Consider the following 53968-nt stretch of genomic DNA (forward strand, 5'->3'; position numbering starts at 1 on the left):
CGGCACCGACAAGATCGGTGTCTACCGGCCCGAGGCTTCCGACTTCTTCGGCGCGGCCAAGGACTCCGACACGGTCATCTACCAGGCCCGCTTCGGCGTTCCCGGCGACAAGCCCATCACCGGTCAGTGGTGACGGTTCAGTAGAACCGATCGGTCCCGTGAAGCCGCCCTCCCCGCTCCGCGGCCGAGGGCGGCGATCGGCCACCAGCGTCAACCGGCAGCTTCCGCTCCCACGGCCGGGTCCTATGCTGACGGGGTGATTGACCGGGGGAGGGTCGTTGCTGCGGCAGCGTGGGGTGTGGTGGCCTTGTCGTTCGTGGCTGTGACCGTGTGGGTGACCCTGGCCGGCCTTGTCGGGTTGGGCTTCACCGGCCACGAGGACCAGCTTCGGATTTCTCAGTGCCGGCACACGGGCGGAGGGCGGGGCGGCAGCTACGTCGAGTGCACCGGCAGCCTCGTTGCCGATGTGGACCGTGGGGCGGTCAGGATCCGGGTGTCCGACGGCGGTGGGACCGCCGGGAAACTCGTACGGGTCGCCAGGACGCCGTGGGGAACGTACGCGGTCGTGGACACGGGCTTCATATCGTGGGCGACGACGCTGCTCTACTCGCTCCTGTCCGTGATCGCCGCAGCGCTGATCCGGCGGGCCGGGCAACATGACTGCCAAGTCCTCTTAATATTGCGGCCATTGAGTGGCGTTGCCGTCCGGCGTAGCGTTTTTCGGGAGAATTTGATGACGGGTTGAATTCGCCCACCCCGCATCGGCCTCCTCTTTCCGCACGCCGATCAGGAAGGCGCCATTCACCGTGCCCGCTTCCGATTCCGCACCACTGCACCTCGCCGTCTCGCTGGACGGCGCGGGCGCGCACCCGGCCGCCTGGCGCGAGCCCGGGGCCCGGCCCGCCGAGCTGTTCACCGCCCGCTACTGGGGCGGCCTCGTCGCGGAGGCCGAGGCCGGGCTGCTCGACTTCGTCGTCTTCGAGGACGGGCTCGCCCTCCAGTCCTCCTCCCCCGGTGGCCACGACGAGCGCACGGACCGGGTCCGCGGCCGGCTCGACGCGGTCCTGACCGCCGCCCGGGTGGCGCCGCTGACCCGCCGCACCGGGCTCGTGGGGGCCGTGACCACCACCCATACCGAGCCGTTCCACATCTCCAAGGCCGTGGCCACCCTGGACCACGTCAGCCGCGGCCGCGCCGGCCTGCACGTCCAGGTCTCCGGACTCCCGTACGAGGAGCGGCACTTCGGCCGCCGACTCGCACCACTCGTGGAGGACGAGCTGCACGAGGAGGCCGCCGACCACGTCGAGGTGGTCCGGCGCCTGTGGGACAGCTGGGAGGACGGCGCGGAGATCCGGGACGTGGCCACGGGCCGGTTCGTGGACCGCGACAAGCTCCACTACATCGACTTCGAGGGCCGGCACTTCAGCGTGCGGGGCCCTTCCATCACCCCGCGCCCGCCCCAGGGCCAGCCCGTCGTGAGCGCGCGCGCCGCCGACAGCGCGGCGTACGGGCTCATCGCCCGGTCCGCCGACATCGGCCACCTCCTGGCCCGCGACACCGAAGGGGCGCGGGCGGCCGTCACCGCCGTCCGCGGGCTCCGCGCCGCCGCGGGGCTCGCCGAGCGGCCGCTGCACCTCTTCGGAGAGCTGACCGTGTTCCTCGACGAGACCGCCGGAGCGGCCGCCGACCGCCGCGGCCGCCTCGACGAGGCCGCGCGCGACCCGTACGACGGTGACGCCGCCGTGTTCACCGGTACGTCGGGGCAGTTGGCGGAGCTGCTCCAGGAGCGCCGGGAGGCGGGGCTGTCGGGCTTCCTGCTGCGGCCCGCGGTCATCGCCCACGACCTGCCCGCCATCACCCGCACCCTGGTGCCGGAGCTCCAGCGGCGGGGCCTGTTCCGCCGGGAGTACGAGGCCGACACCCTGCGCGGTCTGCTGGGACTCGACCGGCCCGTCAACCGCTACGCCGCGGCCACGCTCCCGGCAGCCTGACGCACGCGTCGCCCCGCGTCCCCTCTCCTCGCCTCCGGAAGGACGAACCATGAGCACCAAGCCGCTCAAGCAGATCCACCTCGCGGCCCACTTCCCGGGCGTCAACAACACCACCGTCTGGAGCGACCCGGCGGCCGGCAGCCACATCGACTTCGATTCCTTCGTCCACTTCGCCCGGACGGCGGAGCGCGCCAAGTTCGACTTCCTCTTCCTCGCCGAGGGGCTGCGACTGCGCGAACAGGGCGGGAAGATCTACGACCTGGACGTCGTCGGCCGGCCCGACACCTTCACCGTACTGGCCGCCCTCGCGGCCGTCACCGACCGCCTCGGGCTGACCGGCACCATCAACTCCACCTTCAACGAGCCCTACGAGGTGGCCCGGCAGTTCGCCTCCCTGGACCACCTGTCGGACGGCAGGGCCGCCTGGAACGTGGTGACCTCCTGGGACGCGTTCACCGGCGAGAACTTCCGGCGCGGGGGCTTCCTGCCCCGGGAGGAGCGCTACGGCCGGGCCAAGGAGTTCCTGGCCACCGCGCACGAGCTGTTCGACTCATGGGACGGCAGCGAGATCGTCGCCGACGCCGGATCCGGCACCTTCCTGCGCGACGCCCGGGCCGGGGCCTTCGCCCACAAGGGCCCGCAGTTCGACATCGAGGGCCGGTTCAACGTGCCGCGCAGCCCGCAGGGCCGCCCGGTGGTCTTCCAGGCGGGCGACTCCGACGAGGGCCGCGAGTTCGCCGCCTCCGACGCCGACGCGATCTTCGGCCGGTACGGGACCCTCGACGAGGGCAGGGCGTTCTACGCCGACGTCAAGCGCCGCCTCGCGAAGTACGGGCGCACGCACGACCAGTTGAAGATCCTGCCCGCGGCCACCTTCGTCCTCGGCGACACCGACGCCGAGGCCCGCGAGGCCGCACACGAGGTGCGCCGCCTCCAGGTCAGCGGGCAGACCGCGATCAAGTACCTCGAACACGTCTGGAACCGGGACCTGTCCGGCTACGACCCCGACGGCCCCCTGCCCGAGATCGACCCGGAGACGGGCGAGAACACCATCGCCCTCGGCCGGGCGAGCGTGCGCCAGTTCCGCGACCCGCTGGCGACCGCCCGGCAGTGGCGCGCGCTCGCCGAGGCCAAGAACCTGTCGATCCGGGAACTGGTCATCGCCACCACCTCCGGCCAGACCTTCGTCGGCTCCGCCGCGACCGTCGCCGAGCAGCTCAACACATTGGTGCAGGCGGACGCGGCCGACGGCTTCATCCTGGTGCCCCACATCACCCCGGGCGGCCTCGACACCTTCGCCGACACCGTCGTCCCGCTGCTCCAGGAGCGCGGGGTCTTCCGCAGCGAGTACGAAGGCACCACCCTGCGCGACCACCTCGGCCTCGCGGTGCCGCGGGCGGCCTCCGGACGACGGGCAGCGGCCTCGTGAAGTTCCTGGCGATCACCTTGATCACGGACAACGCGGACCCGGTGACGGGCGCCGCACCTCCCGTCCGGGAGCGGTTCCGCGAGGTCGTCGCGAGCGCGCTGCGCGCGGAGGAGCTCGGCTTCGACGGGTTCGGCGTGGGCGAGCGCCACGAACGGCCGTTCCTGTCGTCCTCGCCGCCCGTGGTGCTCGGCCACATCGCGGCGCTGACCCGGCGGATCCGCCTGTTCACCGCCGTCACCACGCTGAGCCTGCTGGACCCGGTGCGGGCGTACGAGGACTACGCGACCCTGGACCACCTCTCCGACGGCCGCCTCGAGCTGATGATCGGCAAGGGCAACGGCACGGCCCAGCGCGAGCTGTTCCACGTGACCCCCGAGGACCAGTGGGAGCGCAACGCCGAGAGCTACGAACTGTTCCGGCGGATCTGGCGCGAGGACAAGGTGAGCGCCGAGCCGCGCTTCCGCCCCGCACTGGCCGGTGCGGAGGTGCTGCCGCGGCCGTACCAGCGCACCCTGCGCGTCTGGCACGGCAGCGCGACGAGCCGGGAGTCGGTGGATCTGGCGGCACGCTACGGGGACCCGCTGTTCTCGGCGAACGTCACCCACCCCATCGGCCCCTACGCGGAACTGATCCGGCACTACCGGGAGCGCTGGGAGCACTACGGGCATGACCCGGCCCGTGCCGTCGTCGGCGCGGGTACGGCCGGCTACCACGCGGCGCGCACCTCGCAGCAGGCCGTCGCCGCCTACCGGCCGGCCTTCGCCCGGTACCTCGCGGCGCACCGCGCGCAGGGCGTGGAGCCGGTCTTCGCGACCCTGGAGGACTTCGTCGAGCGCAGCTCGGCGCTGATCGGCAGCCCCCAGCAGGTGATCGAGAAGGTCCACCGCTACCACGCGGAGTTCGGCCACACCGTCCTGCACCTGCAGGCCGAGGCGGGCGGGCTCCGGGACGCGGAACACCGCGCCTCCCTCGAACTCTTCCAGTCGGAGATCGCCCCGGTGCTGCGCCGGGAGATCCCCGACCCGTCCTTCCCCGAACTGTAAGGAGCCAGGCCATGTCCGGAATCCCCCTCGGGGTCCTCGACCTCGTCCCGGTCGCGTCCGGCTCGACCGCCGCCGAGGCCCTCACCAACAGCATCGACCTGGCCCGCCGTACCGAGGAGTTCGGCTACACGCGCTACTGGTTCGCCGAACACCACCTCAATCCGGGCGTCGCCGGGACCTCCCCGGCGGTGGTCCTGGCGCTGACCGCGTCCGCAACCACCACCATCCGGCTCGGTTCCGGCGCCGTCCAGCTCGGGCACCGCACCGCGCTGTCGACGGTGGAGGAGTTCGGCCTCATCGACGCGCTGCACCCCGGCCGCCTGGACCTGGGGCTGGGCCGCTCGGCGGGGCCGCCGCAGCGCCGCCGCCCGGAGGAGCCCGGGGGCGAGCCCGTGCCGGTCGCCCCGCTCGCCCCGGGGACGCCGGTCATCGACGGGTACGCCCCGAACGGATTGCGCATCCCGGACCGGTTCTCCTTCGCCCACCTGCTGGGGCATCCGCGGGTCGCGCTCCAGCAGAAGCTGCTCAACCTGCCCGGCGCGCAGCCGCAGGACTACTCCGAGCAGGTCGACGACGTCCTCGCGCTGCTGCGCGGCGAGTACCGCACGCCGGAGGGCGTGGAGGCGCACGCCGTTCCCGGCGAGGGGGCCGACGTACAGGTGTGGATCCTGGGCAGCAGCGGTGGGGTGAGCGCGGAGACGGCGGGCCGCAACGGGCTGCGCTTCGCGGCGAACTACCACGTCAGCCCGGCCACGGTACTGGAGGCCGCCGAAGGGTACCGGGCCGCCTTCAAGCCGTCCGCGGAGCTGGACCGGCCGTACGTGACGGTCTCCGCCGACGTGGTGGTCGCCGAGGACGACGAGACGGCCCGCGAGCTGGCGACCGGGTACGCGCCCTGGGTACGCAGCATCCGTACGGCCGAGGGCGCGATCCCCTATCCCACGCCCGCCGAGGCGCGTGCCCTTCCCTGGTCGGAGGAGGACCGCAAGCTGGTGGCGGACCGGGTGGAGACGCGGTTCGTGGGCTCGGCCCGCACCGTCGCCGACCACTTGGAGCGGCTGCGGGAGGCGACGGGCGCGGACGAGCTGCTGATCACGACGATCACCCACCGGCACGCGGACCGGGTCCGCTCCTACCGCCTCCTGGCGGAGGAATGGCAGCGGCGCGGCTGACGGCCCCGCCGCGGGTGCGCCGTCCGCTCAGCTCCGTTCCCCGTCGAAGAGCACTCCGGGGTTGAGGATCCCCGCAGGGTCGAGCGCGTGTTTCGCGGCCCGCAGCGCCCGGGCGAACGGCTCCGGGCGCTGCCGGTCGTATCCGGGCCGGTGGTCGCGGCCGACGGCGTGGTGGTGGGTGACGGTCGCCCCGTGTGCGCCGAGCACGTCCATCGCGGCGGCCTTGATCTCGTCCCACATCGCGACCTCCGAGCCGCGCCTCGCCGGGGCTATGACGGTGAAGTAGGGGGCGGGGCCGTCGGGGTAGACGTGGGTGAAGCGGCAGTTGATCATCCCCTCGGCGCCGGTGACCTTGCGTACGACGGCGCCCAGGTCCCGGTTCACCGCCTCGTACAGCGCCCCGGCCCGGTCCCAGGTACAGGCCGTTTCGAAGGTCTCGCTGATCACGCTCATCCGCGCGAGTCCGTCGCGCAGGTAGGGCATGCGCAGGAACGCGGAGCGCCACGTGCCGGCCGCGGAGTCCTCGGCGCGGCCGCCGGCCGCGGACGGGGTCGGGATCGGCGAACCGCCGTGATCCCGCGCCAGGGCGACCAGCTCGGCGAGCCGGTCGGCGACGGGGAAGTGCGCGGACTCCACCCCGAGGACGAGTACGCTCCGGCCGCCGCCGGCCACGCCCGCGAGCGCCGCCTCGCCCGGGTCGAGCAGCCGGCAGTTGGCCGGGTGCAGGCCCGACTGCGCGATGGCGCGGACCGCGCCGGTCGCGGCCTGGAAGCCGTCGAACAGGACCGAGGCGGAGGCCTTGTGGCGGGGCCGGTCCTGGAGCCGCATCCATGCCTCGGTGATCACTCCGAGCGTGCCCTCCGATCCCAGGAACAGCCGGTCGGGGGACGGGCCCGCGCCCGAACCGGGCACGCGCAGCGACTCGTTGACGCCGACCGGGGTGACCACGCGCAGGGATTCGGTCAGGTCGTCGACGTGGGTGAGGAGCGTGGCGTAGTGGCCGCCGGCCCGGGTCGCCAGCCAGCCGCCGAGGGTGGAGAACTCGAAGCTCTGCGGAAAGTGGCGCAGGGTCAGTCCGTGCGGCCGCAACTGGGCTTCCAGGTCGGGCCCGAGCACGCCCGCCTGGATCCGTGCCGCCCTGCTCGCGGTGTCGATGTCGAGTACGCGGTCGAGGGCGGCGAGGTCCAGGGAGACCACGCCGCCCCGCCGGTCCCCGCGGTACTCCACTCCCCCGACCACCGAACTGCCGGCCCCGTAGGGCACGACCACCACGTCCGCGCTCTCGGCCCAGTCCAGGACGTCCACGACGTCCTGCTCGCTACGGGGGAAGGCCACCTGGTCCGGAGCCGCCCCGAGTTCGCCCCGCAGGGCCCGTACGACGTCCCGGTAGGCCTTGCCGTAGGTGTGCGAGGCCCGGTCCGGCGGGGTGTCGGACATCAGGTGGGCGAGGGAGGCCGGCGGGGTGACCCGGGCCGCGGGCAGCTCGACGGACCGGACGTCGGGTACCGGCAGCGGGGTGTCGGCCGCCCCGGGGACGAGCGCGCCGAGGGCGACGCACTCGCTGTCGGGCAAGGCCTTGTCATCGGTGCCCCAGCCCCACCAGGAGCGGCGGGGGCGGGGCGAGGCGAGAGGGGCGGCGGGCACGGTCTCTGCCATGGCGATATGACCCTTCGGTAATTTACCGCTTGGTAATTTACTCCACCGTATAGTTCGTCTCATGGACTCCACAAGCGCCGGCGCCGTACCGGGCAGCCCCCCGACCGCCTCGCCGCCGCCGGGCAGGCGCCGGGGCAGACCGGCGGGGACGAAGGGCGTACCGCGCGCCGAGCGCGAGGCGCAGATCCTCGCCGCCGCGCTGGAGGAGTTCGGCCGACACGGTCACGCCGCCGCGTCGATGGCCGCGATCGCCCGGCGGGTGGGCGTGACGAAGCCGATGCTCTACGCCTACTTCGACTCGAAGGACGGGCTCTACCTCGCCTGCCTCGAACACATCGCCGCCCGCGTCATCGCGGCCATCGACGAGGCGATGTCCGGCGGAGCGGCCGCCACCGCCGAGGAGCAGCTCCCCCATGCCGTCCTCACCGGGCTCTTCACGGCCCTCGAAGAACGGCGGCACGCCTGGTTCGTCCTCTACGACAGGAGCTTGCCGCCCGGATCCGAACTGCGCCTGGCCGCCCAGCGGCACCGCGAGGCGGTCGACGTACTCGCCGCGACGGGCACCGCGGCACTGCTGAGCGGCCGCGGCAACGAGGACCCCCTCGACGCCGACGCCCTCAAACAGGTGTGGACGGGCACCGTCAGTGCCCTCATGGGCTGGTGGATCGCCCACCCCGACCAGTCAGCCGAGGACATGAGCACCCGCTGCGCCCGCCTGCTGACGGCCATCCGCGGCGCCTGACGAGTGGCCTCCGCTCCACCCCATCGGCACCCCCGGGCCGGAGGCAGAGCCGGCAGGCCCGGGGAAGCACCGCGTGGTGGCACCCGCAGTACGGGCCGGTCAGGCGGTGGCCGGCACCGGAGCGTTCTCCGTCTCCTCCCCTGCCGCTGCCTCGTCGGTGGTGGCCGGGGCCTCGCCCGCCTCGCCGTGGTGCGGGAGGGCCGTGTAGTAGACGGTGGCGCCCTGCTTGACGCGCTCCGCCAGGCTGCGGGCCACCAGACGCTCGGTGGTCGTGCGCACCAGGTTGTCGCTGACGCTGCGGTCCGGGTGCGCGGTCTTCAGGGCCTGGGCGATCTCGCGGGCCGTCTTCGGCTCCGCCTGACCGCTGAGGTGCCGGTGGATCAGCTCGGTCAGCGGAACCTGCTTCTCCTTGGAGGCGACGGCCTTCTCCTTGGGCGCGGCCGCCTTCTCCTGGGGAGCGGCAGCCTTCGCCTTCGCGGGCTCCTTCGCCGCGGCCTTCACGGGCGCCTTCGCCGCGGCCTTCACGGCGGTCGTCTTCCTGCCGGCCGCCTTCTTCGTGGTCGCCTTCTTCGCGGTGGTGTTCTTCGCGGTGGTGTTCGTCGCGGTCTTCTTGGCGGTGCGCGGGGCGGGCACCGCAGTGGCGATGTCACCGAGGGCCGAGCGCATTCCGACGAGGAGTGCGTGGTCCTGCTCCAGACCGGCCAGGCGCTGCTGGAGGGAGGTGATCTCCTCTCGGATGCGTTCCTGCTCGGCGGTGTTCAGGTCGAGGTCGGCGGCGACCTTCTCTGCGTACTGGGACTTGAGGGTGGGAATCTCCTGAGCGGGCATGTGGGCTCCTCCGATGGATGGTGTTGGGTGCGGACTCTACTCACGTGACCTGTGGGTTGTGTGAGTTTGAGCGGTACCGGTCCCAAAGGAAGCGCCTGTGGTCGGACTTGGATGTGTGGGCTACGGGCGGGTGGCGGTGACGAGGTAGTAGTCCAGGATCTGCTGCTCCCAGGCGGCCAGGAAGTTCCGGGGCCAGGTGCCCGGCGCCCACAGGCGTGCGAGCCAGCGGTCCCAGCCGGGCCAGACCTGCTGACCGATCGAGGCGATGCGCACGTTGACGAAACCGGCGTCCGCCAGGGCCTCGTCGAGCCGGGAAACGGGCCGGGCGATGTCCAGGCCGCTGGCGAACGAGTCGAGCAGCCCCGCGAGCCGTTCCGCCGGCTCGGGCGCTCCCTCGACGCTGAAGAAGCTGGCGACCGCCACCCGCCCGCCGGGGCGCAGGACCCGCGCCGCCTCGCGGGCGAACGCGGCAAGGTCCGGAAAGTGCTGGGCCGCCTCGACGCTGTACAGGCAGTCGAACTCGGCGTCGCCGAGCGGCAGGCTCTCCGCCGCACCGAGCACGAAGCGCAGCCGGGGCGGCCGGGCTTCGAGCAGCAGGGAGTTCGCTTCGCGCGCCCGCCGGAGCTGCTGGGGGTGGATGTCCACCCCGGTCATCTCCGCGGGCCCGTACTCTTCCAGGGCGAGGGCGCACCCGAGGCCGAGACCGCAGCCGATCTCCACGGCCCGCCCGCCCGCGGGACCGACCGCGTCGAGTACGTGCCGGTAGAGGTCCTGCTCGCTGCGGATCCGATCGCCCTGGGACAGCGGCTGTTCGAGATCGACCGCCTGCCAGTAGCCGAAGTTGATGAACCCACCGGCGAACACCGGCACGGCGCTGAGATCGGCCGGCCCGTACGTCTCCCACACCTCGGGCCGCACGACCGGAGCGGGCTGCTCTGCAGGGGTCCCCGACAACACCCCACCACCTCCTCGTGACGGGGCGTTGCGCCCCGGATCCCCAGTGTGGCGTGCGGGCCCCCGTCGCGACAGAGGACCCGCCCGGCATGCGGCCGGGAGCGCGGGTCCTGGGGGATCATTGGCCGACCCGGCAGGCGCTTGCCTCGTACGGGTCGGCGAGGATGGCGGGGTCACCCGTCCGCAACACGTGAGGAGTCCGCGCAGATGCCCGCGTCCGGTCCCGGCCCCAAGCCTCCGACGATCGCCGATGTGGCGCGTGTCGCCGGGGTGTCGCGCACGACGGTCTCGCACGCCCTCAACGGGCTCGGCAAGGTCGACCCCCGCACCCGGGAGCGGATCAAGCAGGTTGCCGCCGAGCTCGGATACCGGCCCAACCTGCGGGCCCAGCGGCTGCGCCACGGGCAGGCCAAGGCCATCGCGCTCGCCTCCTCGATGCCGTTCGCGGTGGCCGGCGGGCCGTCCCGGCTCGGGTTCTACATGGAGATCGCCGCCGCCGCGGCCGAGAGCGCCCTGCTGCACGACTACGCCCTCGTACTCGTACCGCCCGTCCAGTCCGGTTCCGGGCTGCACTCCGTCGACATCGACGGGGCCATCGTCGTCGAGCCGGACGTGAACGACCCCGCGACGGCCCGGCTGCGGGAGCGCGGGCTGCCGTACGTGGCGCTCGGCAGACCCGTCTCCCCGGACGAGCAGGTTCCGTACGTGGACCTGCACGGCGGGCCCGTCGCCGAGATGCTCCTCGCCCACCTGCACCAACAGGGCGCCGAGCGGCCCGCGCTGATCATCGGGTCCGGCGAACGGCACTCCTCCGTGGACGCGCGCGAGGCCTACGGGCGCATGGCCGCGGCGTACGGCTGGCCGCCGGTCGTGGCGACCGCCCCCGAGGCGGGCGGCGAGCAGGCCGGATACGAGCGCTGCGCGGCCCTGCTCGCCGAGCACCCCGGGACCGACGCCGTCTGCGCGCTGGTGGACGCCTTCGCGGTCGGCGCGGTCCGGGCGATCCGGGACAGCGGGCGGACCGTACCGGACGACGTCATGGTCGTCACCCGGTACGACGGACTGCGCGCCCGTACCTGTGATCCGCTGCTCACCGCCGTCGACCTGCACCTGGACCGGGCGGCGGCCGACGCGGTGGAGCTGCTGCTGGGACGGCTGCGGGGCGGGGCGGCGCCCACCACGTCGGTGGCGGCGCCCCCGCCCCGGCTGGTCGTACGGGCCTCCTCGCTGCGGATCACACCCCCAGCATGAGGACCACCCCGGAGACCAGGGCGAACAGCAGGACGAACAGGCGCATCCTGCGGGCCTCCAGGCGGTGGTGCACCAGCCGGCTCAGCCACGCCCCGGCGGCGATGGCCGGAAGCAGCAGGACGGCCTGGCCCAGATCCTGGACACGGCCCTGCCCGGTGGCGAACAGCAGGACCAGCGAAGCCACTTCACCGATGAGGAAGCAGACGGCGACGGTGGCGCGCAGCTCCGCCGGCGGCCGGTGCTGGTAGACCAGGGCCAGCGGCGGGCCGCCCACGCCGGTCGCGGTCTCCGTCAGCCCCGTCACCGCGCCCGCCCCGACGTAGGCGGCCCGGCCTGGGGTGAACGCGGGTGCGGCGAGGCTCGCCACCGCCGCCAGGACGGTGGCGATGCCCACGAAGAGGCCGAGGCTGCGGTCCGGTATCAGCCAGAGCAGGGCCAGCCCGCCGGGGGTCGCGGCGAGCCGGGCGCCGGTGATCCATCCGGCGCCCCGCAGGTCCAGCGCGGCCCGCTCGCGCCAAGCGACGTACAGGTTCAGCGGGATCATCGACGCCAGGACGAACACCGGGAGCAGGCCGGGATCGAGGATCCCCGCCACGGGGGCGACGATCAGGGCGAAGCCGAGCCCGCTGCTGCCCTGGACGAAGGCGGCGAGGGCCACGGTGAGGGCGAGCACCGTCAGCGTCGCGGGGTTCATCGTGCGGTGTTCCGCGCGCGGGCCGCCGTGGAGGTGGGGTGGACCCGGGTGATGGGGGCCCGTTCCACGGCGGCGCGGGCCAGTTCGGCCGCTCGCCGGACGAGCGCGGGACCGTCCCATCCGGTGGGCCGTCCGCGCCACAGGCGCATCCGGCCCTCGACGAACACGGCGGTGATCTGGTCGCGGTTGCCCCGTCGTACCAATTCCCACGGCAGGTCCCAGGAGAGGGCGAGTTCGGGGTTGGTGACGTCGACGAGGAGGAAGTCGGCGGCCAGGCCCGCCGCGACGGTGCCGGTACGGGAGCCGAGGCCGACGGCGTCGGCGCCGCCGCGCGTGGCGTGTTCGAGCCAGGTCCACCCGGCGCCGCACGAGGAGTCGCCGGTGGCGAGGCCGTACGCGATCCGCTGGGCGAACTCGGCCGCGTCGGCGAGCCGGAACCCGTCGCCCCGGGTGCCGTCGGTGCCGAGTCCGAAGCGGATGCCGCGCTCGGCCATGGCGGTGGCCGGCGCGACGGCGTTGCCCTTCCAGGCGCTGGCGACGGGGTTGTAGCTGACGGCGGTACCCGTGTCGGCGAGCAGGGTCATCTCTCGGGGGGTGAGCAGGGTGGCGTGCGCGGCGAGCAACTGCGGGCCGAGCGCGCCGATGTGGTGCAGGTGCTCGAGCGGGCGCATGCCGTGGCGTACCAGCGAGCGTTCGACGCCGGCCAGGTGCTCGTTGACGTGGATCTGCACGGTGGCCCCGGCTTCCGCGGCGAGCCGGGCGGTGCCCCGGAGGGTGGCGTCGGTGGCCGCCTCGGGGACGGAGACGGCGAGGGAGGCGTGGACGAGCGGGTCGCCGTCGTACCGGGCCAGGTGCTCGACCGCGCCGTCGAGTACGCAGGGGCCGTCCGTCGTGGCGTCGTCGCAGACGAGTCCCAGGACGCAGCGGATGCCCGCGTCGCGGGTGGCCGAGGCCACGACGTCGACGTCCACGCCGGTGCGGTTGCCGGCGTCGGCCACGGTGGTGAACCCGCCGCGCAGCGCTTCGAGCGCCGCCAGCTTCGCCGCGGTGTACGCCGACTCCTCGTCCAGGGCGCCCTCCAGCGGCACCCAGACCCGGCGGAAGATCTCCGACGGCTCCCCGTAGGCGAGGGCGGAGCCGAAGCTCTGCGTGAGGTGGTGGTGGGCGTCGACGAAGCCGGGCATCAGGAGGTGGCCGGGCAGCCGTACGGGGTCGAGCAGCGGATGGGTGCGCTCCAGCTCCCCGGCGGGGCCGACGGCCCGGAAAGCGCCGTCGGCGACGACGACCGCCGTGCCGTCGGCGGGGCCTTCGGGCAGCAGCACGGCGTCGGGTACGAGGAGGAGCGGGCCGGGACCTTCAAGCAGGTCGCGGAGGCCGCGGACGTCGTGAGGGTTGTGGAGCTCGTTGGGGTCGAGGAGGTCGTGGAGGAGCTGGTTCATCGGTCGCTTTCCGTACGGGCTGCGGCGACGCGCGCGGCGACGCCGGGCCTGATGTGGTGGAAGAGGACATGGAGCAGGGCGGCCACGAACGCGCCGACGGCGACGCCGCTCTCCAGGAGGATGCGGAGGTTCGGCGGGAAGCCCGCGTACACGCCGGGGATGAGGATGGGCAGCAGGCCGAGCGCGAGGGCGACGGCGCAGACGAAGGTGTTGGTGTGCTGGTCGAGGTCCGAGCGGCCGAGCATCTGGATGCCGAGCACCGTGATGACGGCGAAGACGACCATGGCGGTGCCGCCGATGACCGCGGACGGGATGACGCTGACGGCGCGGGTGACGGGCGCGAGGAAGCCGATGGCGATGAGGACGACGCCGGCGGCGGCGGTGACGAAGCGGCTGCGCACGCCGGTGACGCGGACGATCCCGATGTTCTCACCGCTCGTCACCATCAGCGGCAGGCCGAGGAATCCGCCGGCGAGGGAGGTGAGCGCGTCGCCCCTGATGGTCTTGGGGACGGCGGTGCGCCGATCGATCTCCTTGCCTACGGCCTCGGCGTTGATGACGGTCTGCCCGGTGGCCTCCGCCATGGAGGCGAGGCTGTAGAGCATCAGCGGCAGCGCGGCGACGAGGTCGAACCGCGGTGAGCCGAACGGCAGCAGCTGCGGCGCGTTGAACAGGCCGCCCTCGGCGGCGCGGCCCAGGTCGACGGCGCCGATGACTGCCGCCAGTGCGGTGCCGGCGAGCAGGCCGAGCATGACGGCGAGCCGGCGCATGATGCCGGTGAACACCAGGTAGAGGACGACGGTGAACCCGATGGTGGCCATGCCGAGTCCGAGGTGCGCGGGGTCGGCGAACCCTGGCTCGCCGGGGCGGCCGGTGACGAGGACGGCGCCGACCTTCACCAGGTTGACGCCCACGATGACGATCATCGTTCCGATGACGAGGGTGGGGAAGAAGCCCAGCAGCCGCGAGAAGACGGGGAGGACGACGAAGGAGAAGAGCGCGGTGAGGATGACCGCCCCGGTGGCCGTGCGCAGGCCGTGCTGCTCGGCGATGGCGAGGAAGAGGACGAGGGGCGCGCCGCCCGGCAGCATCACGAACGGGAGCCGGGGACCGAATTTCCACGGCCCGAGCGACTGGATGAGGGAGCCGACGCCGGAGAGCACGAAGGCCGCGGAGAGCAGGTTGACGGTCAGGTGCGGATCGAGGCGGAGGGTGGCGCTCATCAGGAAGATCGCCGAGATCGGTGTGGCCGCCATGACGAGGACGTGCTGGATGCCGAAGAGGAGGATCCGGCCGAGGGGGCGGGACTCGTCGACGGGGTGGACGCCGCCGGGGTGTGTGGCTCCGGAGTGTGTGGCTTCAGGGTGTGTGGCTTCGGGGTGAGTGTCCTCGGGTGCAGTGGTGTGGGAGTCGGGCGGCTGCGGCGTCGGGGGCTGGTGGGTACCGGGGACGGTGTGGCGGGGGCTTGACACGTTCGAGCTCCGATCGGCGTTCGACACGCATGAGTTCAGCCGCGATCCGGCCCTGGACGGGGAGCCAAATCGATTTGGCCAAATCGATTTGGCCGTCAGTATGTGAGGGCCCCGGACGGCCGTCAAGGGCTCCGGCAACCGGTGCGCGGCCCGCGGGCGTAGGCTTCGCTGAGCACGGGCGCGACGGGGGCGGGGCGGAGAACATGACGAACAAGACGGCACGGACGTGGGGTTCGACCCTCGATTCGGTCGTGGTGTACGCGCAGGGGGCGGTCTGCCGCCGCCTGGTCCGCGGCAGCATCCCGCCCGACGCCCGGCTGCGGGTGACGGGACTGCCCCGCTCGCTGGACCCGGGGTCCCTGCGGGCCCGGGTCCTGAACGCCCCCGGAGTACGCGTCACCGAGGCCCGGGTGGAGGTCGAGGCCGAACCCCTCGGCGCCGGCACGCCCGACGCGTTGCGGCGCGAGGTCGTGCGGTTGCGCGAGGAGTGCGCGGCGGCGCAGGGCCGCCGGGAGCGGCAACTGGGCCTGATCGAGGAGGTCAGGGGGCTGCACCCGGTGCCGCCGGAGCGTCGGCGCGGGGACCCGCACCGCCGCACACCGGTCGACGCGTGGCTGGAGCTCGCCGAGTTCGTCGACGCCCGGCTGGCACGGCTGCACGCGCGCCTCGTCGAACTGGAGGAGGCGCAGCGCCTCGTCGAGCACGAGCTCTCCGTCGCCGTGGACAGGCTCGCCCGCGCTTCCACCGACGCGCCGTCGGCGCATGTGGAGACCACGGTCTGCGCGGTGCTGACCCTCGGCGGCGCCACGGACGCGGAGGCCCCGGAGCCGGAGCCGGAAGTGGAGCTGGAGCTGGAGCTGGAATACGCGGTGCCCGGCGCCGTCTGGGTGCCGACCTACCGTCTCACCCACCGTCAGGGCGACGGGGCCGGCCGTCTCCTGCTGCGCGCCTCGGTCGCCCAGCGCACCGGCGAGGACTGGACCGGCGTACGCATCGCCCTGGCCACCGCCGACCTCCGGCGCCGCACCGACCTCCCGAAGTTGCGCTCGCTGCGGATCGGACGCCGTCAGCCCGCCCCCGCGCCTTCCGGCTGGCGCGAGCCTCCGGCAGGGCTCGCCGACCTGTTCGCCGGGTACGCGGCGGCCGGCGCACGTCCGGCTGTCGGGGCCGGCTCCGCGCCCGGTCCCGTTCCGCCACCGCCGCCACCCGGCCCCGCACCCGTACCCGTCCCCGTACCGGTTTCGGCACCGCCCCCGGCACCGCAGGGTTACGGCGCGCCGCCCGGTGCGTTCCCGGTACCCGGCGGCGCGGACGGCGCCCATGGCTTCGGCGCCGCCGTGCCCGCCCCCGCACCACCGGCCCGTTCACGCGCCGCGGGCAGGCCGGGCGGTGGCGGGGCGGCCTTCGCCGCACCCGCAGCCGCACCCGCACCCGCACCCGCCGCGATGGCATCCGCGCCGATGGCCCCCGCTGCTCCCGGCGGGGCCCCGCTCCTGCCGCCTCCCACGCCGCCGGCCGGTCCGCCGCGGCCGAGCGGTGCCGAGCTCGACTACGCCGCCCTCGTCTTGTGCGGCCCCGACGAGCAGGGTGGGCGCCGGGGCCGGCTGTTCCCGGACGCCCCCTTCGACCCGGTCGCGGCCGAACACCGCCGCCGCGCCGAGGCGGTGGCCGCGCTGCCGCTGCCCGGACACGCCGTGCGCCCCCGCGAGTCGGCGGGTTCCTTCGACCACCGCTTCGATGCCGCCGCCCGCGCCGACATCCCCTCGGACGGCACCTGGCACACCGTCACCGTCGGCGAGATCCCGGTCGGTCTGCGCACCGAGTACCTCTGCGTGCCGTCCGTGGAGCAGACCGCGTACGCGACGCTGGTGCTCTCCAACGCCACCGACCAGGCCCTCCTCGCCGGTCCGGTGGAGGTCACCGTCGACGGCGAGTTCCTGCTGACCGCCGCCCTGCCGACGCTCGCCCCCGGCGGTGTCCGCCGGGTGGGGCTCGGGCCGGCCGAGGGCATCGCGGTCACCCGCCGTACGAACCTGCACGAGTCGACGGCGGGCCTGCGGGGCAACACCACGGTGCTCGACCACCGGGTCCACGTGGAGCTGGCCAACCGGCTCGCCGGGCCCGTCACGGTCGAGGTCCACGAGCGGGTGCCGGTCACCACCGATCCGGACGTCCGGATCGAGGAACGGGCCGACTGGGCGGCGCCCGAGGAGGGCGCGGGGCCCGAGCACCACGCACCGGGAACCCGCATCTGGCGGGTGAACCTGCCCGCCGGCGCCACCACCGCCCTCGACGGCGGCTACGAGATCCGCATCCCGGCCGGCAAGGGCCTGGTCGGCGGCAACCGCAGGAGCTGACACAGCCATGTCCACGGCCCCCACGCCGATCGCCCTCCCCGTCACCGCGGTGACCTGTCTGGAGGACCGGGCCCACATCGAGCGCACCGCCGTGCTCGATCTCGAGGCCGGAGTCCAGCGGCTGCGTCTCGGGCCGGTCAGTGCGCTGGCCGTCGACCGCACCCTCCATGCCGAGCTGACCGCCGATCACCCGGCGACCGTGCTCGACGTACGGATGGTCCGCACCTGGACGCCCATCGGACCGGTGCCCTCCACCGACGACTCCGCCCTGCGCCGCCGCGTGCACGAACTGGAAGGCGAGCGGCACGCCGTGGAGCAGCGGCGCGACCGGCTGCACGCCCGCCTCGACGTGCTCGGGCGCCTCGCCGCCGATCTGCTGCGGGACATCGGTGAGGGCGCCGGCTCGGGAGAGAGCGACGCGTCCCGCTGGGCCGGTGAACTGGACCGGGTGGACGGTGAGCGCGAGGAGTTCGGCGAGCAACTCCGTTCCGTTGAATCCCGGTTGGCCTCGCTCGATACCGAACTCGGCGAGGTCCGGCGGGCCATGGCCGGCTCCGGGACGGAGCCCGCCGAGCTGGTCGGCCATGTCGAGCTGACCGTGGACGCCTCGGCCGCCGGGCCGGTCCGGCTGCGCCTGAGCCACCTCACTCCGTGCGCGCTGTGGCGGCCCGCCTACCGGGCCGTACTCGAAGGCGACCGGCTGACGCTGGAGACCGACGCGATGGTCTGGCAGCGCACCGGCGAGGACTGGTCCGACGTACGGCTGACGTTGTCGACGGCCCGGTCGGCGCTGGCCACCGATCCGCCGCGGCTCGGCGAGGACCGGCTGACGCTGGGCGACCGCACCGCAGCCGAACGCCGTTCGGTCGACGTCGAGTTGCGCGAGGAGGCGATCGGGGACCTCGGCCCGGCCCCGGTGCTCGGCCTGCCGGGGGTGGACGACGGCGGTGTAGCGCGGGTGCTGGGCTCGCCCACACCGGTCTCCGTCCCCGGTGACGGGCGCGCCCACCGGGTGCCGCTGTCCGCGTTCACCGCGCCGGCGAGCAGCGAGTACGCCTGCTCGCCCGAGCTGTCCCCACTGGTCACCCGGGCGGTGCGGTTCGACAACGGGTCCGGCCACGCGCTGCTCGCCGGTCCCGTGGACCTGGTCCGTACGGGCGGGTTCAGCGGGCGCGGCACGCTGGACTTCACCGCCCCCGGCGCCCCGGTCGTCCTGGCCTTCGGCAGCTGCGACGACCACAGCGTGGTCCGGGAGGCCGAGGAGTCCCGGACCACCGCCGGAATCACCCAGCGGACCGTGGTCACCCGCACGGTCCGCCTGCACCTGTCCCGGTTCTCCGCGCCCTCGGAGCACGGCGAACGGGTGGTCGTCGTACGGGAGCGGATCCCGGTCTCGGAGGTCTCGGCGGTGGAGGTGCGCCTGCGCAAGGAGGCCTGCTCCCCCGCGCCCGCCGCGGTCGACGCCGAAGGCATCGCGCGCTGGGACGTCACGCTCCCGCCGGGCGGCCGCCGTACGGTCACCCTGGTCTACGAGCTGTCGGCGAGCGCCAAGGTCGCGGGCATCTGACGCGTCGCGCCGGCGGTGTCAGCCGACCTGGATTCCGATGACGCAGGTGTCGTCGTCCGTGTCGGAGCGGCTCTCGGCGAGGAGGCGGTCCAGCTGGTCGTCCAGGTCGCCGACCCCGGCGGCCGCCGCGCCCACGAGGTGGCCCAGGGAGTCCTCCACCGAGGAGTCGCGCCGCTCCACCAGTCCGTCCGTGAACATCAGCAGGGTGTCGTCCGGTTCCAGCTGGACCTCCCGTTCGATGTAGGTGACGTCCGGCAGGGCTCCGAGGAGGAGGCCCTCGATGAGCGGGAAGGCTTCGGGCTCGCCGCCGCGGACGAGTACGGGCGGCAGGTGCCCGGCGCGCGCCCAGCGCATCACCCGGGTACGGGGGTCGAAGAGCCCGCATACGGCGGTGGCCGTCACGTGTTTCGCCAGGTGGTGGGTGACCGTGTTGAGCCAGGACAGCAGCTGGGCGGGGCCCGCTCCGGTCACGGCGAGACCGCGCAGGGCGTTGCGCAGGACGACCATGCCGGTGGCGGCCTCGATGCCGTGTCCGGCGACGTCGCCCACGGAGAGCATGATCAGCCCGGAGGGCAGGACCACGGTGTCGTACCAGTCGCCGCCGACGAGCGACTCGGACTCCGCGGGCCGGTAGCGGACGGCCACGCGCAGGCCCGGGGCTTCGACGGCCGGCGGGGTGGGAGGCATGATGGCGTGCTGGAGCTGGAGGGTGAGGCGGTTGCGTTCGGCGGACTCGGCGGCGGTGTGGGCGAGTTGGTCCCGGGTCGCGGCCAGGGCGACTTCGGTCCAGTGCTGGGCGGAGATGTCCTGGTAGGCGCCGCGGACGGCGTGCAGGCGCCGGTCGGCGTCGAGGACGGGTTCGGCGACGACGCGGATGTGGCGGGTGATCCCGTCGGACCTGCGCAGGCGGAGATCGACGGATGCGGGGCGGCGGTAGCTCAGCACGGCCCGCAGGAAGCGGCCCAGGGCGGCGGAGTCGTCGGGGTGGGTGTAGCTCGGCAGTTCCCGCAGCGGTACGGGCGGGGCGCCGGCCGGCAAGCCGTGCAGCGCGTACAGCTGGGCGTTCCAGGTGATCTCGCCGGTGACGAGGTTCTCCTCGAAGCCGCCGATCCGGCCCAGGCGCTGGGCATGCTGGAGGAGGTCGGCCAGGCGTGCCGTCTCGTCCTCGATCCGCCAGATCAGCAGGACGGCCGCGCCGTGCCGGCTGACGCTGATGTCCGCGACCGAGGTCAGCGGGATCTGGTCGACGAGCGCGGTCAGGCTCATGCGTTCGGCCCTGAAGGGTTCGCCGGTCGCGTGCACGCGCTCGATGATGTCGAACAGCCCGTTCTCGCCGGCGGCCATCGGATAGGCCTCCAGCAGCAGGGCGCCGTTCACGTCGGCGCGCTGCCGTCCGGCGGGGTCGACGAAGCGGCTGCTGGCGTGGCGGATGCGGAAGTCGGTCAGCCGGCCCCCGGGATCGAGCACGGGGGTGAGGATGACGGCGGGGTCGTGCAGTCCTTCGGCGAGGTCGGTCAGCTCCGAGACGTCCGGGAGCACCGCGTCGGGGAGGTCGGGATCGCCCGGGGCCGAGGTGTCCATGGTGCGGGCGCAGAGTTCGGCGAGGGCCTCGACCTGGCGCTCGATCTGCGGGGGTTGCGGCGCCAGGGGCCCGGGCCAGCAGATTTCGAGGACGCCGTGGATGCGGCCGCCCGTCCCGGCCGGTACGGCCATCCGTCCGCCGTCGGGCCAGTGCAGGTGGGCGATCGAGGGCAGCCCTTCGCGTTGCAGGCGGGCGAGGGTGACGAGGCGGCGTTCGCGCAGGGCGAGGCGGGCGACGGTGGAGACGCCCGGGGGGACGTGGCGCCAGCGCGCGGCTTCCCCGGGCGGGAATCCGGCGTACCCGGCGAGGGCCAGGGAGCCGTCGGGCGCCGCGGTCCACACGGCGACGGCGGTCGCTCCCAGGGGTTTGAGGGCGTTCGTCAGGAGGGATTCGGCCACCGCCTGGGTGTCGTCGGCGGCGGCCAGCATCCCGCTCTCGGCGGTGCGCAGCCGGACCGCCACCCTGGTGGACGGCTTGGCGGGGCCGAGCGTGCCGGTCCGTTCGACGAATTCGGCGGCGACCTCGCTGACGTGGTCGCGGGCGGCCTGGTTGACGATGTCGGCGGCGAGGTCGAGCGGGGACAGCCCGGTCTCGCGGGACAGCTCGTCCAGCTGCCGTGCCGCCGCGGCGGGGGTGCAGCTGAGTTGTCCGATCAGGATGCCCTTGGCCAGTTCGACCAGGGCCCTGCCGTCCGCGGTCGCGTGCGCCGCCTGCACCTCGCCGCGCAGGCGTTCGACGGTGGCGACGAGGCGTCCGAGAGGGGTCGGGGCCTGGTGCGGGATCGTCTTGCGGCAAGGCTCCTCGGTGGCCGCTTCCGGTGCCCGCGCATCGCCGTGCCACTGTGTGTCGGGGGTGCTCACGGTGTTTCCGGCTCCTTGCTGGGACGGTCCCGGTTGTGGTGGCCGGGCCGTGGGGTGGCTGCACGGGCGGATGGGGCTGGTGGGGCGGCTGGTGCTGGTGGGGCGGCTGGGGCGGTCATTTCGTGAGCCAGTGCCGGACGCGGGCGATGAGGTCGTCGGCGTCGACCGGCTTGGTCACGTAGTCGCTGGCCCCCGCGGCGAGGCTCTTCTCCCGGTCGCCGGGCATCGCCTTGGCGGTGACCGCGATGATGGGAAGGCCGGCGTATGCCGGCATCCGCCGGATCTCGGCGGTGGCCGCGTACCCGTCCAGTTCGGGCATCATCACGTCCATCAGGATGAGGTCGACGCCCTCGTTGCGGGTGAGCGCCTCGATGCCCTTGCGCCCGTCCTCCGCGTGGAGCACGCGGATTCCGTGCAGTTCGAGCACGCCGCTGAGGGCGTACAGGTTGCGCGCGTCGTCGTCGACGACGAGGACGGTGCGTCCGGCCAGGCCGTCGTCGAGCACATGGGCGGGGGTCTGCGCTCGCTCCGCTCCCGCGTGGACGAAGGGCAGTACGTCCCCCGGCTGGTCCGCGGACAGGTGCAGCACGATGCGTTCGCGGAGCTCGTCCAGACTGGACAGCAGCTCGAGGCGGCGCGGCGCGGCCCGTTCCCGCAGCGCCGTCTCCTGGCCCGTGTCCAGACGGGGGTTGGTGTGGGCGAGCACGGGGAGGGAGGAGAGCGCAGGGTCTCCGTCGAGGGCGTCCAGGAAGCGCAGGGCCTCGCCGTCGGGCAGGTCGAGTTCGAGGACGACGCAGTGGAAGGCATCGGATGCGAGGGCGGCGGCGGCTTCCCGCGAGCTCGTGACGCCGACGACCTGGATGCCTCCGAGGTCCCCGGCCGGCCGGTGGCGGGGGGCGAAGTCCCGGTCGGCGCTCTCGGCGACGAGGGAGAGCAGGCCGCCCTGGCGTTCCTCGATCACCAGGAGGCGGCGGGCCTGCCGCTGCCCGGGCAGGCCCGGTGTGCCCGCGTGGCCCGGTTCACCGGATCCGGCGGCGGCGCCGTGCAGGGCGGGCGCCGGAACGTCGGGGAGGGGGTCCTTCTCGTACTCGGCCCCCCTGGCCGGCAGGTAGAGGGTGAAGGTGCTGCCCTGGCCCGGTGTGCTCTCCGCGGTGACGGCGCCGCCGAGGAGCTGGGCGATCTCGCGGCTGATGGAGAGGCCGAGGCCGGTGCCGCCGTACTTGCGGCTGGTGGTGCCGTCGGCCTGCTGGAAGGCGCCGAAGACGGACGCCAGCTGCTGCTCGGGGATGCCGATGCCCGTGTCCCGTACCCGGAAGGCCACCACGGGTCCGCGGCCGCGCAGCCCGGCGGGCACCTCGGGTGCGGTCGCCTGTTCGATCCGGAGCTCGACGCCGCCGCGCTCGGTGAACTTGACGGCGTTGGACAGCAGGTTGCGCAGGACCTGGCGCAGCCGCGAGTCGTCGGTGTGCAGGGTGTCCGGGGCGTCGGGGGCGGTGGTGACGGTGAAGTCGAGGCTCTTCTGCGTGGTCATGGGCCGGAAGGTGGCGTCGACGTACTCCAGCAGCTGCGGCAGGGACACCGCCTCGGGGTTGATGTCCATCTTCCCGGCCTCGACCTTCGACAGGTCGAGGATGTCGTTGATCAGCTGGAGCAGATCGGACCCCGCCGAGTGGATGACGCCCGCGTACTCGACCTGCTTCGGGCTGAGGTTGCGGGTGGGGTTCTGGGCGAGCAGCTGGGCGAGGATGAGGAGGCTGTTGAGCGGTGTGCGCAGCTCGTGGCTCATGTTGGCGAGGAACTCGGACTTGTACTTGGAGGCGAGGGACAACTGCTGGGCCCGGTCCTCCAGTTCCTGCCGTGCCTGTTCGATCTCCAGGTTCTTGGCCTCGATGTCGCGGTTCTGGCTGGCGAGGAGGGCCGCCTTCTCCTCCAGCTCCGCGTTGGAGCGCTGGAGTTCCTCCTGCTGCACCTGGAGTTCCGCCGAACGCGCCTGGAGTTCGCCGGTCAGCCGCTGGGACTCCCCGAGGAGCTCGTCGGTGCGGGCGTTGGCGACGATCGTGTTGACGTTGACGCCGATGGTCTCCGTCAACTGGCCGAGGAAGTCGCGGTGTACGGGGGTGAAGGCGGTGAAGGAAGCGAGCTCGATCACTCCGAGGACCTGCTCGTCCGCCGCGATCGGCAGGATGATCAGGCTGCCCGGGGTGGCGCGGCCCAGTCCCGAGGAGATGACGTAGTCGCCGGGGACCTGGTCCGTGGCGATGATCCGGTGACTGCGCGCGGCCTGTCCGACCAGGGACTCGCCGAGGGCGAAGCCGGTGGCCTCGCCGGTGCCGGCGGGACGGCCGTACGAGCCGACCAGAGTCAGCACGGTGTCGCCGCCGGGGCGGTCCTCGGCGAGGTAGAAGGCGCCGTACTGGGCGGCGACCAGCGGTGTCAGCTCGTCCATGACGAGTGCGGCGACGACGGAAAGGTCCCGGTGGCCCTGCATCAGGCCGGAGATCCGGGCCAGGTTGGACTTGAGCCAGTCCTGTTCCTGGTTGGCCCGGGTGGTCTCCCGCAGGGAGCCGACCATCGAGTTGATGTTGTCCTTGAGTTCGGCGACCTCGCCCGAGGCGTCGACGGTGATCGAACGGGTCAGATCGCCCTCGGCGACCGCGCTGGCGACCTCGGCGATGGCCCGGACCTGGCGGGTGAGGTTCCCGGCCAGTCCGTTGACGTTCTGCGTCAGTCGCTTCCAGGTGCCGGAGACGCCCTCCACCTCGGCCTGGCCTCCGAGCCGGCCCTCGCTGCCCACCTCGCGGGCCACGCGCGTGACCTCGGCGGCGAAGGCGGAGAGCTGGTCGACCATCGTGTTGATGGTCTCCTTCAGCTCCAGGATCTCCCCGCGCGCGTCCACCCGGATCTTCTGTGTCAGATCGCCCTGGGCCACCGCGGTGGTGACCTGGGCGATCGAACGGACCTGTGCGGTCAGGTTGTCGGCCATCACGTTGACCGATTCCGTGAGGTCCTTCCACGTACCGGAGACGCCCTTGACGTCGGCCTGGCCGCCGAGCCGGCCCTCGGTGCCGACCTCGCGGGCCACGCGCGTGACCTCCCCGGCGAAGGCGGAGAGCTGGTCGACCATCGTGTTGATGGTCTCCTTCAGCTCCAGGATCTCCCCGCGCGCGGTGACGGTGATCTTCTGGGAGAGGTCGCCCTTGGCCACGGCGGTCGCGACCTGGGCGATGGAGCGCACCTGGTCGGTGAGGTTTCCGGCCATGAAGTTGACCGAATCCGTGAGATCCAGCCAGGCGCCGCCGACTCCGGGTACGTCGGCCTGGCCGCCCAGGGTCCCCTCGGTGCCCACCTCGCGGGCCACCCGCGTGACTTCCGACGTGACCAGCGACAGCTGGTCGGCCATCCCGTTGAAGACCGTGGCGATCTCGCCGAGCAGTCCGTCCGACGTATCGGGCAGCCGGGTACGGAAGTCCCCGTCCCGTACGGCCGTCAGGCCGGCCAGCAGCAGGCGCAGCTCCGGTTCGCCGATCCCGTACGCGCCCCCGCCCTCGGGCCCCGGCGAACTGCTCGGTGACTCCGGGCTCGTCCGCTCAGACATCCGTCTACCCCTCGCCACACGACCGGTCGGCGAAGGTTGACGCCGACCCGAAGGACCCTATGGCACGACCGTGTCGGTCACGACCCGCCGACGGCGTCTTCGACGCTGGGGTACAGGGACAGCACCGTATCGGCGCCCGTCAGGGCGAAGAGGCGGCGGAGCTGCTCTCCGGGGGCGGCGATGCGCAGGCCTGTCATCCGGTGCACCCGCAGCAGCAGGTTCAGGAACGACGAGTCGCCGAAGGTGACGTGGGCCGCGTCCAGTACCACCAGCCCGTGCCGGTCCGCGGCGGCGGCGAGGGCCTCCTCCAGAGGGGCCAGCGTGTCCTGGTCGAGCTCCCCGTACGCGGCCACCACCCACCCGGCCCCGGCCGGGTGGCCGTCCCCGACCACGCCTTCGTGGTGCGTGTCCCCTGCTCCGGTCATGTCCGCCTCCCCGGATCGTCACGTGTACGGCCTCCGCAAGGGAGTATGCCTGCCCCTCGTCCGTACGGAAGCGCCGGGACCTCGGCACACCGCACGCGGTGGCCGGCACGGCTGCCCCCGGCGGGCTTCCGGAAAAAGGATTTCGCGCGGGCCGTGTAAGAACGCGAAGCCGGGGCATGAGCGGCCCTGGCAGCCGTCAGTCAATCGGGAGGGAACGGCCACCATGTCTCGCTCGGCCAGCGCCGTAGGCCCCATTCGTGCAACAGACGTGCAGATCACGCCCTCTGTGCCCGCCGACAGGACCGTGGGAGCCCCACCACAGGACGTGGCGCTGCCCGAGGTCCACAACCCCCGGGAGGTGGCGCCCGGCGACGCCCGCGAGCTGTCGAGGCTCTTCTTCGGAAGGCTCCGCAGCCTGGAGGAGGGCACGCGCGAGTACCAGTACGCCCGCAACACCCTGATCGAGATGAACCTCTCCCTCGTGCAGTTCGCCGCGCGGCGCTTCCGCGCCCGGGTGCTGGGCGGGGGTCTGGACATCGACGACATCATCCAGGTGGGCACCATCGGTCTCATCAAGGCCATCGACCGCTACGACCCCGAGCGCGAGGTCGAGTTCTCCACGCTCGCCCTCCCGTACATCACCGGTGAGATCAAGCGCTACTTCCGCGACACCACCTGGGCCGTGCACGTACCGCGCCGCCTCCAGGAGCTGCGTACGGAGCTCGCCAAGGCCCAGGAGGCCCTGACCGACGTCCTGGGCCGGGCCCCGACGGTCAAGGAGGTCGCCCGGCACCTCGATCTGACCGAGGAGGAGGTCATCGACGGGCTGGTCGCCGCGAACGGCTACACCAGCGGCTCCCTGGACACCGCCGGCGCCGACGGGGACGAGCCCGCGTCCTCGACGAGCCGGACGACGCGCCCGCTGGCGGACCGGCTCGGTGACGTCGACCCGGCCATGGAGCTCTTCGAGGAGTTCCACACCCTCGCGCCCCTGCTGGATCAGCTGGACGAACGCGACCGGCTGATCCTGCAGTTGCGGTTCGGCCAGGAGAAGACGCAGGCCGAGATCGGCGCCGAACTGGGCATCTCGCAGATGCAGGTCTCGCGCCTGCTGTCGCGGACGCTGGCCCGGCTGCGCGCCGGAATGCTCTCGGTGTAGGCGGCGCCATGCCCCCGGCTCACCGCAACGACGGGTCCCTCCCGCCCGTCGGCGCGCAGGCGCTGTACGACGACGTGGCGTGGGCGGACGCCGTCGTACGGTGCGCGGACGCCCCGAACGCCGGGGCGGGTACGCGGCTGCCCCTCACCGCCCGGCCGCTGCGCGACCGTCCCGGCGCCCTGCTGCGCGGCAGCTGCGACCTCGACACCCGGCCCGTCCTGTCCGCGGCGCTCGGCGTCGTCATCCGGATCCCCGGCCCGGTCGTCCACCTCGACCTCTCCGGCGTGGCCTTCCTCGATGCCGCCGCCGTCGCCGCCCTGGTGCGGGCGAACGCCACCGTCACGGGACAGGGCCGCCGTCTGGTGCTCCACCACCCGCCATACTCGCTCCGCAAGGTAGTGGAGATGTTCCCGGACGAATGTGCCGCGCTGGAGGTCGCAGCATGATGAACGTATCTGCGTCCACCGCACCCGGGGACTTCGTCCACCCCGCCTTCTTCTACCGGGGCCGGGCGGAGTACGTGGCGGGAGTGGGCGGGTTCGTACGGGCCGCCCTCGCGGCCGACGAGCCGGTGCTCGTGGCCGTACCGGGTCCGCGGCTGGACGTCCTGCGCGAGAGCCTCGACGCCGCCGCGGCCGAGGTCACCTGGGCGGACATGACACGGCTGGGCCACAATCCCGGCCGCATCCTGGCCGCCCTGCAGGATTTCGCCGGCCGGCACGCGGACCGGGCGGCCCGCATCGTGGGCGAGCCGATCTGGCCCGGCCGCTCGCAGGCCGAGGTGCTGGAGGCCACGCGCCACGAAGCCCTCATCAACACCGCCTTCGCGGGGCGCCGCGCCACCGTCCTGTGCCCGTACGACGTCGTGGGCCTGTCGGCCGCGGTGGTGTCAGATGCCCGGCGTACCCATCCCACCCTGATGACGGAGGGCGAGAACCTGCTCAGCCCGGAGTACGCCGACGCCTCGGCGGTCTGCGCCGACTGCGACGGCCCGCTGCCCGAGCCCGACGGGGATGCGCCCCCGTTCGCGTACGCCTCCGGGGAGCTGGGCGAGGTACGCGCGTACACCGAGACCTGGGCCCGCGGCACGGCCCTGAGCACGGCCCGGCGCGGCGATCTGATCCTCGCGGTCAGCGAGGCCGCCGCCAACTCCCTCGCCCACGGCGGCGGGAGCGGCTCCCTGCGGCTGTGGAGCACCGCCGGTGCCGGTGTGGTCGCCGAGATCCGCGACGGCGGCCACCTGGCCGACCCGCTGGCGGGGCGCCGCCGCCCCTCCCTGGCATCGGTCGACGGGGGCCGCGGCCTGTGGATGATCCATCAGCTGTGCGACCTGGTCGAGATCCGCGCCTCGGACAGCGGCCTCACCCTGAGGATGCACATGACATGTTCCTGAGACCGGTGGGTCCCCTAAACTGTCACGGCCGTGCTCGGGTGTCCCGATCCGTGAAGGGACCGGGGCGCAGGCCGAGCGGGGCCACGAGGGTCCCCGCGAGCGGAGAGACCAGTGTCAATGGTGGGGGTGAGGTAGCACAGTGGAAACCATCGGACCGGGAACCGGCGATGCACTGCACGCCGGGCCGCCCCCAGCCGTGGTGCAGCGCCGTCGCCTCGCCCTGGCCGGCGTCCGCGGCCACGTCGCCAAGGGCCGCGACTTCACGCGCCAGGCCTTGCTGGACTGGGGCTGGGCCGGCACCGAGACCTCCGAGGACGCCCTGCTCCTCGTGTCCGAGCTGCTGACCAACGCGTCACTGCACGCGGGTGGTTGCATCGAACTCGTGGTCTCGGCCGGTGAGGTCCTGCGGATCGAGGTCTTCGACGGTTCGACGGCACTGCCGCGCCGCCACCCGTCCCCGCAACGCGGACTCCCGGGCGGACACGGCCTCTACATCGTGCAGCGCCTCTCCGACCGCTGGGGCACCCACACCCACGAACACGGCAAGGCCGTCTGGGCCGAGATCGAGGCGTCGCGACTGACCTCGGGCAGGCCCACCGGCCGCTGACCCGGCCGGCCGCAAGCCCCGTGTTTCCGTGTTCCCGTACGGGAGCGTCATTCCGGGAGTCGGGGGCAGGCGCGCGGTATGACATCGAATGCGCTCACCTCCCTGGCCCTGACCCCGGCGTCCGGCCCTGCCTGGGTCCACCTGATCGTCATCGCCTTCGCCCTCCTCGTCCTCGTCCGCACCCTGGCCCGCCACCGGTAGGAGCCACGCGGGCTGGCGGGGCGCTCGCGGGGTATCCGCGGAGTATGGATACCTCTTCGGATCGTCCGGGCGGCTCGCGGCGCCCGTGGTGGGGGCGGATCGCTGCCGTTCTGGTGGTGGTCGTGGTGCTGATCGTGCTCGTGGCGCGTTTCGGCCTGGTTCCGGGATTCGGCGGCCTCTTCGGCGAGGAGACCCGGGACCGCTCGGGCCCGGCCCTCCTCAAGTCGATCCAGGACATGGACCGTTACGAGGCCGCCGTCGGCAACTTCCAGGTGGTCGTGGACCTGGAGAAGGACGCGGCGTTCCTGCCGGACGCCATCCGCGGAACGCGCACCCTGTACGTGGGGGCCGGCACGGTCGGCGGTTACGTCGACCTGGGCGGGCTGGCCGAGCGGAACGTCTCCGTGAACGGCGACCGCACCACGGCGTCGATCCGGCTGCCGCACGCGGTGCTCGGCACGGCCGCCCTCGACCCGAACCGCTCGTACGCGGTGTCGAAGCAGCGGGGCCTGCTCGACCGGATCGGCGATCTGTTCTCCGACAACCCGGCCGGCGAGCAGGCCGTGCAGAAGCTCGCCGCGCAGCACATCAACGAGGCCGCGCGCGACAGCGGTCTCGCGGAGCGCGCCGAGAAGAACACCACGGCGATGCTGGAGGGGCTCCTCCGCTCCCTCGGCTTCCGTGAGGTGACGGTCGCCTACGGGTGAGGGGGCGGGTCCTCGCGCTCGTCCGCGAGGACCAGGCGGGGCAGGGCGTCCGGGTGCTTCTCCGAGAGCCAGGCGATCAGCTGTTCCCGTACGGCGCAGCGCACCGTCCACAGGTCGTCGGCGTCCTTGGCCGTGACGATCGCGCGTACGACCATGGTGGAGGGGGTCGTCTCGGTGACGGCGACGTCCCAGCCGCGGCCGTCCCACTCCGGGCAGTGGCGCAGGATCTCGTGCACCTCGTCGCGTATGAGGTCCACGGGAGCGCGGTGGTCACAGTGGAGGAAGACGGTGCCGGTCATCTGGACGCCGCCGCGGGACCAGTTCTCGAACGGGCGGGTGGTGAAGTACGAGACGGGCATGGTGATGCGGCGCTCGTCCCAGGTCCGTACGGCGAGGAACGTGAGGGTGATGTCCTCCACCACTCCCCACTCGCCGGCGACCACGACCGTGTCACCGATGCGCACCATGTCGCCGAAGGCGATCTGGAATCCGGCGAAGAGGTTTCCGAGGGTGGACTGGGCCGCGACGCCGGCCACGATTCCGATGATGCCGGCGGAGGCGAGCACGGACGTGCCGAGCGCGCGGAAGCTCGGGAAGGTGAGGAGCATCGCGGCGGCCGCGACGACGGCGACGACGACGGTCACGACCCGCGTGATCAAGGTGACCTGGGTACGGACCCTGCGCAGCCTGGCGGGGTCGCGGGTGCCGGCCGCGTAGCGGGCGTAGCCGGACTCGACGGCGGCCGAGGCCACGCCCACGACCAGCCAGGCGCCGGCGCCGATCAGCGCGAGCGACAGGGCCCGGCCGACGGCGGCCTCGTGCTCCTGGAGGGGCGGCCACGCCGTCTGCCGGTGGGCTCCCCTGAGCAGGGCTGCGAACAGCACGATCTGCAGGGCCCGGCGGCAGCGGCGCAGCGAGTTCCACAGGGGTGTTTCCGGGTGGCGGGCGTCGGCTCGGCGCAGCAGCAGGTCGGCGGCCCATCCGGCCGCGGCGGTGAGGAGGAGCGAGCCTCCCAGGACGGTCAGCAAGCGAAGCGCGTGGTTCATGTCTCCTCGGCGGGTGTAGGCGGCATGGACTTCCCCGCGCATGCCCAGACGAGGAGGGGCGACACACGGGACCTCCCGCGCGGCAGTGGCCGGCCGGACTGCGGCGTACGCGAACGCCGCCGGTCCCGCCCGTTCAGGCGGGGCGGGACCGGCGGCGGCTGTCGGCTGTCGGCTGTCGGCTGTCGGCTACGGGAGGCTTACCTGCCGCGCCCGCTGAGGAAGTCCCGCGCGCGGTCGACCAGTCCCGTGCCGGCGGACACCAGCCGGTGGTGCGGCTGTGAGGGGAGGGCGCCGGGGTGGGGGCGGGTCGGCGCGAACCTCTTGGCCCGGCGCACCCTGTCGCCCAGGGTCTGCAAGGCCTGCGGTGAGCACGCCTGGCGGAGCCGGGGGAACAGGTTCTGCTCCTCGTCGTGCACGTGGGCGGCGACCTCCGCCTTCAGTACGGCGATCAGCTGGTCGAACTCCGGTCCCGCCGCGTCCAGTCCCTCAAGGTCCTTCAGCAGCTTCTCGACGCGCGCGTGGTCGGCGAGTTCCTTGTCCGCGATGAGGTCGCCGTCCGGGAAATGGTCCCGGACCGCCGGGTAGAGATGCTCCTCCTCCGCCACCGAGTGCCGGACCAGTTCGATGGTCAGCTGTTCGGCCGCCTTCTGCCGTTCGCCCGCCGGGGTGGTGTGCTCGATCCTGTCGAACAGCCCGTCCACCTCGCGGTGGTCGACGGTCAGTTCGGCGATGATGTCCCCTGCGTGTCGCATGCCGTTGTTCCTTCCCGATCGGCCTCTGCCGGCGGTACTCGCCGGTCGCTGCGCGCGTACCCGCGATGACGCAGCGCTAACGGGAGGGCCTCGGCCCGCGGCGGCCGGCGCATGGCGCGCCCGGGGGCGGGTAGCCGGGCCCTGAAAGGTCTGGAGGCGGCGGTCCGCACCCCGCGGTGCCGGGCCGCCGACGATACGGAAGGGGTACACGTGTCACACGTCGAGGAGTATGTCGAGGTCAACGTGCCCGTACGCACGGCCTACAACCAGTGGACCCAGTTCGAGGACTTCCCCGTCTTCATGGAAGGGGTCGAACGCATCTACCAGCGCACGGACACGCTCACCCACTGGGTGACGAACGTGAACGGTGTGCAGCGTGAGTTCGACGCGCAGATCACCGAGCAGCTCCCGGACCGGCGCGTCGCGTGGATGACGGTGGACGGTGAGGCGCGCCAGGCCGGCCTCGTCGTCTTCCAGCCGATCGACGCGACCACCACCAAGGTCGTCCTCCACATGAACTGGGTGCCCGACGGCCTGGCCGAGACGGCCGCCGACAAGCTCGGCTTCGTCAAGCGCCAGGTGGCCGGCGATCTGAAGCGGTTCAAGCGGTTCATCGAGTCGCGCGGAGTGGAGACGGGCGCCTGGCGGGGCGAGGTCTGACCGGTATGAGACGCGGGGGCAGGAGCAGGGGCAAGGGCGTCCGGGCCGCGTCCCGCGGCGGTGGGCTCCGGGAGGTCACGGCCCGCTGCGGTCTGCTGACGCGCGGGGTGCTGTACGCACTGGTGGGGATGCTGGCCCTGCGCGTGGCCCTCGGTGACGCCGGGGGCGAGGAGGCTGACCGCCAGGGCGCTCTCCGGGAGCTCGTGGGAAGGCCCTTCGGGAGCGTCCTCGTCTGGGCCGTCGGTATCGGGCTCGTCTGCATGGTGCTGTGGCGCCTGTCGGAGGCGGTGTTCGGCGCGGCCGGGCCGGACGGCGGCAGGCCCGTGAAGCGGCTGGCCTCGGCGGGTCGAACGGTCTTCTACGCCGTGGTCGCCTTCTCCGTCCTGTCGTTCGCGGCGGGCGGCGGGGGCCGTTCCGGAGACGAGCAGTCGCGCGACGTGGCGGCCAGGGCGCTGGACCTGCCCGCCGGCCAGTGGCTGGTGGGTGCGGCAGGGCTCGGGATCGCCGTCGCGGGCGTGGTCATCGCGGTCCAGGCGGCGCGGCGCGGCTTCCGCAGGCACCTCGCCATGGGAGGGGTCCCCGCGTGGGGGCGCAAGGCCGTCGACTTCCTCGGGGTGACCGGCGGCCTGGCCCGGGGCGTCGTGTTCGGGGCGGCCGGCGGGTTCGTCGTGTACGCCGCGGTGCGCTACGACCCGGGGCAGGCGAAGGGCGTCGACGACACCCTGCGGGCGTTCGCCGGCACCGTGGCCGGGCCGTGGCTCCTGGTCGTTGTCGCCGTCGGGCTGATGCTCTTCGGGATGTTCTCCTGGGCGACGGCCCGGTGGCGCGAGGTCTGAGACGGGCAGCGGTTTTGGCCGGGCAGGCAGGACGGAACCGGCCACTCAAGGGTGTTACCCGCCGAAGGGAAGCAGAATCCGTGGGTATCTCGGCCAACTTGCCCGTACGCCCCTGAACGCCCCCCGCAGTGACGTTCCATCGGCCCTGTATGGGGGCACCCGTGGTGCCGTTGGTCCGTCTACCGAGGAGCGCACACGATGACGAAGGTCCTCGTCCTGCACAGCGTCAGCCTGGTCAGGTCGGCACTCGCCGCCCTGCTGAGATCCGAAGGACGCTTCGAGGTCACCTCGGCGGGCTGGCGGGCCGCGGCACGCCAGGCCGAGTCGTTACGACCAGACGTGACGGTCGTCGACCTCGACTGTCCGGGGACGACTGCCGTCCTCGCCGACGACGGGCGCGCGGACCACCAGGTCCTCGCGCCCCCGTCCCCCGTTCTGGTGCTCGCCTCGACCGGCGCGCCCGGGCTGCTGCACCGGGCCTTCCGGGCCGAGGCGCGCGGCTACGTCGACAAGGACGGCTCGCCGGGGCGGCTCGTACGGGCGGTCCGGAAGGTCGCCGCGGGGGAACGGTTCATCGACGCCTCGCTGGCCTCCGCGTTCATGGAGGCCGACCCCGTGCCGCTGAGCCCTCGGGAGCTCAGCGTGCTGACCCGGGCCGCGGAGGGCGATTCGATCGCCGAGATAGCCTGCACGCTGCACCTGGCGAGCGGGACCGTACGCAACTACATGGCCGCGGCGACGCGCAAGACCGGCGCGCGCAACCTCATCGACGCGATCCGGATCTCCCGGCGGGCCGGCTGGGTTTGATCCGAGGGCGCCGCGGACGGGCACGGGGGCCGTGTCGTGTCATTCGTCCGGGGCCAGGTTCCACCTCCCCACCAGATCGCGGTACAGGGGCGACCTGGCGGGGAGTTCTTCATGTGTTCCGCAGACGGCGCGGGTCCCGTCGAGGACGAGGACCCGGTCGGCACGGGCGGCGGACGAGACGCGGTGGGCCACGACGACGAGGGTGCCGGGACGGTCCGCGAGGGCCCGTTCGGCACGCTCCTCGGCAGCCGGGTCCAGGTGGCAGGTGGCCTCGTCGAGCAGCAGCAGCGGAGCGGGCGAGAGGTAGGCGGCGGCGAGCGCGAGCTGTTGGCTCTCGCCCCGGGACAGCAGCCGGGGGGACACCTCGGCGTCCAGGCCGCCGAGCCGTGCCACCAGGTCGTCCAGGCCGAGGGCGCGGACGGCGCGCCGCACCCGGGCGTCCCCGGGCCCGGCGGCGCCCGGGGCCGCGGCGAGGTGGGTCAGGTTCTCCCGTACGGTGCCGGTGAACACGTAGGCCTGCTGCGGCAGCAGGGTCCGCCGCGGGTCCGGTCCGGTGGCCCCCGGTTCCCGGCGGGCGGCCGCGCCGGCCACGAGGACCGCCCCCGCGTCGGGTGACAGCATTCCGGCGAGCAGCGCGGTGAGCGTGGACTTGCCGATTCCGCTCGGTCCGACCACCGCGAGGTGCTCCCCCGGGCGCACCACCAGGTCGAGGTCGTCGAGTACGGGAGCCGCGCCGGGGCCGTACGCGAAGGTGACGCCCCGGAGCTCGGCCGCGGCCTCGGCCGGCGGGCCGGCCGCCCCGGGCGGCTGCGGCTCCGGCTTCGGCTTCAGCTCCGGCTTCGGCTTCGCGGGGCTGTGGCCGTCCCGGTCCGGCGGCACCGGACCACTGAACCGTTCGAGGACCACGAGCAGCCGGGTTCCGGCCGAACCCAGCGCGGTCATCAGGGAGTTGAGAGCGGGCAGCAGGGCCTGCACCAGGTACGTGAGGCCGCCTGCCAGTGTACCGGCGGTGACGCCGCGGCCCAGCAGCCACGGCGTCGCGGCGAGGAGTGCGATGACCGGCAGCCGGCCCGCCGTGCCCAGGGCCAGGGTGCGCAGGGCAGCCCACCCCGCGAGGGTGCGCGCCAGCCGCTCCTGCGTGGCGATCAGGGGCTCCACGCGGGCTTCCGCGGCGGCCTGTCCCCCGCAGGCGACGATGTCGCGCAGGCCCTCGGCCAGCGCCCCCACCCGGTCGGCCAGCGCCTCGTCCGCGTCCAGGGACCTGCGCTGCACGGAGGCCAGGGGGCGGAGCGTGGCCAGGAAGGCGGCCACGCCCAGCAGCAGGGGCGGCAGCACGACCAGCAGCAGCACGGGCGCCAGGGCGGCCATGCCGGCGATGGCGCCCACGGTGGTGAACACGAACGAACGTACCGTCAGGACCAGCCCGGCGAAGGAGTCCCGGGCCATTTCCGTCTGCTGGGTCAGCCGGGACACGGCGCCCGTGTCGGCGGAGCCCGCCGGATCGGCGACCGCCCGGTTCAGCGCCTGCCGCACCGCCCGCCGGACCAGGCCGTCCCGCAGCGGCTCCACGAGGTCCGCGAGCCCGGCGAACACACCCCGCAGCGCGAACCCGCCGAGCAGTGCCCCGGCTCCGGCCGCGGCCAGCCAGCCGAGACCGGTGGCGGTACGGCCGGCGAGGAAGCCGTCGTCGAGGGCGCGGGCCACTCCGTAGCCGCCGAGGAAGGTGTGCGCGGACTCCAGGAGCGACCATCCGGCCAGCCGGCCGAGGGCCCTCGTGTGGCCGCGCAGGAACCGCCGGCCCTCGGGGGCCACCCGGCCCCGGGCCCCTCCCCCGGTCACCGGGCCGCCTCCCGCTCCGTGTCGTGGTCCGTGCCGTTCTCCGCGTCCTCGTCCCTGCCCGTGTCCCTGCCCGTGTCCGTGCCCGTGCCCGTGTCCTTGCCCGTGTCCGCGGCGAACACCGCCCGGTAGGCGGGGGCGCGTCGCCACAGCTCGGCGTGGGTTCCGCTCCCCCGTACCCGCCCGTCCTCCAGCCATACGACGAGGTCTGCGCGGACGGCGGACGAGAGGCGGTGCGCGACCACGATCCGGGTGCCGGGCCGGATCTCGCGGGCGAGGGCCCGCTCCACCTCGCGGGCCGTGACGGTGTCGAGGCTGGAGGTGGCGTCGTCCAGTACGAGGAGCCGGCCCGCGTGGCAGAACGCCCGGGCCAGCCCGAGGCGTTGGACCTCCCCGCCGGACATCGGGGCGTCGGCCAGGCGCGTGCCGTACGCGTGGGGCAGGCGTCGTACGAACAGGTCGGCTCCCGCGGCGCGGGCCGCGGCGCGCACCGCTTCCGGGCCGGGGTCCGGGCCCGCGCCGAAGGCGATCGCATCGCCGACCGTGTCCCCGAACAGCGCGGGCCGGTCGAAGGCGTACCCGGCTTCGCGGCGCAGTGCTTCGGCCGTCACCTCCGGCAGGGGCACCCCGTCCAGCAGCACCCGGCCCTCGTCGGGGTCGGTGAGCCGGCCTGCCACGGCGGCGAACAGCGTTTTGCCGGCGCCCGAGCGGCCCACCACGGCCACCGTGGTGCCTCCGGGGATCACCAGGCTGATGTCGTGCAGGACCGTCGCTCCGCCGCGCACGACCCGGACGTCGCGCAGTTCGAGCGTGCCCGGGCCGCCTTCCGGCAGCTGCGCCCGGCCGTGGCCGAGTACGGGCAGGTCCAGGAGGGCGGCGGTCCGCCGGGCCGCGGACCGGCCGCGGACCACGGCCGCCAGTCCGCCGGTCACGGCGCCGATGCCGGCCGCGAGGCCCGCGTACCGTACGGCGGCGAGGAGTTGTCCGACGCCGATGGCCCCGGCCGACAGGCGGATGCCGCCGACGGCCAGGACCGCGTACAGGAGCATCGGCATGAGGGCCGCGGACCAGGCCGTGGTGCCGCCGTACACCTGCCACATCCGCCTGCCCTCGGCGCCCAGCTCGGGCAACCGGGCGAGGATCCGGGCCCGTTCGCGCTCCGCGGTGCCCGCGGCGGCGATCGTGCGCGCCCCGGCCAGTGCCTCGGTCAGGCGGCCGGCGGTCGCGAGCTGGACCTGCTGGTAGCGGGCGATGCTGGTGTGGGTGTCGCGGGCGAAGGCCCGCAGCAGGAGCACCAGGAACGGAACGCCGACGAGGAAGGCGAGTGCCGTCCACAGGTCGATGAGGAAGAGGGCGGTCACCGCACCGAGCGGCGGCAGCAGTGCGGCGACGGCGTGCGCGACGGCGGCCGGGACCTTCCCGGCCTCGGTGGCGTGCGCGGTCAGCCGCGCGGCGGTTTCGCCGGGTGCGTGGCGGGCGGCGTGGTGCGGGGCCGTCCGCAGCAGCCGGGCGAGCCCGAGCCTGCGCAGGCGGGCGGTGGATCGGCCGTCGATCTCGCCGGTCAGCCGGGCGGCGGCCGCGTCCAGCGCCACTTCCGCCGCGATGACCGCGGCGCACAGCAGGGTCCAGGCGGGGCCCGACGGGGCGCCGCGGAGCAGCAGGTCGAGGGTGTGGCCGAGGACCGCGGGTTCGGCGAGCGCCGCCGCGGAGGCGCTGACGGTGCATCCGAGGACGGCGGCGCCGCGCCCGGCGCTGTGCCGGGCCGCTGCCACGAGAGCCCGGTCGGCGGTGCGTGCGACGGCCTCGGCCTGCGCCGCGCCGGCCGCCGCGTCGGGGGGGCGGGGGCTCATCGATGGATGCCTCCGGTGGTGTGGTGCGGGCCCGGGCGGCGAACCGCCCGGGCCCGGGGTGACCTGCGTCAGTTGCAGGTCGTGATGCTCAGGCTGCTGTCGCCGCAGAGCAGCAGGCTGGCCCGGCTGCCGCCACCGCCGCCGCCGTGCAGCGCACCCTCGGTGACCTCTTCCTTGGGGGTCTCCATCGACTGCAGGTCGAGAAGCGTCATGTCAGATTCCTCTTCTGTCGAGTGGTGCGATGGGTCACGGCCCCGTGCGGGACCGGCTCTGGGGCCGCCGCGGTGCGTCGCAGCGGCGGGAGGAACGGCAGGTGCGCGCGCCCGCCGGGCGCGGCGCTGCCGAGGGCGAGGAGAGCGCCGGCGGTGCCCGTGGCGAGGTCCATGGACAGGCGCATCATCTGCTCGCCGGGGAAGGCCAGATGTCCCTGGTACGGCACGGCGTGCCGAGCCAGCGCGTCGATCTGGCGGGCGATGTCCGCGGGGGCGGTGCCCGGGCCCGGCGTGGTGGTCCGGGCCAGGTGGAGGATCATCCCGGCGGCGCCGCGCAGCAGCCCGGGCTGGGCGTAGAAGGTCGCCTGCGCCGCCCGTACGATCGCGCGCCGGGCCTGTTCGAAACGCTCGTCGGGAGCGTGCTCCAGCCAGTCGTCGAGGACCATGCCGATGCCGACGCTGCCCTCGCCGAGGTACGGCATCGTGCGCCAGCCCTCGTTCACCTGGAGGGTGCCGTACGCGCTGGTGACGCAGCGGTCGAGGTCGCGTTGGAGCGATCGGGCGGCCTGGAGCAGCAGTTCCTTGTCGCCGGTGCGTTCGTACAGCCGCAGGAAGAGCAGGGCGGGGCCGGTGTTTCCGTACATCAGTCCGGCGCGGGCGGGCCGCTGCTCGGGCCGGGCGAGCAGTTCGGCGCAGCGCAGGGCCGCGGTGTGCAGCTCGCTCTCGCCGCTCGCGGTGCCGAGCGCGTCCAGGGCCAGGCCGATTCCGGCGAGTCCGCCGTGCAGGTCGGGGCCCGCGCTCTGCCAGGGCTGGTGTAGCAGCCGCTCGGTCAGGGCGAGGGCGCGGCCCGGGTGTCCGAGCCGGTGCAGGGTCCAGGCCGTGCCGGCGAGGCCGTCGTAGAAGCCGAGGGGAGTGCCGGAGGCCGCGTCCTCGGTCCGCGCCAGCAGCCATTCCTCGGCTTCGGGCCAGGGTCCGGCGCCGGTCTCGGCGAGGGCGTGGAGCACCCCGGCGATCCCGTGGCCGAAGCCGATTCCTCCGCCGGCGGTCGCGAACTGGGCGATGTCGCCGGGTACGAAGCGGTCCTCGCGGTCCGAGGTGGCGCTCGCGCGCAGCGCCGCGGTCATCGACGCACGGGCGGCCGGCCAGTCCCCCGGCTCGACGGGCAGGTACGGGCCGGGCGGTGACGGCGGTGCGGGCCGTGCGGGCGGGCGGCCGTCCGGTGCACCCTGCGGGGCGCCGGACAGGATCTCTTCGACGGCCTCGTCGAGGAACTGCCGCGGTACGGGGAACTGCGCGGCGGCGACGGCGGCCAGATGGGCGGCCTTGGCCCGGTCCAGTACGAGCAGACTGGTCAGCGGCAGGAACAGGGCGAGGCGCAGACAGGCGAGGGCGTAGCGGTCGACGGAGAACCCGCGCCGCTCGGCGGGGGCGACGAAGGCGGGGTTGGCGACGGTCTGCCGCAGTCCCTCGTCGATGTGCGCGGCGGCCTCGAAGTCCAGTAAGGCGACGGAGGGTTCGCCGCTCTCGTCCTCCGCCACCATGATGTTGAAGAGGTGGAGGTCGTTGAAGACCACGCCGCGGGCGTGCACGGCCTCGACGGCCTCGGTGACACCGCGGTGGATCTTCAGGGCCCACTCGGTGTACGAGGCGAGCTCCGCCGGGTCGGGGTCCGCTTCGATCAGCGGGTGGCGGCGGGCGAAATAGGTGTTGAGCGGTTTGCCGGCGAGGTGTTGGAGCACCAGGAAGTGGTGGTCACCGACCGTGAACGTGCCACGCACCGCGGGCACGCAGTCCAGGCCCGACAGCCGTTCCAGCGCGGCCTGTTCGCGGTGCAGCCGGGTCACGGCATCGGCGCCGTCGGCGGCGAGGCCCGCGTACGGGCGGGCTTCCTTGAGGACCACGGACTCGCCGGTGCGGCTGTCCTTGCCGACGTAGACGCCGCCGCCGTTGGAGAAGTGCAGCGCCCGCTCCACCGTGAAGGGGACGCCGGTCAGGGTGATCGCGGAGCGCGCCGCGAGGTGCGGCTCGAGGAAGGCGGGCAGTTCGAGCCACTCGGGCGGCTGGAACGCCGGTCCGCGCCGGTCCGGTACGAGCCGCCCGTCAGGGGTCTCGATCGCCGGGACCAGTTCGCCGTGCTCGTCGTAGCAGTGCCGCAGGGTGAAGCTGCCGTAGCGCAGGTGGACCGGGCCGGCGCCCCAGCGCAAGTCGCTGAGGATGTACGGGCCGGCCGCCCCGGCCAGCGCGGCGTCGAGGTCCTCCGCGATCCGGCGGCACTGCTCCTCGTCGGCCGGGTACACGGTGATGAACTTTCCGCTCGCCGCGCGGTCGGCGTACTTGGCGTTGCGCAGGTGGAGCAGGTACCGGCTCGGTATGAACTTGAAGGCGATGCGCCGGGCGGTGCAGTACTCGTAGACCGTCGTCAGCAGCGATTCGGCGTTGTCGAGCGTGGCCGAGACGTGGATCTTCCAGCCCTGCGCGGGCAGTTCGGCGTCGGTGGGGCGCAGTGCGAGCCAGTCGCCGCTGCGGTGCGAGCGCCACCCCGGCGGGACGGGGGCGAGCGCGGCCGGGTAGCTCTCACCGGCGCGCCGGTACGGCGCGTCGTAGAACCAGCGGTCGGCGTCGCAGAAGGCGGCGTACCCCTTGTTCACACCTGCTCCCTCGGTCGGCGGCAGACCCGACGGTGTCACGCCCGGAGGATGCGGCGACAGTCACGCCTGTCACCGATGGGGTGTGCAGTACTCACGAGTCACAAGTCACGAGTCACGACTCGCAAGTCAGGTGCCAGGTACCGGAGGTCAGGTGTCACCGGGCTCCGCGGCCCGTCGGGTCCACCAGTGCCGGCGGCGCGGGTGGACGGCCCGCCCGAGCCGGCGGCCGATCAGCAGGTACCCGAGGAGCGCGCCGGCGGTGTTGAGGATCACGTCGTCGATGTCGAAGACGCGTCCCGTGACGAGGGCGCCCTGGACGAGCTCCACCAGCGTCATCAGGCAGACCGTCACGGCGCCGACCCTCAGCAGCCCCCGCGCCGGGGGCAGCAGGACGGGCAGGAGCACGCCGAACGGCAGCCCGAGCAGCAGGTTCCCGCCCAGCTGGCGCACCGCCTCGATCGTCGAAGTACCGTCCAGGTAGGCGCTGATCGAACGGCCGGGCCGGACGTTGCCGTGCACGAGGGCCGCCGAGGCGGCGGACGGCTCCAGTGTCAGCCGGGCCAGGACCACGCCGAACAGCACGGTCCCGGCGAACGCGGTCACCATGGCCGATGCCCGTACCGCCGGATGGGCCGGACGCCGGTGGCGCCTCGGGGTGGCGGCCGGTAGGGGCCGTTCCGCGCGCTCGCGCTCCGCACGCTTGCGCTCGGCACGCTCGCGCTCCGGGCGCTTCTCTGTCCTCCGCCGTACGTGACTCCATGTCATGCAGGCGCGTCTACCCTGCGGGCCCCGCGGTACGCGGACACCGCCGGCGGTCCCCCACGGCGGCCCGGCGCATGCGGCCGGGCCCTGTCGGGCACCCGCGCAGCGTGACCGACATCCCCCGCACCGCATCCCGCCGAAACAGCCCGCCCGCGACCGCCCTCGTGGCGCGTACCCGCGCCGAGCTGCGGCGTACGGCCGTCCGCGTCTGGACCGACAACCTCGCCGACCACGCGGCCGCACTCACCTACTACGCCGTCCTGGCGCTCCTGCCCGCACTCGTCATCGCGGCAGCCCTCGTGGGGCTGCTGGGCGGGGTGACGAGGGACCGGCTGATCACCGAGCTCACCTCGTACGCACCGCCCCAATCGGCGCAGGTGCTGCGTGACGGACTCGGCGGCGGACTCGCGGCGGAGCAGTCGTCGATGTGGGCCCTGCTGATCAGCGGCGTGCTGAGCGCACTGTGGTCAGCGTGCAGTTATCTGGCGGTGTTCCGCCGGGCCCTGCACACGATGCACCGGGTGCCCGACAGGCGGCCACCGCTGCGTGCGGCCCACACGCTGCTCGTCAACGCGGCGCTGCTGCTGATCCTGCTCGTCGTCGCCGCCGCGGGACTGGTCGTGTCCGGTCCGCCGGCCCGATGGGTGGCGCGGGCCGCCGGTGTGGGCAACCCGGACGTCATCGCGCTCCTGCGCTGGCCCGTGCTGCTCGTGGCCGTCACCTTCCTGGTGCTGATCCTGTTCCGTACCGGACCGGCCCAGAGCCGGGGCACCCGCCGGGGCCTGCCCGGCGGTGTACTGGCAGCCCTGCTCTGGCTGGTCGCCTCCGTGCTCTTCACGCTGTACACGGAGCTGGACACGTACGGCCGGCTCTACGGTTCGCTGGCCGGGATCGTGGTCTTCCTCGTCTGGCTCTGGATCGCCAACCTGGCCCTGCTCGCCGGGGCCCAGTTCAACGCCGAACGGGCCCGGGAGCCGGCCGCCCGACCGTAGGTCCGGTCCGGTCCGGTCCTCGAACGAGGCGGGCGGGTCCCTTGTGAGGGACCCGCCCGTGACGTGTGCACCGCATGCTGCGGTCACCAGTAGTGGCGCCTGCCGCCGACCGCGTGCCCGACGGAGCCCAGGAGCCACAACACCGCGCCGACCACGAGCAAGATGACCCCGATGGTCCAAAGGATGGAAATTCCGGTCAGAAATCCGATGAGCAGGAGAATCAGTCCGACGAGAATCATGATGCCCTCGTTCTCACGTTGGGGATGCGGCGGAACGGTGGGAACCGCCGCCGTGGCGCCTCGGACGGCGTCTACCCCGGAAATCCGCGCCTATCAGTGCCGCTCCCGCCGACGGCGTCCGCACAGGACCGGTCATGCACGGTCCGATGTCTTACGATGCTGCCAGGACAGCCTCGGGTCCGGGACCGGAGGGTCGACATGGCGGAACGAGGCCGCGAGCCCGTGGAGGCCTTGGGGGCCTTGGGGGCCTTGGACGGCGCGCGCCGGCGGGCCCTGCGGCTGGCCGGGCTGTCAGCCGCCGCCGATCCGGGGATGGACCGGTTCGCGCGGCTGGTGACGAGGCTCCTCCGCGTGCCCGTGGCCCTCGTTTCGCTGATCGGGGAGGACCGGCAGGTCCTGCCCGGCATGGTCGGTCTGCCCGAGCCCTCGGCGGCAAGGCGGGCGCTGCCGCTGTCGCACTCGCTCTGCCGGTACGTGGTCGACTCCGGCGAGCCCCTGAGCATCTCCGACGCCCGCGCCGACGAGCGGCTGCGCCCCGGCCCCGACGTGCGGGAGCTCGGGGCGGTCGCGTACGCCGGAACACCGGTGACCGACGGCAGCGGACTCGTCCTGGGCGCGCTGTGCGCCCTCGACCACACGCCCCGGACCTGGAGCGAAGCGGAGCTCGCCGACCTGGAGGATCTGGCCGCGGCCTGCTCCGCCGAGCTGCGCCTGCGGATCGTGTCGGCGCAGCGCCAGGCCGCGCAGAACGTACTGGAGACCGCGCGGGCCGCCGCCGAGCGGGCCCAGGGCGACGCGGAGCGCCTGGAACACGAGGCCCAGGCCGGCCTGGACCACGCCGAGCTGCTGCTGAGGGCCTCCGAGGAGCTGTCCCAGACCTCCGGCCTGGAGGACCTGCGTCGGCGGCTGCGCGACCTGTTCGTCGGCGTCGGCAAGCCCTCGTACGTGGGCCTGCTGGTCGCCGACGACAACGAGCTGCACCGCATCCCGGACCCGGACGTCGTGCACTCCGTGGAACACGAACTCCTCACCCTCCCCGCGGACGCGGCATTCCCCAGCGCCCGGGCCATGCGGGAGGGGCGGACCGTGTTCGTGCCCGACCGTGAGGCGCTCGTGGCCGACTACGGCCCCGAGGCGGTCGCCTTCTTCGACCGCATGGGTTTCACCACGGTGCTGTGCCTGCCGCTCTGGGGCAGTCGCGGGCTGCTGGGCGTCCTCGTGACCTGCTGGACCAACCCGCACGAGGTGAGCACCCCCGAGCGGGCAGCGCTCACCGCGGCCTCCGGATACACCGCCCAGGCGGTGGAGCGCGCCCTGTACCTGGACGAACGCATCTCCATCGCCCGCCAGCTCCAGGCCGCCATGCTCACCGACCTCCCGCGGACCGACGCCCTCGAAATCAACGCCCTCTACCAGCCCGCCGCCGACGAGGAGATGATCGGCGGAGACTGGTACGACGCCTACCACCTGCCGCCGGCCGGGTCCGGCGACGTCGCCCCGCTCATGATCACCGTGGGCGACATCACGGGCCACGACATGCATGCCGCCACCGTGATGGGCCAGATCCGCAGCATGCTGCGCCAGGCCACCCTCGACCACCCCCCGTACAGCCCGGCCGCCGCTCTGACCGCCCTCGACGTGGCCTGCTCGGTCCTGCCCATCGACGTCGGCGGCACACTGGTCCATGCCCGCCTCGACCCGCCGGGCAACACCGGCGGCTGGGCCCTGACCTGGTCCAACGCCGGCCACCCACCCCCGCTCCTGCGCACCCCGGACGGCGTGGTCACCACCCTTCTGGAACACGACGTCCTCCTCCACCCGGGTCTCGGCGCGCCTCGGCGCACCGAGACCCGGCGAGAACTGCCGCCGGGCTCGACCCTGTTGCTCTACACCGACGGACTCGTCGAACGGCGCGGCAACGACATCGACGCCGCCATCGCGCAACTCGCCCGCCTGCTGGCCCGCCACGGAGCCCGCCCCCTGCCCGAACTGCTCCGCCGCATCAGCAACCGGATGGCGGAACCGCCGCCAGGAGACGACGTCGTCCTTCTCGTGCTGCGCATTCCCTAGGTCGTGTCGTCGAAGTCCCGTCCGGCTGGCGGCGGTCCCGGCGGTGGGCCACTTTCGGACATCTCCCGGCGATGTCGTGCGCAGAGGCACATGTGGGGCTTTCGGGGGCAGGCGAGAGGATGCCCATCCAGTGCGCCGCCCGACCCGGCCGGCCCGGCCGACCGCGGGCGGCGCTCGACTCAAGGAGGTTTCGCGATGCTGATCACCGTCACCCGTACGGGCGGGTTCGCGGGCAGGGAACGGATCGCTTCCCTCGACACGGAGTACCGGAGCGACGGCGCCGAGCTGGAGCGGCTGGCCGAGCGAGCCCTGAGCGGCGAGTGCCCCGCGGGCCGGGAACCCGTGCCTGACGGGTTCCATTACGTCGTCCACGTCGACGGCAAGCTGGTGGAGTTACGGGATCCGTACCTCACGGAGGAACAACGGCAGCTGATCGTCGCCGTTCTGGGCGAGGGCGCCTGACCGTCCCCCGTCCCGCCCGCCCCGGCTCGGCGGGTGCCGTACCGGGTCCGGGTGGGCCCGGTACGGCACGTGCCGGCCGAGGACCGGGGCCGGCCGCCGGCCTCAGGCCTCAGGCCTCAGGCCGCCGCCGTGCCGTCCGCGTCAGCGGGCCGGGCGGTGCCCATGCGGTCCCGGGCCGAGGCCAGCGCGGCATCGATCCCGCGCGTCCCGGTCGACACGCACAGCGTGTAGACCACGTCCTCCAGCCGCTGCCGCACCCGTTCCCGATGGCCTCCGGCCTGGAGCCGCGACACCATCTCGTACTCCTCCACCAGACGCGCCAGCACCGCGGGGTGAGCCATCAGCACGATCTCGCTCCTTCACACGTGGCCTCCCGGGGCCGGGACGCCACTGCGCCTCGTGTGCCCCAGACCAGGCGTCCCATGCGCCACACGCGTCGAACTGGCCGAGAGTGTGCGGTGGTTGTCGCGGTGGACGATGACCCCGCGTCCCGCTCAGACGTCCTCCGATGCCGTCATGGCCCGCACCGCGTCCGGATCGGTGCCGAAGGCGGTCGGGTCACATGCGGCTGCCGCCGAACGGCCCGCCGATGCCGTAGTACGTGGCGATTTCCGCGTGGTAGGCCTCGTCCTGCAGGTGCTTGTCGCGGTGGAACTCGGGGGCGTTCTTGACCTGCTCCTTCGTCCGGTCGACGTAGATCTTCTCGTCGTCCACGTCGATGCGGGAGACGGTGCCGGCCGGGAGGAGGACCTCCTTGCCGAAGATCCACGGACCGGTGTCCACCACGATGTACGCGGAGCCGGCCTCGTCGGAGTGCCGGTCCACCCTGCCGATGCCGCCGTCGATGGCCTCGACCTTGAATCCCGTGAGGTCGACGCCCTGCAGACGGCCCGAGGTCTCCCGATAGCCCCACACGTTCTCCGTCATGAAAATGCCCTCCGTGGTGGTTGGGTCAGACTTTCGTAACGGCGCGCCTGCCCCTCGCACGCGGTCTCACACCCGGCACGCCGCCGGGTCACGGGACGACCGGGCGGCATGTGAGCCCGTCGTGAGTCCCCTCTACGCAGGGGCGTCGCTCGGTACGGGGCTGTCGCAGCCCGGATGGCCCCAGCGGGTGCCGAGCTTGGTGATCTGGTCACCGGCCGCGTACGACCTTCCGCAGGGGCAGCTGCCGGGGAACTTCGCCTTGATGGAGCCGCCCCGGCTGCGCGCCGGCTTCTTGGCCCCGGCCCCCGCCGCGGGCTTGGCGGCGCGGGGCGCGGAAGCGCGGGCGGGAGCGGGTACGGGAAGCGACGCGCTGCCGAGGGCCGTGCCGGCCGCCTGCTGGCTGGTGGCGGCGTCACTCGCGGCCTGGTCGGCGATCGCGTTCAGGAGGTCGCCGTCCTCGCGGTGGGCCGGAACGTAGCGGAATTCCACGTCCCGCTCGGCCAGCAGCGCATCGATCTGCTCGACGAGCTCCCGGTTGGCGACGGGCTTGCCCGCCGCGGTCTTCCACCCGTTGCGCTTCCAGGCCGGGAGCCACTGGGTCACCGCCTTCATGGCGTACTGGGAGTCCATCCGGACCTCGACGGCCGTTCCGGGGGCCAGGGACTCCAGCAGCCGCTGAAGAGCGGTGAGCTCGCCCACGTTGTTGGTGGCCCGGCCCAGGGGGCCGGCCTCCCAGCGCTCGGGGCGGCCCTGCGTGTCGGCGATGACCCACGCCCAGGCTGCCGGTCCGGGATTCCCCTTCGCCGCGCCGTCACAGGCGGCAATGATGCGATCAGACATCCCCCGATCATGCACCACGGCCGCCCCTGCACGAATTCGGCTGCGGGCGCCGTCCACGGCGGCGCGCGAAGCGCCGTGACGGGCTGCCCGCTCCGGACTGCCCGCTGCGCCGATTGCGGGGCGGCGGCGCTGGTCCCATAGTCCGAGGTATGGACGCGCGCGAAGAGGCGCTCCGACGGGCGTACGGCCATGCCGCCCGGTGGCTGGCGAGCCTGGACGACCGCCCGGTTCCCGCCCGCGCTTCGGTCGAGGAGATCGTGGGCGCGCTGGGTGCCGGTCTGCCCGACGGCCCGAGCCCGCCGTCCGATGTCGTCGACCTGCTGGCCACGGCCTGCGAGCCGGGGCTGACCGCGTTCCCCAGCGGCCGCTTCTACGGATTCGTGGTCGGCGGCACCGAACCGGCCGCGCTGGCCGCGGACTGGCTGGTCAGCGCGTGGGACCAGAACTGTGTGATGCGCGCCGTCTCGCCCGCGTACGCGGCGGCGGAGGACGTTGCCGGCGTCTGGCTGCTCGACCTGCTCGGCCTGCCGGGTGGCAGCGCCGTCGGCTTCACCACCGGTGCCACGATGGCGAACTTCACCTGTCTCGCCGCCGGGCGCGACGCGGTGCTGCGTCGCGCCGGCCGGGACGTGGCCCACGACGGACTCGCGGGCGGGCCGGCGGTCCGCGTCCTCGTCGGCGAGGACCGCCACATGGCCGTGGACCTTGCGCTGCGCTATCTCGGGCTGGGCGGGCCGGAGCCGGTGGCGGCAGACGGTCAGGGACGCATCGTGCCGGAAGCCCTGCGCAGCGCCCTGGCCGACGACGGACCGGCCGACGGCGAACCGGCGGACGGCGAACCGGCGGACGGCGGCCGGAGTCCGACGATCGTGGTCCTCCAGGCCGGTGACATCCACTCCGGCGCGTTCGACCCCTTCGCCGATACGATCCGTGCGGCTCGGGCATCGGACGCATGGGTACACGTCGACGGCGCCTTCGGGCTGTGGGCGGCCACCTCGCCGCGGTACGCGCATCTGACGGCGGGCTGTGCGGACGCCGACTCCTGGGCGACGGATGCCCACAAGACCCTGAACGTCCCCTACGACTGCGGGCTCGCCATCGTGCGCGACCCGTCCGCGCTCCGGGCCGCCATGGGCCTGCGCGGCGACTACCTCATCCAGGACGAACACGGCGACCCCATCGACAAGGTTCCCGAACTGTCCCGGCGCGGCAGGGCCTTCACCGTGTGGGCCGCACTCCGGTCCCTCGGCCGGTCGGGCGTGGCCGACCTCGTCGAGCGGCTGTGCCGGCACGCCTCCGCGTTCGCCACGGGCATCGCCGGGATCGACGGCGCGACGGTCCTCAACGACGTGGTGTTCACACAGGTGTGCGCCGAGTTCGGAAGCGACGAACGCACCGAACGGGTGATCGACCGGTTGCTCGCCGACGGCACGGCGTGGATCAGCGGCTCGACCTGGCGCGGCCGCCGCGTCATGCGGATCTCGGTGAGCAACTGGTCGACGACGGACGAGGACGTGGCGCGCGCCCTCACCGCGATCCGTCGCGCCTCCGCCGACTGAGATCGCCGGGCACCGGAGACTCGGCGTGGCAGACCACGGGCCACACGGGGGATGCGGCGTGCGCCGGGCGGAGTTTCGGGGGTGCGGCCCGGCAGGGGGTTCGCCAGACTGATCGAGATGATCTCCACGACGGAAGCCGCCGGGCCCGCCCGCCGCGACTGGCGGCACGGTCTGCTGCCGCCGCTCGTCGCGTGGCTGATCGCGAACCTGATCACCTGGCTGGTCGCAGCGGCATCCGTCGCCGGCGACGGGTCCAAGGTGGAGTACTGGTCCCCGCAGAGCCGTCGGCGCTGGGATTCCGAGCACTATCTGTCCATCGCCAAGACCGGCTACGAAATGTTCCGGTGCCGGGAGCGGTACCCGGACTTTCCCGATGTCGTGTGCGGAAACGTCGCCTGGTTCCCCGGGTACCCCATGGGAATCCGCGCGCTTTCCGCCACCGGGCTCTCGTATGAGACATCAGCCGTCGTCCTCACGGAAGCGTCCTTGTTCGGCATGTTCGCGGTGCTGTGGTGGCTGCTCGGCGCCCGGCTCAGCCGGGCCACCGGACTCACCCTCGCCATCGGTGCCGTCTTCCCGGGCGGCGTCTACTTCCACGCGATGTTCCCGATCGCCCTCGGCACGCTGGCCCTGCTCGTCTGTGTCGCCGGAGTGAAACGCGGCAGCTGGGGCCTTGCCGCAGCGGGCGGGTTCGTCGCGACCGCGTGTCATCTCGTCGGCGCGGTTGCCGTCGGCATGCTGCTGCTCAGCGCGTTCTTCGCGTGGCGGGCGGACACCTGGCCGGTCCGGTTCGCGAAAGCCGGGTCGTCCGCGGTTCTCGCCGCCTGCGGCGTGCTCTGGGCGAAATGGCTGATGTGGCAGGCGACGGGTCGCTGGAACGCGTACGAGGTCATCCAGGCGTCCAGTTACCGGCAGGGCGGCCTGCGTCAGCCCTTCGCCGAAATGGGGACGGCCTACGATTTCCCGTTCAAGGACTGGTACACGCCCGAGGGGCACCTGCCGTGGCTGGTGGAGCACAGTCTCACCGCGCACAGGACCCAGCTCTGGCTCAACGCCGCCTTCACCCTGCTCATCGCGGTGACCGCCGCGGTTCGGCTCGTCCGGAACCGCCGGCTCGGCGTCGAGGAGTGGGCCGCGCTGATCCTGACGGTGGCGATCTTCCTGCTGCCGTTCTCCGCCGGCGCCGAAATGTCCTGGTATCGCAACCATGCACAGATGTTCGTAGGGCTCGTGTTGGTCCGGCGCATGTCCCGATGGGTGCAGGTACCACTGCTGCTGCTGTGCTCGGTCCAGTACGCACTCCTGGCGTCGATGTTCTTCGCTGGGGTGCTGGTGTAAAAGCGCAAAGAGTTCCCCAAGCCTCTCCTCGCGGACAGTGGTGAGCATCTCCCCGCCGGGTGCATATAGCGCGACTATGCACGCATATCGGGCAATCAATTGCGCGTGACGGACCTCATTCTGTGTGCATCACCATTGCTCGACCCGATCGGGTTTGCGCATAGTTGCCGGTGCGATGCCCCCGCAGCACCGAGCGAACGGACCTTGGCATGACCCTCCCGCCCACTCCGCCGTGCGATCCCGGCCCGGGGCGGCACGGATGAAGACCGCGTCCGAGCGGCTGCGCGCCGGACTGGCCGCCGGTGCGGTCGTCGTCACCCTGTTGTGGGCCGCTCAGGTGCACCCCTCCGCCCGGCCCGACGAGCTCATCGGTGCCGCCGCGCACCTCACCGGGCTCCTCGCCGGTTACGGAATCCTCGTCATGCTGTTCCTGATGGCACGCGTACCGGCCGTCGAGCACGGCGTCGGCGCCGACCGCCTCGCCCGCTGGCACGCCTTCGGCGGCCGCTGGGTGCTGGTCCTGTGCGGCGCCCACGGTCTGTTCGCCCTCGTCGTGTACGCCCTGCGCGGCGGGACCGACCTGCTGACCGCCACCGGAGCCATGTTCCGCTACCCGGCCCTCATCGCCGCGTTCGCGGGCGCCGCCCTGCTCGCGGGTGTGGGCCTGTTCTCCGCCCGCGCCGTACGCCGCCGGGTCTCGCACGAGGCGTGGCGCGGCATCCACCTGCTGACCTACCTCGCCGCCGCGCTGGGCTTCGTACACCAGCTGGCCGGCCCCGACGTCTCCGTCACCGCCTTCACCGCCTGGTTCTGGGCCCTGCTGCACACCGTCGTCGGCGTACTGCTCGCCTGGTACCGCGGGATCGTCCCGGTCCGCCAGGCCCTGCGGCACGGGCTGCGCGTCGCCACCGTCGAGCACGAAGGACCCGGCGTGGTCTCCGTCACCATCCAAGGGGCCAGGCTCCGCGAACTGCGCGCCGAGCCCGGACAGTTCTTCCGCTGGCGGTTCCTGCGGGGCGGCCTGTGGCACACCGCCCTGCCGTTCTCGCTCTCCGCTCCCGCCCGCGACGACCGGCTCCGCATCACCGTGAAGGCGCTCGGCGGGCACTCCCGGCGGGTCCGCGGGCTGCGGCCCGGCACCAGGGTCCTGGCCACCGGCCCGTTCGGCGCGCTCACCGAGCGGCGCCGCACCCGCCCCAAGGTCCTGCTGATCGCCGGCGGCATCGGCATCACTCCGATGCGCGCCCTCTTCGAGTCCCTGCCCGCGAGCCCCGGCGACCTCACCCTGCTCTACCGCGCGGGCGACGCCGGCCAACTGGTCCTGCGCGATGAGCTGGAAGCCATCGCGGCGTCCCGCCAGGCCGCACTGCACTACCTGGTGGGCCGTTCCGACGCCGCGTACGACCCGCTCGCGCCGCAGGCCCTGCGGGCGCTCGTACCCGACCTGTCCGACCGTGACGTCTACCTCTGCGGGCCGCCCGGCATGGCCGACGCGACGACCGCGTCGCTGCTCAGGGCGGGCGTCCCGGCCGCGCGCATCCACTCAGAGTGCTTCACCTACTGAGGACGCCGATTCTCCGATGAACCAGTACTCCGCGCCCCGGGGGCGCCGGGCGGGCTCCCGGCACCGGAAGTCCCCGCCGTCGCGCCGGCTCGCCGCAGGGCTCGCCCTGGCCAGCGTCGTGGCCGCGACGCTCATCACGGTGACCGTCGACCCGGCCGCGCCGGCCTCGCCGATCCCACCGGCCTCACCGGCCTCACCGGCTCCGGACGCGACCCCGCGCGCACAGCTCGCGCACACAGCACACACGGCGCACACGGCGCACACGGCGCACATCTCGCGCTGAGCGAAGTCGCTCAGCCGGTCGGTCCGCCGTGCTGGTGCTGCTCGGGCAGGTGGCTGTCCGGGTGTACCCACAGCAGTACGTTGTCGGGCCGCCGGTCGTGGAAGAACGCGAGGACGTCCTGGTCCGAGTGGCGCAGGCTGAAGTGGGTGAGGACGAAGAGGGTGTCGGGGTGGGCCTCGACGACGGGCTTCAACCGGCTCCAGACGGTGTGCCCGACACGGTCGGCCCGCTCCAGTTCGGCGTCGTCGAGATAGGTGCACTCGGTGATGAGCACCGGATACTCGAAGAGCCACGGATTGTCTTCGAAGACGCTGACGTGGGTGTCTCCGAGGAAGGCGAACAGTGGCCTGCGCACCTCTTGTTCGACCTCGGCGCCCTCCTTGCGGCGCTGCGCCACGATGCGGCCGAACTCCGCGCCCCGCCCCTGTTCGGCGAGGGAGCGCCGCAGTTCCTCGTACTCCGGCAGCAGGGCCTTGCGGCGTTCGGAGAACGCGTAGCCCACGCACGGCACCTTGTGCGCGCACTCCACCACCCGTACGTGGTGCCCGCGGCGCCCGAAGGTGAACTCGTCGGCGCCGCGGACTCCGTGCAGCCGGCAGTTCGCGGCGAGGGCGGGGTCGTAGGCCGTGCCGTGGTTCAGTTCGGCGGAGGCCCGCAGAAAGGTCTCCACGTACGGCACTGCCGCGGCGGGCAGGTGGATGTCGACACCGTCGGGCCTGGCGGCGAGGTGGTCGAGGTCCTTGGAGTGGTCGTGGTGGGTGTGGGTGAGGAAGACGGTCTCCGGCCGGCGGCCTTCCACCAGTCCGGCGTCGAGGGCGCAGCGCAGTTCGGGGATGTGGAAGAACGTTTTGTCGTTGGCGCGTGAGTACCCGGTGAGGGTGAGCTCGGTGCCGGGTATGCGCCAGGTCTTCCACTGGCGGAACGGGTGCCCCTGCTCCAGCCGTTCCGGGTGGGCAGGGGTCCGCGAGGGGGCGTGCGTCATCGGTGCCTCCGTCGGACCGCCATGATCAGGTGAGGGCCCGATCGTAGCGGGCGGCGTCCCGGGGCGGCCCGCGGTTTTCGCTGCGCCCGGCGCCCGGCGCCCGGCGTCAGGCCGACGGCGTCGAGCCGGCTCGTCGGCGCTGGATGGCCACCGCCGCGGATGCGGCCAGCAACGGGCCCAGTACGAGGGGCAGGAACAGCGCCTGCAGCGCCCCGGTGGACGCGGCCAGCGCGACGAAGGGGAAACCCGCGAGGAAGACCGCGGGTGCCGTACGCAGGCGGGCGAACGCCTGCCGCCCGGCCAGCAGCAGCCCGCCGGCCACCGGTACGGCGATGTGCAGCCCGCTCAGCGGCTCCGGCAGCGGCCACACCGCCGGCCCGAACGTCAGCACCGCCACCCCCGCCGACACCACGGACACCCCGGCAGCGGTACGCACCCGCAGGGCCGGTCGCAGGTCGGGCGGACACAGCAGCGCCACGAGCGCCAGAAGGAGGAGCGGCCCCGTGAACAAGACCGCGAATTGAAGGCCCAGACCCAGCCGGAACGTCTGGGACGCGAAGATCGCCGCGGTGCCCGCGAACAGCGCCCAAGTGCCCAACGCCCAGCGGCCGGTGAGGGCCAGCACGGCACCCACGAGCGTCACGAGGCAGGCCGCCCCCGACAAGGCCAAAGGGCTTGCACCGAAGATCCGGTAGGCGAAGCGGAAAGAGGAGACCGTCACCGTTGCCCAGGACACGGCGTTCACGCCGACCGCGACGGCGGCGAACGGGGCCAGAGCCGCGAGGAAGCGCCCCGCGCGTGCCGCCGAGCCCAGACCGAGCCGCATGCGCAGGGCGTGGCCGACGACATCGAGGGCCTCGCGCGTCCGGGCCGCCCTGCCCGCCCCGTCCGTGGCCTCACGGTAGGCGTCGGCGATCTCATCGCCGAACTCCCGGCGGTACGCGGCCGGGTAGAGCCTCAGCAATGCGGTCACGCGGTCACCGCCGCGCCGAATCCGCCGAGCTCCAGGCGCCGGGTGGCCTCCTGGGCCGTGCGCGCGATACGAGCCGCCTCGGCGGCCAGGACCTCGCGGCCGCGCGGAGCCAACGCGTAGCTGCGCCGCCTGCGTCCGTCGACCACCTCCTCCTCGTGGACGGCGATGAGCTCCTGCTCCAGGAGCCGCTCAAGGGCCCCGTACAACGTTCCGGTACGCATCTTCGTACGCCCTTCCGAGATCTTCTCGACCTCCTGGGCGATCGCGTACCCGTGCCGGGGAGCATCGGCAATCGCGGTAAGAATCAACAGAGTCGGCTCACGCAGAGCTTGATCGTTCACAACGACCACGATAGCTCGGTGTCCGACATATGTCGATGCCCGACCTATGCGACGCGGTGGCCGCCCGACCCCGTACTGACGGCCGGTCACCCGGTCCCGGGTGCCTCGGCCGCCGGATCGTTCGGAGGGGGCCCGGCGAGGCGGAGCAGGTCGGCCTCTCGCGTACGTGTCCCTGCGGCGGCGCACCGGCCGGGTCACGACGGCCCGCGGCAGCCGGCGAATGGGGTGGCGGCGGAGATCCAGGGACCAGGCGGGGGCGTCTCTTGCCGGAGAACGATTCGGAGACGCAGGGCGGGCTGAGGTTGGCGGCCTTGGCCGGCGCGATGGCCGTGGGGCGCTCGGTCGGCGCCGGCCCCCCGCCGGAGCCGGAGCCGCCGGGGCCGGAGGCGGGACGGCGGATCGTGGTCCAGACGGGCTACTTCGCCGCGTGCGGGCGGGCGGGGGCTTCGATACTGGCCGCGCGAGGCGTCGACGACGGGCGCCATGACGAAGGAGTGCCGACGTGAACCCACCGACGACCGGGGAATCCGGGTGCGAGTTGATGAAGCGCCTCGCCAAGGAGCTCAAGGCGAGCATCCGGGCCACCAAGGATCACGCCGCCGAGGTGTCGCGCAGGATCACGGACCTGGAGGCGCAACCCGATCCGGACGAGAGCCAGATCAACGCCCTCAAGCAGACCCTGGAAGTCCTCAGGAAGAAGATCGAGGAGGAGACCGCGTCACTCTCCACCCTTGAGGACGTGATCAGCGAGAACTGTTAGTCCCAGGGCACTACGATGCGTGGGTTCGACAGGGCAGGGCAGGGCGGCGGGGGTGCGTGGCGTGAGCGGTTACGGCGGGGGGGGGGACGGGGGGGGGGGGGCGGC

The 53968-nt window shown here is 73.3% G+C and carries 48 protein-coding genes; 25 read left to right on the forward strand and 23 right to left on the reverse strand.

Translation table 11 applies throughout. From position 1 onward, the window contains the following. The first annotated feature begins 806 nt into the window (after positions 1 to 806). The 4 genes from IF02_RS0128890 to IF02_RS0128905 are packed head-to-tail and all read left to right on the forward strand — an operon-like array spanning position 807 to position 5635. On the forward strand, positions 807 to 1991 hold the full coding sequence (locus tag IF02_RS0128890) for an LLM class flavin-dependent oxidoreductase (RefSeq protein ID WP_030162062.1): 1185 nt from the start codon (positions 807 to 809) through the stop codon (positions 1989 to 1991). A gap of 49 nt (positions 1992 to 2040) precedes the next feature. Then, the gene (locus tag IF02_RS0128895) at positions 2041 to 3420 is read left to right on the forward strand and encodes an NtaA/DmoA family FMN-dependent monooxygenase (RefSeq protein WP_030162064.1); all 1380 of its coding nucleotides are present in this window, start codon (positions 2041 to 2043) and stop codon (positions 3418 to 3420) included. Then, the gene (locus tag IF02_RS0128900; RefSeq protein ID WP_030162066.1) at positions 3417 to 4463 is read left to right on the forward strand and encodes an LLM class flavin-dependent oxidoreductase; all 1047 of its coding nucleotides are present in this window, start codon (positions 3417 to 3419) and stop codon (positions 4461 to 4463) included. Before IF02_RS0128895 ends, IF02_RS0128900 begins: the two co-directional genes overlap by 4 nt. A gap of 11 nt (positions 4464 to 4474) precedes the next feature. Continuing rightward, positions 4475 to 5635: an LLM class flavin-dependent oxidoreductase gene (locus IF02_RS0128905; protein WP_030162068.1), complete on the forward strand. Its 1161-nt coding sequence runs from the start codon at positions 4475 to 4477 to the stop codon at positions 5633 to 5635. Between the two features lie 27 nt (positions 5636 to 5662). Here IF02_RS0128905 and IF02_RS0128910 read toward each other — a convergent pair whose 3' ends face one another. Continuing rightward, positions 5663 to 7291 carry an FAD-binding oxidoreductase gene (locus IF02_RS0128910; protein WP_030162070.1) on the reverse strand — a complete coding sequence of 543 codons (1629 nt, stop codon included), beginning with the start codon at positions 7289 to 7291 and terminating at the stop codon, positions 5663 to 5665. A gap of 61 nt (positions 7292 to 7352) precedes the next feature. Here IF02_RS0128910 and IF02_RS0128915 point away from each other — a divergent pair, with 61 nt between their 5' ends. Next, on the forward strand, positions 7353 to 8033 hold the full coding sequence (locus IF02_RS0128915) for a TetR/AcrR family transcriptional regulator (protein ID WP_030162072.1): 681 nt from the start codon (positions 7353 to 7355) through the stop codon (positions 8031 to 8033). A gap of 99 nt (positions 8034 to 8132) precedes the next feature. Here IF02_RS0128915 and IF02_RS34990 read toward each other — a convergent pair whose 3' ends face one another. After that, positions 8133 to 8861, reverse strand: a complete 729-nt coding sequence (locus IF02_RS34990; RefSeq protein WP_030162074.1) for a hypothetical protein — start codon at positions 8859 to 8861, stop codon at positions 8133 to 8135. Between the two features lie 120 nt (positions 8862 to 8981). Further along, positions 8982 to 9818, reverse strand: coding sequence for a class I SAM-dependent methyltransferase (locus IF02_RS0128925; RefSeq protein WP_324603792.1), 837 nt, complete (start codon positions 9816 to 9818; stop codon positions 8982 to 8984). A 204-nt stretch (positions 9819 to 10022) separates the two neighbouring features. Here IF02_RS0128925 and IF02_RS0128930 point away from each other — a divergent pair, with 204 nt between their 5' ends. Continuing rightward, positions 10023 to 11066, forward strand: coding sequence for a substrate-binding domain-containing protein (locus IF02_RS0128930; RefSeq protein ID WP_030162078.1), 1044 nt, complete (start codon positions 10023 to 10025; stop codon positions 11064 to 11066). Here the strand turns inward: IF02_RS0128930 and IF02_RS0128935 are convergent. From IF02_RS0128935 to IF02_RS0128945, 3 genes are read right to left on the reverse strand one after another with little or no spacing between them, the layout of a single operon-like run. Next, positions 11050 to 11760: a sulfite exporter TauE/SafE family protein gene (locus tag IF02_RS0128935; RefSeq protein ID WP_030162080.1), complete on the reverse strand. Its 711-nt coding sequence runs from the start codon at positions 11758 to 11760 to the stop codon at positions 11050 to 11052. The genes IF02_RS0128930 and IF02_RS0128935 overlap by 17 nt on opposite strands. Beyond that, positions 11757 to 13199 (reverse strand): amidohydrolase family protein, encoded by a 1443-nt coding sequence (locus tag IF02_RS0128940; protein ID WP_078622402.1) that lies wholly within the window; start codon positions 13197 to 13199, stop codon positions 11757 to 11759. Before IF02_RS0128940 ends, IF02_RS0128935 begins: the two co-directional genes overlap by 4 nt. After that, a complete protein-coding gene (locus tag IF02_RS0128945; protein ID WP_234318360.1) occupies positions 13196 to 14455 on the reverse strand; it encodes a solute carrier family 23 protein in 1260 nt (419 codons plus the stop codon). Before IF02_RS0128945 ends, IF02_RS0128940 begins: the two co-directional genes overlap by 4 nt. A gap of 419 nt (positions 14456 to 14874) precedes the next feature. Here IF02_RS0128945 and IF02_RS0128950 point away from each other — a divergent pair, with 419 nt between their 5' ends. Both IF02_RS0128950 and IF02_RS0128955 read left to right on the forward strand, forming a co-directional pair. After that, entirely contained in the window at positions 14875 to 17028 is a 2154-nt protein-coding gene (locus IF02_RS0128950; RefSeq protein WP_051696625.1) for a DUF4139 domain-containing protein, read from the forward strand. Between the two features lie 7 nt (positions 17029 to 17035). After that, entirely contained in the window at positions 17036 to 18595 is a 1560-nt protein-coding gene (locus IF02_RS0128955) for a mucoidy inhibitor MuiA family protein (protein ID WP_030162088.1), read from the forward strand. An 18-nt stretch (positions 18596 to 18613) separates the two neighbouring features. Here the strand turns inward: IF02_RS0128955 and IF02_RS0128960 are convergent, their stop codons facing one another. The 3 genes from IF02_RS0128960 to IF02_RS0128970 all read right to left on the reverse strand — a co-directional run bounded on the left by IF02_RS0128960 (position 18614) and on the right by IF02_RS0128970 (position 25057). Beyond that, complete coding sequence (locus IF02_RS0128960) at positions 18614 to 21037, reverse strand: SpoIIE family protein phosphatase (protein ID WP_199809300.1); 2424 nt, start codon at positions 21035 to 21037, stop codon at positions 18614 to 18616. 115 nt (positions 21038 to 21152) lie between these two features. Continuing rightward, positions 21153 to 24632 (reverse strand): HAMP domain-containing protein, encoded by a 3480-nt coding sequence (locus IF02_RS0128965; RefSeq protein ID WP_030162093.1) that lies wholly within the window; start codon positions 24630 to 24632, stop codon positions 21153 to 21155. Between the two features lie 77 nt (positions 24633 to 24709). Then, entirely contained in the window at positions 24710 to 25057 is a 348-nt protein-coding gene (locus tag IF02_RS0128970) for an STAS domain-containing protein (RefSeq protein WP_030162095.1), read from the reverse strand. A 223-nt stretch (positions 25058 to 25280) separates the two neighbouring features. Here IF02_RS0128970 and IF02_RS0128975 point away from each other — a divergent pair, with 223 nt between their 5' ends. From IF02_RS0128975 to IF02_RS0129000, 6 genes are all read left to right on the forward strand, one after another. Further along, complete coding sequence (locus IF02_RS0128975; RefSeq protein ID WP_030162097.1) at positions 25281 to 26216, forward strand: SigB/SigF/SigG family RNA polymerase sigma factor; 936 nt, start codon at positions 25281 to 25283, stop codon at positions 26214 to 26216. 8 nt (positions 26217 to 26224) lie between these two features. Then, positions 26225 to 26662 carry an STAS domain-containing protein gene (locus tag IF02_RS0128980; RefSeq protein ID WP_051696627.1) on the forward strand — a complete coding sequence of 146 codons (438 nt, stop codon included), beginning with the start codon at positions 26225 to 26227 and terminating at the stop codon, positions 26660 to 26662. Continuing rightward, on the forward strand, positions 26659 to 27609 hold the full coding sequence (locus IF02_RS0128985) for a sensor histidine kinase (protein ID WP_078622404.1): 951 nt from the start codon (positions 26659 to 26661) through the stop codon (positions 27607 to 27609). The genes IF02_RS0128980 and IF02_RS0128985 overlap by 4 nt, the downstream gene beginning before the upstream one ends. A 139-nt stretch (positions 27610 to 27748) precedes the next feature. Beyond that, positions 27749 to 28216, forward strand: a complete 468-nt coding sequence (locus IF02_RS0128990) for an ATP-binding protein (protein WP_324603793.1) — start codon at positions 27749 to 27751, stop codon at positions 28214 to 28216. Between the two features lie 78 nt (positions 28217 to 28294). Next, a complete protein-coding gene (locus IF02_RS36010; protein WP_267880933.1) occupies positions 28295 to 28417 on the forward strand; it encodes a hypothetical protein in 123 nt (40 codons plus the stop codon). Between the two features lie 44 nt (positions 28418 to 28461). Then, positions 28462 to 29124 (forward strand): DUF4230 domain-containing protein, encoded by a 663-nt coding sequence (locus tag IF02_RS0129000; protein WP_030162103.1) that lies wholly within the window; start codon positions 28462 to 28464, stop codon positions 29122 to 29124. Here the strand turns inward: IF02_RS0129000 and IF02_RS0129005 are convergent. Next, complete coding sequence (locus tag IF02_RS0129005; RefSeq protein WP_030162104.1) at positions 29115 to 30170, reverse strand: mechanosensitive ion channel family protein; 1056 nt, start codon at positions 30168 to 30170, stop codon at positions 29115 to 29117. The genes IF02_RS0129000 and IF02_RS0129005 overlap by 10 nt on opposite strands. Positions 30171 to 30367: 197 nt before the next feature. After that, positions 30368 to 30922: a hemerythrin domain-containing protein gene (locus IF02_RS0129010; protein WP_030162105.1), complete on the reverse strand. Its 555-nt coding sequence runs from the start codon at positions 30920 to 30922 to the stop codon at positions 30368 to 30370. A gap of 210 nt (positions 30923 to 31132) precedes the next feature. On the opposite strand from IF02_RS0129010, the gene IF02_RS0129015 reads away from it, so the two are divergent. From IF02_RS0129015 to IF02_RS0129025, 3 genes are all read left to right on the forward strand, one after another. Continuing rightward, on the forward strand, positions 31133 to 31582 hold the full coding sequence (locus IF02_RS0129015; protein ID WP_030162106.1) for an SRPBCC family protein: 450 nt from the start codon (positions 31133 to 31135) through the stop codon (positions 31580 to 31582). Positions 31583 to 31587: 5 nt separating this feature from the next. Then, positions 31588 to 32418, forward strand: coding sequence for a DUF1206 domain-containing protein (locus IF02_RS0129020; RefSeq protein ID WP_030162108.1), 831 nt, complete (start codon positions 31588 to 31590; stop codon positions 32416 to 32418). A gap of 198 nt (positions 32419 to 32616) precedes the next feature. Further along, positions 32617 to 33225 carry a response regulator transcription factor gene (locus IF02_RS0129025; RefSeq protein ID WP_030162110.1) on the forward strand — a complete coding sequence of 203 codons (609 nt, stop codon included), beginning with the start codon at positions 32617 to 32619 and terminating at the stop codon, positions 33223 to 33225. Between the two features lie 39 nt (positions 33226 to 33264). Here the strand turns inward: IF02_RS0129025 and IF02_RS0129030 are convergent, their stop codons facing one another. The 5 genes from IF02_RS0129030 to IF02_RS0129050 form a co-directional block, all read right to left on the reverse strand. Beyond that, positions 33265 to 35064: an ATP-binding cassette domain-containing protein gene (locus IF02_RS0129030; protein WP_037837321.1), complete on the reverse strand. Its 1800-nt coding sequence runs from the start codon at positions 35062 to 35064 to the stop codon at positions 33265 to 33267. Then, entirely contained in the window at positions 35061 to 36911 is a 1851-nt protein-coding gene (locus IF02_RS0129035; protein WP_051696629.1) for an ABC transporter ATP-binding protein, read from the reverse strand. Before IF02_RS0129035 ends, IF02_RS0129030 begins: the two co-directional genes overlap by 4 nt. A gap of 68 nt (positions 36912 to 36979) precedes the next feature. Next, the gene (locus tag IF02_RS0129040; RefSeq protein WP_030162116.1) at positions 36980 to 37123 is read right to left on the reverse strand and encodes a SapB/AmfS family lanthipeptide; all 144 of its coding nucleotides are present in this window, start codon (positions 37121 to 37123) and stop codon (positions 36980 to 36982) included. Further along, entirely contained in the window at positions 37120 to 39771 is a 2652-nt protein-coding gene (lanKC, locus tag IF02_RS0129045; RefSeq protein ID WP_037837322.1) for a class III lanthionine synthetase LanKC, read from the reverse strand. The genes IF02_RS0129040 and lanKC overlap by 4 nt, the downstream gene beginning before the upstream one ends. A gap of 147 nt (positions 39772 to 39918) precedes the next feature. Next, entirely contained in the window at positions 39919 to 40536 is a 618-nt protein-coding gene (locus IF02_RS0129050) for a VanZ family protein (protein ID WP_199809301.1), read from the reverse strand. Between the two features lie 104 nt (positions 40537 to 40640). Here IF02_RS0129050 and IF02_RS0129055 point away from each other — a divergent pair, with 104 nt between their 5' ends. Continuing rightward, on the forward strand, positions 40641 to 41525 hold the full coding sequence (locus tag IF02_RS0129055; protein ID WP_234318361.1) for a YihY/virulence factor BrkB family protein: 885 nt from the start codon (positions 40641 to 40643) through the stop codon (positions 41523 to 41525). An 83-nt stretch (positions 41526 to 41608) separates the two neighbouring features. On the opposite strand, the gene IF02_RS35260 is transcribed toward IF02_RS0129055, so the two are convergent. Continuing rightward, on the reverse strand, positions 41609 to 41764 hold the full coding sequence (locus IF02_RS35260; RefSeq protein WP_199809302.1) for a DUF6131 family protein: 156 nt from the start codon (positions 41762 to 41764) through the stop codon (positions 41609 to 41611). Between the two features lie 198 nt (positions 41765 to 41962). On the opposite strand from IF02_RS35260, the gene IF02_RS0129065 reads away from it, so the two are divergent. After that, positions 41963 to 43834, forward strand: coding sequence for a SpoIIE family protein phosphatase (locus IF02_RS0129065; protein WP_078622406.1), 1872 nt, complete (start codon positions 41963 to 41965; stop codon positions 43832 to 43834). 195 nt (positions 43835 to 44029) lie between these two features. Then, a complete protein-coding gene (locus IF02_RS0129070; protein WP_030162127.1) occupies positions 44030 to 44296 on the forward strand; it encodes a protealysin inhibitor emfourin in 267 nt (88 codons plus the stop codon). 116 nt (positions 44297 to 44412) lie between these two features. Here the strand turns inward: IF02_RS0129070 and IF02_RS0129075 are convergent, their stop codons facing one another. From IF02_RS0129075 to IF02_RS0129085, 3 genes are all read right to left on the reverse strand, one after another. Beyond that, positions 44413 to 44643 (reverse strand): DUF5133 domain-containing protein, encoded by a 231-nt coding sequence (locus IF02_RS0129075; RefSeq protein ID WP_030162129.1) that lies wholly within the window; start codon positions 44641 to 44643, stop codon positions 44413 to 44415. 211 nt (positions 44644 to 44854) lie between these two features. Then, on the reverse strand, positions 44855 to 45223 hold the full coding sequence (locus IF02_RS0129080) for a PRC-barrel domain-containing protein (RefSeq protein WP_030162132.1): 369 nt from the start codon (positions 45221 to 45223) through the stop codon (positions 44855 to 44857). 132 nt (positions 45224 to 45355) lie between these two features. Beyond that, the gene (locus IF02_RS0129085; RefSeq protein ID WP_030162134.1) at positions 45356 to 46063 is read right to left on the reverse strand and encodes a ribonuclease H family protein; all 708 of its coding nucleotides are present in this window, start codon (positions 46061 to 46063) and stop codon (positions 45356 to 45358) included. A gap of 149 nt (positions 46064 to 46212) precedes the next feature. Between IF02_RS0129085 and IF02_RS0129090 the strand changes: the two genes are divergently transcribed. The 4 genes from IF02_RS0129090 to IF02_RS0129105 all read left to right on the forward strand — a co-directional run bounded on the left by IF02_RS0129090 (position 46213) and on the right by IF02_RS0129105 (position 50807). Beyond that, a complete protein-coding gene (locus IF02_RS0129090; protein ID WP_030162136.1) occupies positions 46213 to 47622 on the forward strand; it encodes a pyridoxal phosphate-dependent decarboxylase family protein in 1410 nt (469 codons plus the stop codon). A 51-nt stretch (positions 47623 to 47673) separates the two neighbouring features. Continuing rightward, complete coding sequence (locus IF02_RS0129095) at positions 47674 to 48960, forward strand: hypothetical protein (RefSeq protein WP_158708582.1); 1287 nt, start codon at positions 47674 to 47676, stop codon at positions 48958 to 48960. 259 nt (positions 48961 to 49219) lie between these two features. Then, the gene (locus tag IF02_RS0129100; RefSeq protein WP_030162140.1) at positions 49220 to 50524 is read left to right on the forward strand and encodes a ferric reductase-like transmembrane domain-containing protein; all 1305 of its coding nucleotides are present in this window, start codon (positions 49220 to 49222) and stop codon (positions 50522 to 50524) included. Positions 50525 to 50540: 16 nt separating this feature from the next. Then, positions 50541 to 50807, forward strand: a complete 267-nt coding sequence (locus IF02_RS0129105) for a hypothetical protein (RefSeq protein ID WP_030162142.1) — start codon at positions 50541 to 50543, stop codon at positions 50805 to 50807. Between the two features lie 10 nt (positions 50808 to 50817). On the opposite strand, the gene IF02_RS0129110 is transcribed toward IF02_RS0129105, so the two are convergent. The 3 genes from IF02_RS0129110 to IF02_RS0129120 all read right to left on the reverse strand — a co-directional run bounded on the left by IF02_RS0129110 (position 50818) and on the right by IF02_RS0129120 (position 53103). After that, positions 50818 to 51789 (reverse strand): MBL fold metallo-hydrolase, encoded by a 972-nt coding sequence (locus tag IF02_RS0129110; RefSeq protein ID WP_030162145.1) that lies wholly within the window; start codon positions 51787 to 51789, stop codon positions 50818 to 50820. Positions 51790 to 51895: 106 nt separating this feature from the next. After that, on the reverse strand, positions 51896 to 52762 hold the full coding sequence (locus IF02_RS35265) for a hypothetical protein (protein ID WP_030162146.1): 867 nt from the start codon (positions 52760 to 52762) through the stop codon (positions 51896 to 51898). Then, the gene (locus tag IF02_RS0129120) at positions 52759 to 53103 is read right to left on the reverse strand and encodes a PadR family transcriptional regulator (RefSeq protein ID WP_030162148.1); all 345 of its coding nucleotides are present in this window, start codon (positions 53101 to 53103) and stop codon (positions 52759 to 52761) included. The genes IF02_RS35265 and IF02_RS0129120 overlap by 4 nt, the downstream gene beginning before the upstream one ends. Positions 53104 to 53605: 502 nt before the next feature. Here IF02_RS0129120 and IF02_RS0129130 point away from each other — a divergent pair. Next, positions 53606 to 53863, forward strand: a complete 258-nt coding sequence (locus IF02_RS0129130; protein ID WP_030162152.1) for a hypothetical protein — start codon at positions 53606 to 53608, stop codon at positions 53861 to 53863. The last annotated feature ends 105 nt before the right edge of the window (positions 53864 to 53968 follow it).

The organism is Streptomyces sp. NRRL S-244 (genome assembly GCF_000717915.1).
Taxonomy (GTDB): Bacteria; Actinomycetota; Actinomycetes; order Streptomycetales; family Streptomycetaceae; genus Streptomyces.

Excerpts from the sequence above, each read along its gene's own strand:
- IF02_RS0129070 (WP_030162127.1), top strand. The coding sequence starts at position 44,030 with ATGCTGATCACCGTCACCCGTACGGGCGGGTTCGCGGGCAGGGAACGG.
- IF02_RS0128910 (WP_030162070.1), bottom strand. The coding sequence starts at position 7,291 with ATGGCAGAGACCGTGCCCGCCGCCCCTCTCGCCTCGCCCCGCCCCCGC.
- IF02_RS35260 (WP_199809302.1), bottom strand. The coding sequence starts at position 41,764 with ATGATTCTCGTCGGACTGATTCTCCTGCTCATCGGATTTCTGACCGGA.
- IF02_RS0129065 (WP_078622406.1), top strand. The coding sequence starts at position 41,963 with ATGGCGGAACGAGGCCGCGAGCCCGTGGAGGCCTTGGGGGCCTTGGGG.
- IF02_RS0129005 (WP_030162104.1), bottom strand. The coding sequence starts at position 30,170 with ATGAACCACGCGCTTCGCTTGCTGACCGTCCTGGGAGGCTCGCTCCTC.
- IF02_RS0129080 (WP_030162132.1), bottom strand. The coding sequence starts at position 45,223 with ATGACGGAGAACGTGTGGGGCTATCGGGAGACCTCGGGCCGTCTGCAG.
- IF02_RS0129090 (WP_030162136.1), top strand. The coding sequence starts at position 46,213 with ATGGACGCGCGCGAAGAGGCGCTCCGACGGGCGTACGGCCATGCCGCC.
- IF02_RS0129035 (WP_051696629.1), bottom strand. The coding sequence starts at position 36,911 with ATGAGCCCCCGCCCCCCCGACGCGGCGGCCGGCGCGGCGCAGGCCGAG.
- IF02_RS0129040 (WP_030162116.1), bottom strand. The coding sequence starts at position 37,123 with ATGACGCTTCTCGACCTGCAGTCGATGGAGACCCCCAAGGAAGAGGTC.
- IF02_RS0128915 (WP_030162072.1), top strand. The coding sequence starts at position 7,353 with ATGGACTCCACAAGCGCCGGCGCCGTACCGGGCAGCCCCCCGACCGCC.
- IF02_RS0128945 (WP_234318360.1), bottom strand. The coding sequence starts at position 14,455 with ATGGCGGCCACACCGATCTCGGCGATCTTCCTGATGAGCGCCACCCTC.
- IF02_RS0128975 (WP_030162097.1), top strand. The coding sequence starts at position 25,281 with ATGTCTCGCTCGGCCAGCGCCGTAGGCCCCATTCGTGCAACAGACGTG.
- IF02_RS0128965 (WP_030162093.1), bottom strand. The coding sequence starts at position 24,632 with ATGTCTGAGCGGACGAGCCCGGAGTCACCGAGCAGTTCGCCGGGGCCC.
- IF02_RS36010 (WP_267880933.1), top strand. The coding sequence starts at position 28,295 with ATGACATCGAATGCGCTCACCTCCCTGGCCCTGACCCCGGCGTCCGGC.
- IF02_RS0128935 (WP_030162080.1), bottom strand. The coding sequence starts at position 11,760 with ATGAACCCCGCGACGCTGACGGTGCTCGCCCTCACCGTGGCCCTCGCC.
- IF02_RS0128980 (WP_051696627.1), top strand. The coding sequence starts at position 26,225 with ATGCCCCCGGCTCACCGCAACGACGGGTCCCTCCCGCCCGTCGGCGCG.
- IF02_RS0129110 (WP_030162145.1), bottom strand. The coding sequence starts at position 51,789 with ATGACGCACGCCCCCTCGCGGACCCCTGCCCACCCGGAACGGCTGGAG.
- IF02_RS0129095 (WP_158708582.1), top strand. The coding sequence starts at position 47,674 with ATGCGGCGTGCGCCGGGCGGAGTTTCGGGGGTGCGGCCCGGCAGGGGG.
- IF02_RS0129050 (WP_199809301.1), bottom strand. The coding sequence starts at position 40,536 with ATGACATGGAGTCACGTACGGCGGAGGACAGAGAAGCGCCCGGAGCGC.
- IF02_RS0129100 (WP_030162140.1), top strand. The coding sequence starts at position 49,220 with ATGAAGACCGCGTCCGAGCGGCTGCGCGCCGGACTGGCCGCCGGTGCG.
- IF02_RS34990 (WP_030162074.1), bottom strand. The coding sequence starts at position 8,861 with ATGCCCGCTCAGGAGATTCCCACCCTCAAGTCCCAGTACGCAGAGAAG.
- IF02_RS0128985 (WP_078622404.1), top strand. The coding sequence starts at position 26,659 with ATGATGAACGTATCTGCGTCCACCGCACCCGGGGACTTCGTCCACCCC.
- IF02_RS0129025 (WP_030162110.1), top strand. The coding sequence starts at position 32,617 with ATGACGAAGGTCCTCGTCCTGCACAGCGTCAGCCTGGTCAGGTCGGCA.
- IF02_RS0128930 (WP_030162078.1), top strand. The coding sequence starts at position 10,023 with ATGCCCGCGTCCGGTCCCGGCCCCAAGCCTCCGACGATCGCCGATGTG.
- IF02_RS0128895 (WP_030162064.1), top strand. The coding sequence starts at position 2,041 with ATGAGCACCAAGCCGCTCAAGCAGATCCACCTCGCGGCCCACTTCCCG.
- IF02_RS0129010 (WP_030162105.1), bottom strand. The coding sequence starts at position 30,922 with ATGCGACACGCAGGGGACATCATCGCCGAACTGACCGTCGACCACCGC.
- IF02_RS0129085 (WP_030162134.1), bottom strand. The coding sequence starts at position 46,063 with ATGTCTGATCGCATCATTGCCGCCTGTGACGGCGCGGCGAAGGGGAAT.
- IF02_RS0129020 (WP_030162108.1), top strand. The coding sequence starts at position 31,588 with ATGAGACGCGGGGGCAGGAGCAGGGGCAAGGGCGTCCGGGCCGCGTCC.
- IF02_RS0128940 (WP_078622402.1), bottom strand. The coding sequence starts at position 13,199 with ATGAACCAGCTCCTCCACGACCTCCTCGACCCCAACGAGCTCCACAAC.
- IF02_RS0129000 (WP_030162103.1), top strand. The coding sequence starts at position 28,462 with ATGGATACCTCTTCGGATCGTCCGGGCGGCTCGCGGCGCCCGTGGTGG.
- IF02_RS0128905 (WP_030162068.1), top strand. The coding sequence starts at position 4,475 with ATGTCCGGAATCCCCCTCGGGGTCCTCGACCTCGTCCCGGTCGCGTCC.
- IF02_RS0129105 (WP_030162142.1), top strand. The coding sequence starts at position 50,541 with ATGAACCAGTACTCCGCGCCCCGGGGGCGCCGGGCGGGCTCCCGGCAC.
- IF02_RS0128950 (WP_051696625.1), top strand. The coding sequence starts at position 14,875 with ATGACGAACAAGACGGCACGGACGTGGGGTTCGACCCTCGATTCGGTC.
- IF02_RS0128955 (WP_030162088.1), top strand. The coding sequence starts at position 17,036 with ATGTCCACGGCCCCCACGCCGATCGCCCTCCCCGTCACCGCGGTGACC.
- IF02_RS0128970 (WP_030162095.1), bottom strand. The coding sequence starts at position 25,057 with ATGACCGGAGCAGGGGACACGCACCACGAAGGCGTGGTCGGGGACGGC.